Annotated in this window: 48 protein-coding genes and 1 tRNA gene; 16 read left to right on the forward strand and 33 right to left on the reverse strand. The window is 46.7% G+C overall.

Features of this window, described 5'->3' with window-relative positions:
* Window positions 1–68 precede the first annotated feature (68 nt).
* Both lysS and QUB64_RS18645 read right to left on the reverse strand, forming a co-directional pair.
* On the reverse strand, window positions 69–1622 hold the full coding sequence (gene lysS / locus QUB64_RS18640; RefSeq protein ID WP_333275217.1) for a lysine--tRNA ligase: 1554 nt from the start codon (window positions 1620–1622) through the stop codon (window positions 69–71).
* A 319-nt stretch (window positions 1623–1941) separates the two neighbouring features.
* Window positions 1942–2163: a hypothetical protein gene (locus QUB64_RS18645; RefSeq protein ID WP_333275220.1), complete on the reverse strand. Its 222-nt coding sequence runs from the start codon at window positions 2161–2163 to the stop codon at window positions 1942–1944.
* Between the two features lie 29 nt (window positions 2164–2192).
* On the opposite strand from QUB64_RS18645, the gene tkt reads away from it, so the two are divergent.
* Window positions 2193–4208, forward strand: a complete 2016-nt coding sequence (gene tkt, locus QUB64_RS18650; protein WP_333275223.1) for a transketolase — start codon at window positions 2193–2195, stop codon at window positions 4206–4208.
* A 279-nt stretch (window positions 4209–4487) separates the two neighbouring features.
* Here tkt and QUB64_RS18655 read toward each other — a convergent pair whose 3' ends face one another.
* Complete coding sequence (locus QUB64_RS18655; RefSeq protein ID WP_333275226.1) at window positions 4488–4619, reverse strand: hypothetical protein; 132 nt, start codon at window positions 4617–4619, stop codon at window positions 4488–4490.
* Between the two features lie 9 nt (window positions 4620–4628).
* On the opposite strand from QUB64_RS18655, the gene QUB64_RS18660 reads away from it, so the two are divergent.
* The 5 genes from QUB64_RS18660 (at window position 4629) to QUB64_RS18680 (ending at window position 11459) form a co-directional block, all read left to right on the forward strand.
* Window positions 4629–7421, forward strand: a complete 2793-nt coding sequence (locus QUB64_RS18660; protein ID WP_333275230.1) for a PAS domain S-box protein — start codon at window positions 4629–4631, stop codon at window positions 7419–7421.
* 48 nt (window positions 7422–7469) lie between these two features.
* Complete coding sequence (locus QUB64_RS18665) at window positions 7470–7916, forward strand: response regulator (RefSeq protein ID WP_333275232.1); 447 nt, start codon at window positions 7470–7472, stop codon at window positions 7914–7916.
* Window positions 7917–8252: 336 nt separating this feature from the next.
* Window positions 8253–8417 carry a hypothetical protein gene (locus QUB64_RS18670; protein WP_333275235.1) on the forward strand — a complete coding sequence of 55 codons (165 nt, stop codon included), beginning with the start codon at window positions 8253–8255 and terminating at the stop codon, window positions 8415–8417.
* 44 nt (window positions 8418–8461) lie between these two features.
* Window positions 8462–9961, forward strand: coding sequence for a sensor histidine kinase (locus QUB64_RS18675; RefSeq protein ID WP_333275238.1), 1500 nt, complete (start codon window positions 8462–8464; stop codon window positions 9959–9961).
* A 409-nt stretch (window positions 9962–10370) separates the two neighbouring features.
* Window positions 10371–11459 carry a hybrid sensor histidine kinase/response regulator gene (locus QUB64_RS18680; protein ID WP_333275240.1) on the forward strand — a complete coding sequence of 363 codons (1089 nt, stop codon included), beginning with the start codon at window positions 10371–10373 and terminating at the stop codon, window positions 11457–11459.
* 255 nt (window positions 11460–11714) lie between these two features.
* Here QUB64_RS18680 and QUB64_RS18685 read toward each other — a convergent pair whose 3' ends face one another.
* From QUB64_RS18685 to QUB64_RS18700, 4 genes are all read right to left on the reverse strand, one after another.
* Entirely contained in the window at window positions 11715–14321 is a 2607-nt protein-coding gene (locus QUB64_RS18685) for a PAS domain S-box protein (RefSeq protein ID WP_333275242.1), read from the reverse strand.
* A complete protein-coding gene (locus tag QUB64_RS18690) occupies window positions 14318–14713 on the reverse strand; it encodes a response regulator (protein ID WP_333275244.1) in 396 nt (131 codons plus the stop codon). Before QUB64_RS18690 ends, QUB64_RS18685 begins: the two co-directional genes overlap by 4 nt.
* Before the next feature lie 127 nt (window positions 14714–14840).
* Window positions 14841–16277 (reverse strand): hybrid sensor histidine kinase/response regulator, encoded by a 1437-nt coding sequence (locus tag QUB64_RS18695; RefSeq protein WP_333275246.1) that lies wholly within the window; start codon window positions 16275–16277, stop codon window positions 14841–14843.
* Window positions 16270–19140 (reverse strand): hybrid sensor histidine kinase/response regulator, encoded by a 2871-nt coding sequence (locus QUB64_RS18700; RefSeq protein ID WP_333275249.1) that lies wholly within the window; start codon window positions 19138–19140, stop codon window positions 16270–16272. Before QUB64_RS18700 ends, QUB64_RS18695 begins: the two co-directional genes overlap by 8 nt.
* A gap of 363 nt (window positions 19141–19503) precedes the next feature.
* Here QUB64_RS18700 and QUB64_RS18705 point away from each other — a divergent pair.
* Window positions 19504–19576 (forward strand) — tRNA-Arg (locus tag QUB64_RS18705).
* A 66-nt stretch (window positions 19577–19642) separates the two neighbouring features.
* Here QUB64_RS18705 and QUB64_RS18710 read toward each other — a convergent pair.
* The 8 genes from QUB64_RS18710 to QUB64_RS18745 form a co-directional block, all read right to left on the reverse strand.
* A complete protein-coding gene (locus tag QUB64_RS18710) occupies window positions 19643–19927 on the reverse strand; it encodes a flagellar alpha dynein (RefSeq protein WP_333275251.1) in 285 nt (94 codons plus the stop codon).
* Window positions 19928–19959: 32 nt separating this feature from the next.
* Window positions 19960–20283, reverse strand: coding sequence for a hypothetical protein (locus QUB64_RS18715; protein ID WP_333275253.1), 324 nt, complete (start codon window positions 20281–20283; stop codon window positions 19960–19962).
* 152 nt (window positions 20284–20435) lie between these two features.
* Complete coding sequence (locus tag QUB64_RS18720; protein ID WP_333275254.1) at window positions 20436–20792, reverse strand: hypothetical protein; 357 nt, start codon at window positions 20790–20792, stop codon at window positions 20436–20438.
* A gap of 12 nt (window positions 20793–20804) precedes the next feature.
* Window positions 20805–22277, reverse strand: a complete 1473-nt coding sequence (locus QUB64_RS18725; protein WP_333275256.1) for a DUF5906 domain-containing protein — start codon at window positions 22275–22277, stop codon at window positions 20805–20807.
* Window positions 22278–22340: 63 nt separating this feature from the next.
* Window positions 22341–22733: a hypothetical protein gene (locus tag QUB64_RS18730; RefSeq protein WP_333275258.1), complete on the reverse strand. Its 393-nt coding sequence runs from the start codon at window positions 22731–22733 to the stop codon at window positions 22341–22343.
* Window positions 22734–23133: 400 nt separating this feature from the next.
* Window positions 23134–24696, reverse strand: a complete 1563-nt coding sequence (gene kaiC, locus QUB64_RS18735; RefSeq protein WP_333275260.1) for a circadian clock protein KaiC — start codon at window positions 24694–24696, stop codon at window positions 23134–23136.
* A 144-nt stretch (window positions 24697–24840) separates the two neighbouring features.
* Entirely contained in the window at window positions 24841–25155 is a 315-nt protein-coding gene (gene kaiB / locus QUB64_RS18740; protein WP_265233654.1) for a circadian clock protein KaiB, read from the reverse strand.
* 153 nt (window positions 25156–25308) lie between these two features.
* Window positions 25309–26244, reverse strand: a complete 936-nt coding sequence (locus QUB64_RS18745) for a circadian clock protein KaiA (RefSeq protein WP_442921678.1) — start codon at window positions 26242–26244, stop codon at window positions 25309–25311.
* Between the two features lie 395 nt (window positions 26245–26639).
* Here QUB64_RS18745 and QUB64_RS18750 point away from each other — a divergent pair, with 395 nt between their 5' ends.
* From QUB64_RS18750 to QUB64_RS18760, 3 genes are all read left to right on the forward strand, one after another.
* The gene (locus QUB64_RS18750) at window positions 26640–29858 is read left to right on the forward strand and encodes an ATP-binding response regulator (RefSeq protein ID WP_333275265.1); all 3219 of its coding nucleotides are present in this window, start codon (window positions 26640–26642) and stop codon (window positions 29856–29858) included.
* A gap of 406 nt (window positions 29859–30264) precedes the next feature.
* Window positions 30265–31146, forward strand: coding sequence for a tetratricopeptide repeat protein (locus QUB64_RS18755; RefSeq protein WP_442921679.1), 882 nt, complete (start codon window positions 30265–30267; stop codon window positions 31144–31146).
* Window positions 31147–31315: 169 nt separating this feature from the next.
* Window positions 31316–32527 (forward strand): glutathione S-transferase family protein, encoded by a 1212-nt coding sequence (locus QUB64_RS18760; RefSeq protein ID WP_333275269.1) that lies wholly within the window; start codon window positions 31316–31318, stop codon window positions 32525–32527.
* A gap of 12 nt (window positions 32528–32539) precedes the next feature.
* Here QUB64_RS18760 and QUB64_RS18765 read toward each other — a convergent pair whose 3' ends face one another.
* The 4 genes from QUB64_RS18765 to QUB64_RS33010 form a co-directional block, all read right to left on the reverse strand.
* On the reverse strand, window positions 32540–32965 hold the full coding sequence (locus tag QUB64_RS18765; protein WP_333275271.1) for a nitrogen fixation protein: 426 nt from the start codon (window positions 32963–32965) through the stop codon (window positions 32540–32542).
* 42 nt (window positions 32966–33007) lie between these two features.
* Window positions 33008–33352, reverse strand: a complete 345-nt coding sequence (locus QUB64_RS18770; RefSeq protein WP_333275273.1) for a hypothetical protein — start codon at window positions 33350–33352, stop codon at window positions 33008–33010.
* A gap of 254 nt (window positions 33353–33606) precedes the next feature.
* The gene (locus QUB64_RS18775; protein ID WP_333275276.1) at window positions 33607–33792 is read right to left on the reverse strand and encodes a 6-pyruvoyl trahydropterin synthase family protein; all 186 of its coding nucleotides are present in this window, start codon (window positions 33790–33792) and stop codon (window positions 33607–33609) included.
* A gap of 428 nt (window positions 33793–34220) precedes the next feature.
* Window positions 34221–34469, reverse strand: coding sequence for a DUF928 domain-containing protein (locus QUB64_RS33010; RefSeq protein ID WP_369124814.1), 249 nt, complete (start codon window positions 34467–34469; stop codon window positions 34221–34223).
* On the opposite strand from QUB64_RS33010, the gene QUB64_RS18780 reads away from it, so the two are divergent.
* Window positions 34408–34644, forward strand: coding sequence for a hypothetical protein (locus QUB64_RS18780; protein ID WP_333275278.1), 237 nt, complete (start codon window positions 34408–34410; stop codon window positions 34642–34644). The genes QUB64_RS33010 and QUB64_RS18780 overlap by 62 nt on opposite strands.
* A gap of 115 nt (window positions 34645–34759) precedes the next feature.
* Here QUB64_RS18780 and QUB64_RS18785 read toward each other — a convergent pair whose 3' ends face one another.
* A complete protein-coding gene (locus tag QUB64_RS18785; RefSeq protein ID WP_333275280.1) occupies window positions 34760–36043 on the reverse strand; it encodes an HhoA/HhoB/HtrA family serine endopeptidase in 1284 nt (427 codons plus the stop codon).
* A 285-nt stretch (window positions 36044–36328) separates the two neighbouring features.
* Between QUB64_RS18785 and QUB64_RS18790 the strand changes: the two genes are divergently transcribed.
* The gene (locus tag QUB64_RS18790; protein WP_333275282.1) at window positions 36329–36685 is read left to right on the forward strand and encodes a metal-sensing transcriptional repressor; all 357 of its coding nucleotides are present in this window, start codon (window positions 36329–36331) and stop codon (window positions 36683–36685) included.
* 515 nt (window positions 36686–37200) lie between these two features.
* On the forward strand, window positions 37201–38568 hold the full coding sequence (locus QUB64_RS18795; protein WP_333275285.1) for a tyrosine-type recombinase/integrase: 1368 nt from the start codon (window positions 37201–37203) through the stop codon (window positions 38566–38568).
* Between the two features lie 695 nt (window positions 38569–39263).
* On the opposite strand, the gene QUB64_RS18800 is transcribed toward QUB64_RS18795, so the two are convergent.
* Window positions 39264–39701, reverse strand: coding sequence for a helix-turn-helix domain-containing protein (locus tag QUB64_RS18800; protein WP_333275287.1), 438 nt, complete (start codon window positions 39699–39701; stop codon window positions 39264–39266).
* Window positions 39702–40772: 1071 nt separating this feature from the next.
* Between QUB64_RS18800 and QUB64_RS18805 the strand changes: the two genes are divergently transcribed.
* Both QUB64_RS18805 and QUB64_RS18810 read left to right on the forward strand, forming a co-directional pair.
* Window positions 40773–41417 carry a pentapeptide repeat-containing protein gene (locus QUB64_RS18805; protein ID WP_333275289.1) on the forward strand — a complete coding sequence of 215 codons (645 nt, stop codon included), beginning with the start codon at window positions 40773–40775 and terminating at the stop codon, window positions 41415–41417.
* A gap of 643 nt (window positions 41418–42060) precedes the next feature.
* Window positions 42061–42837, forward strand: a complete 777-nt coding sequence (locus QUB64_RS18810) for a pentapeptide repeat-containing protein (protein ID WP_333275291.1) — start codon at window positions 42061–42063, stop codon at window positions 42835–42837.
* A 10-nt stretch (window positions 42838–42847) separates the two neighbouring features.
* On the opposite strand, the gene QUB64_RS18815 is transcribed toward QUB64_RS18810, so the two are convergent.
* From QUB64_RS18815 to QUB64_RS18865, 11 genes are all read right to left on the reverse strand, one after another.
* Window positions 42848–45850 (reverse strand): GAF domain-containing sensor histidine kinase, encoded by a 3003-nt coding sequence (locus QUB64_RS18815; RefSeq protein ID WP_333275294.1) that lies wholly within the window; start codon window positions 45848–45850, stop codon window positions 42848–42850.
* Between the two features lie 335 nt (window positions 45851–46185).
* On the reverse strand, window positions 46186–46656 hold the full coding sequence (locus QUB64_RS18820; protein WP_333275296.1) for an NADAR family protein: 471 nt from the start codon (window positions 46654–46656) through the stop codon (window positions 46186–46188).
* Window positions 46657–46843: 187 nt separating this feature from the next.
* Complete coding sequence (locus QUB64_RS18825; protein ID WP_333275374.1) at window positions 46844–47938, reverse strand: geranylgeranyl reductase family protein; 1095 nt, start codon at window positions 47936–47938, stop codon at window positions 46844–46846.
* Window positions 47939–48385: 447 nt separating this feature from the next.
* Window positions 48386–48934 (reverse strand): ribosome recycling factor, encoded by a 549-nt coding sequence (gene frr, locus QUB64_RS18830; RefSeq protein ID WP_333275298.1) that lies wholly within the window; start codon window positions 48932–48934, stop codon window positions 48386–48388.
* The gene (gene pyrH, locus QUB64_RS18835) at window positions 48921–49649 is read right to left on the reverse strand and encodes a UMP kinase (RefSeq protein WP_333241713.1); all 729 of its coding nucleotides are present in this window, start codon (window positions 49647–49649) and stop codon (window positions 48921–48923) included. Before pyrH ends, frr begins: the two co-directional genes overlap by 14 nt.
* Window positions 49650–50016: 367 nt before the next feature.
* Complete coding sequence (gene msrB, locus QUB64_RS18840; RefSeq protein ID WP_333275300.1) at window positions 50017–50415, reverse strand: peptide-methionine (R)-S-oxide reductase MsrB; 399 nt, start codon at window positions 50413–50415, stop codon at window positions 50017–50019.
* Window positions 50416–50606: 191 nt separating this feature from the next.
* Complete coding sequence (modB, locus tag QUB64_RS18845) at window positions 50607–52424, reverse strand: molybdate ABC transporter permease subunit (protein WP_333275302.1); 1818 nt, start codon at window positions 52422–52424, stop codon at window positions 50607–50609.
* Between the two features lie 259 nt (window positions 52425–52683).
* Window positions 52684–53472 (reverse strand): molybdate ABC transporter substrate-binding protein, encoded by a 789-nt coding sequence (gene modA, locus QUB64_RS18850; RefSeq protein WP_333275304.1) that lies wholly within the window; start codon window positions 53470–53472, stop codon window positions 52684–52686.
* Between the two features lie 169 nt (window positions 53473–53641).
* Window positions 53642–54178, reverse strand: a complete 537-nt coding sequence (locus QUB64_RS18855; protein ID WP_333275306.1) for a thioredoxin family protein — start codon at window positions 54176–54178, stop codon at window positions 53642–53644.
* 154 nt (window positions 54179–54332) lie between these two features.
* The gene (gene speB, locus QUB64_RS18860) at window positions 54333–55262 is read right to left on the reverse strand and encodes an agmatinase (RefSeq protein ID WP_333275308.1); all 930 of its coding nucleotides are present in this window, start codon (window positions 55260–55262) and stop codon (window positions 54333–54335) included.
* A 37-nt stretch (window positions 55263–55299) separates the two neighbouring features.
* Entirely contained in the window at window positions 55300–55443 is a 144-nt protein-coding gene (locus QUB64_RS18865) for a hypothetical protein (protein WP_333275310.1), read from the reverse strand.
* A gap of 12 nt (window positions 55444–55455) precedes the next feature.
* Between QUB64_RS18865 and QUB64_RS18870 the strand changes: the two genes are divergently transcribed.
* Window positions 55456–56385: an alpha/beta fold hydrolase gene (locus tag QUB64_RS18870; protein ID WP_333275312.1), complete on the forward strand. Its 930-nt coding sequence runs from the start codon at window positions 55456–55458 to the stop codon at window positions 56383–56385.
* A gap of 96 nt (window positions 56386–56481) precedes the next feature.
* Here the strand turns inward: QUB64_RS18870 and QUB64_RS18875 are convergent.
* A partial coding sequence (locus QUB64_RS18875) for a M10 family metallopeptidase C-terminal domain-containing protein (RefSeq protein ID WP_442921675.1) occupies window positions 56482–57073 on the reverse strand: 592 nt, incomplete at its 5' end.

A 57073-nucleotide genomic window follows, 5' to 3' on the forward strand; every position in this document is an offset into this window, starting at 1 on the left:
GGGCGGGTTTATCTAGATTGTTTGTGGGAATCAAATGTGATTGGTGAACCCGCCCCTACAAGATTTTACTAATCTTTGATCGGCCGCATAGTCGGAAACATTACTGCATCTCGGATGCTTTGAGTGTTAGTTAAAAGCATCACCAATCTGTCTACACCGATGCCCATTCCTGCACAATTCGGCATTCCCAAAGATAGGGCTTGAATAAAGTCTTCATCCATTGGATGCGCTTCATCGTCGCCTGCATTTTTCTGGGCTAGCTGTTCCTCAAAGCGCTTTCTTTGCTCTTTCGGATCGTTCAATTCCGAGAAGCCGTTCGAGTATTCTGTACCGTTGATAAATAACTCGAAGCGTTCGACAAAGCCCGGTTTGCTGCGGTGTCCTTTGGCTAAGGGGCTGACTTCGACGGGATAGTCGATGATGAATGTCGGTTGAATTAGTTTGGGGACTACTAACTTGTCAAAGACAGCATAGAGCACGTAACCTAAACTCTGTTTTTCTAATTTAGAAAGGTGCAGTTCTAGTTTAGTTGCAGATGCGATCGCACTTTCCAAGTCCAAATTGTCAAAATCCAGCCCAAACTCGTCTCTGACAGCTTCTACCATCGTTTTCACTTGCCAGTGTTTGCCGCTGAAACCCGGATACTTGTCGCTGTAGTCGAACTTGCGCTCTAAACTAATCGTTTCTCCCTGATTTTCAATTTCCACGACATCGCCAAAGACAGCCGCCGCGGCGAAACACATTACATCTTCGACAACTGTTAAAATGTCGAACACATCTGCATAAGCTTGGTAAACTTCTAAAGAGGTAAACTCAGGATTGTGAGTGCTATCAATTCCCTCATTTCTAAAGGCTTTTCCTAGTTCAAATACTCGCTCAAATCCGCCGCAAATCGCTCTTTTTAAGAACAGTTCCGGTGCGACTCGCAAATACAAATCTACTTCTAAAGCATTGTGATGCGTGATGAACGGCTTAGCAGCAGCACCGCCGTAAATAGCTTGCAGCGTCGGCGTTTCTATTTCGTAAAAATCGGCTTGCCAAAGATAGGAACGGATGCTTTGCACGATGCGACTACGTAGCATGAAACGGTTGAGCGCATCTTGGTTGCTCGCTAAATCCATTTCGCGGTGGCGGCGGCAAACTTCCGGGTCGTTAATCCCGTAATAAGCATCGGGAAATTGGATGGTAGCTTTTGATAAAAGCGTGAATTCCCGCACTAAAATAGAAAGTTCTCCCCTAGGTGTGCGGCAACCGATACCTTCGACGCCGACAAAATCGCCGACATCGAGCAATTTTTTAATTTGTTCAAAGCTCAAACCGACTTCACCGGTGACGATTGCTTTCTCGATTTTGAGTTGAATTTTGTCTGTGGCGTCTTTTAAATCGATGAAACCAATTTTGCCGCTGTCGCGCTTGGAAATAATGCGGCCTGCTAATCGCAGGGGAATTGCTTCGGGATCGCTTTCTCCGTTGGCGAGTTCTTTTCCCGGCTGACTAAATATTTCGCGAACTTGTTGGGCTGTGTGCGATCGCGCGTAGGATTGGCTAGGATACGGTTCTATGCCTTGCGATCGCAGTTCGTCTACTTTTTGACTGCGGACTTCGGCTTCACTCAGAGTCATTACTTATTGCCTGATTAAAATTACCAATATCTTACATTTTGCACTATTCTCGTGCTGGCGCGAGCCACAGGCTCGCCTGCGGGCCCACCAGAAAATTCACTCTTTGTGGGACAGGCCGGAGAGCCTGTTCGTCACCAAGCTGCAAAATGTGAGAAACACTAGACTTTATCATAATAACCGCGCAACACGGATGAATTTTTCAAAGAACCAAGATACACTTGCGATCGTCCACCCTGCCTTGACTGTTGACTAAAATCTGCTGTAGCAACCCCAAATCAGACGCGGACTTAAACAATCTCACCAAGAAAAACTAAACCCGTTACAGATAAACGACTGCCAACTGACAACTAACAACTGCCAACTGACAACTGCCAACTGCCAACTGCCAAAGCGACCGAAACATTAAAAAATTAAGTTGTATGTCGATCGCAAGTGGTGAGATGATATGTAGTGCAGCCTCACGGCAGTTCCACAATACAACAGCAGAGACGCGGGCGATCGAACTCGACTCATCGCACCTCTGCCAGAATCGACCACACACACTCTCTCCTACATATAAAAACCATAATTATGGCTGTTGCAACTCAATCACTCGAAGAACTCTGCATCAACTCTATCCGCTTTCTCGCCATCGATGCGGTAGAAAAAGCAAAATCAGGACACCCGGGACTGCCGATGGGCGCTGCTCCTATGGCCTTCGTGCTGTGGGATCGGTTTATGCGGTTCAACCCCAAAAACCCCAAGTGGTTCAATCGCGATCGCTTCGTCCTCTCCGCCGGCCACGGCTGTATGCTACAGTACGCCCTCATGCACTTGACCGGCTACGATAGCGTCAGCCTCGACGACATCAAGCAATTTCGTCAGTGGGAATCCAAAACCCCCGGACACCCAGAAAACTTCATCACCGAAGGCGTAGAAGTTACCACCGGCCCCCTCGGACAAGGCATTGCTAACGCCGTCGGTTTGGCAATGGCAGAAGCTCACCTCGCTGCCAAATTCAACAAGCCCGACCACACCATTGTTGACCACTACACCTATGTCATCATGGGTGACGGCTGCCACATGGAAGGCATCTCAGGTGAAGCTGCTTCCTTGGCCGGACATCTGGGACTCGGCAAATTAATCGCCCTGTACGATGACAATCACATTTCCATTGAAGGCGACACCAGCTTGGCCTTTACTGAAGATGTCGGCAAGCGTTTTGAAGCTTATAACTGGCACGTTATTACAGTAGACAATACCGCTCTAGACGATGATACTAACCTAGAAGCAGTTCACAAAGCTATTGAAGAAGCCAAAAAAGTCACGGACAAACCGTCCATGATTAAAGTCCGCACCATCATTGGTTACGGTTCTCCTAACAAGCGCAATTCCTACAGCTCTCACGGTGCTGCTTTGGGTACCGATGAAGTCAAAGCAACTCGCGATTTCTTGAAGTGGGAACACGCACCGTTTGAAATTCCTAGTGATGCTTTGGCACACTTCCGCAAAGCAGTAGAACGCGGCGCCGCGGCTGAGCAAGAATGGGAAACAGCTTTTGCAGCTTATAAAGCAGCATATCCTGCTGAAGCAGCAGAATATGAGCGTTCCGTTGCAGGCAAACTTCCCGAAGGTTGGGATAAAGTTTTGCCAACATACAGCCCGGAAGATAAGGCAGATTCCAGCCGGAATCATTCTGGCAAATGTTTGAATGCTTTGGCTGCTGTTCTACCTGAATTAATCGGTGGTTCCGCTGACTTGGCATCTTCTAACATGACCTTGCTCAAGGGTGAAAAAGACTTCCAAAAAGGTCAATACGAAGGACGCAACCTGCGGTTTGGTGTGCGGGAACACGCTATGGGCGCGATCGCCAACGGTATGGTATTGCACGGCGGTTTAATTCCTTACTGTGCAACCTTCTTAGTATTTGCCGACTATATGCGCGGCGCAATTCGCCTCTCCGCACTCTCCGAAGCCGGAGTCATCTATGTAATGACTCACGACTCCGTAGCCTTAGGCGAAGACGGCCCCACTCACCAACCAGTCGAAACCATCGCTTCTCTGCGCGTAATTCCCGATTTGTTGGTAATGCGCCCAGCCGACGGTAACGAAACATCCGGCGCTTACAAAGTCGCAATTGAAAGCCGCAAACGCCCAACTTTAATGGCTTTGTCCCGTCAAAACTTGCCAAATTTGGCCGGAAGCTCGATCGAAGGAACAGCCAAAGGCGCTTACATTTTGTCCGACGACGGCGGCACACCCGACATCATTTTGATCGGCACCGGTGGCGAAACATACCTCTGCGTTGATGCCGCTGAAAAATTGCGCGCCGCAGGGAATAAAGTCCGCGTCGTTTCAATGCCTTGCTGGGAATTGTTCGACTTGCAAGATGCCACTTACCGCGAATCTGTACTGCCGAAAGCTGTTACCAAGCGGTTGGCTGTGGAAGCGGCTGCTAGCTTCGGCTGGGGACGTTACTTAGGTTCCGAAGGCGACAGCGTAAGCATCGACAGATTCGGCGCTTCTGCACCGGGCCCCGTTGCTTTAGAAAAGTTTGGCTACACCGTTGATAATGTAGTAGCTAAAGCTCAGGCGCTGTTGGGCTAATAAATAGCATCAGCATAATTTTTGGTGGGGCGGGCTTTGATCTCGCCCCATTTTTTATAGGAGAAGAAAGTAGGCGCGAATTCCATTCGCCGCGTCTTCTGTAATATTTCTGCAACCCGCGGAGGCGGGTTTCGTTTGTGTAGACGCGAATTCCATTCGCCGGGAATCTCAACCACGGGCGAATCTTCAACCCGCACAGGCGTGTTTCGCTTGCGTAGACGCGAATTCCATTCGCCCGGTCTTCTGTATATTTCTGCAACCCGCGGAGGCGGGTTTCGTTTATGTGGCGTGCGAATTCCATTCACCCGGTCTTCTGTATATTTCAGAAATTTGAGATAAGTTATAAGTTATTGGGTTAAATTCCCCGTTACCCGATTCCCAATTCCCAATTCCCAATTCCCCATTACCCATTCCTTTATCATGTGGAATTTGTTAAATAATTTGTTATTCACCGGGAATTATATTCCTCATGGTCACTGTTACCTTTGGCAGCGAGAACTCGTCGCACTCCACATAGTCTCAGACTCGATAATTGCCCTGGCATACTATTCAATACCGCTCTCCCTAATTTATTTTATCAGTCAGCGAAAAGACTTGCCTTTTCGCAACATCTTTTGGCTGTTCGCAGCATTTATTATCTCCTGCGGCACCACTCATCTAATGGAAGTTTGGACGCTTTGGCATCCTGTTTATTGGGTTTCTGGCTGTCTGAAAATTATTACCGCCGCGATTTCTGCTTACACGGCTTTTGCATTAATTCCTTTAGTTCCCCAAGCATTAACTCTGCTGAGTCCAACTCAATTAGGCATGATCGATCGCATATTGCAACAAGAAATCATCGAACGCCGAGAAACAGAAGCTCGCTATCAAACTTTAACAGAAGCTTCGCCGGTGGGAATATTTTATGCAGACGCTATAGGAGATTGCTTGTATGTCAACGAGCGCTGGTGTCAAATTTCGGGAATGGACTGCGATGAAGCTTTGGGTAAAGGGTGGTTCCAAGGCATTCATCCAGACGACCGCCAGCGGGTTTTTGCCCAATGGTACAGCGCCGCTGCCGAGAAATTGCCGTTTAAATCTGAGTACCGCTTTCAAAGGTTAGGTCGCACTCAAATCAGTTGGGTATTCGGTCAAGCTGTCGGTCAAATCGGAGAAAATGGGAAGGTTAAAAGTTATGTTGGTACTATTACTGATATTACAGAACGCAAGCAGGTAGAAGAGGAAAATCGGCTGCTCAATGAAACTTTGGAGCGTCGAGTTGCCGCTCGCACTGCTCAGATTGAAATTTACAACCAAAAATTGCAAAACGAAATAGCATACCGACAAAAAATTGCGTTGACTTTGTTAGAATTAACGCAACTGCAAAATGCAATTCTTAATAGTGCTAACTACACAATTATTTCTACAAAACCCGACGGTACAATTAAAACATTTAATCTAGCAGCCCAGAAGCTTTTAGGCTATTCCCGCGAAGAAGTGGTGGGGAAAGTCACGCCAGCAATCATTCACGATCCTGTGGAGGTCGGTAAAAGAGCTGAAGTTCTTTCTCAACAATTGGGAGTAAAAATAGAGCCGGGGTTTGAGGTTTTTGTTGCCTTGGCATCCCGAGGAATAGTTGACGAAAATGAATGGACTTACATTCGCAAAGATGGTTCGCGGTTTCCGGTACAGTTGTCGGTGACTGCCTTATTTGACAATAACGGAAATATTAACGGTTTTTTGGGTATCGGTCAGGATATTAGCGATCGCAAACAAGCAGAAAAAGAGCTGCGCGACCTCACCACTGCCCTGCAAAATGCCGTCGAAGGCATTTCGCGGCTGGACATTGAGGGACGTTACATCAATGTTAACCGAGCTTACGCTCATACCTGCGGTTACGAACCGGAAGAAATGGTCGGCATGGAATGGCCGCTCACCGTACATCCGAGCGATATTGAGATGCTAATCTCAGCTTATGAGGAGATGCTAATTTCTGACAAAGTAGATGTAGAAGCCAGAGGGGTTAGGAAAAATGGAACGTTTTTTTACAAGCAAATAACGATGGTAAAAGCTTGCGACGCCCAAGGGACATTTAACGGTCACCACTGTTTCATGAAAGATATCACCGATCGCAAACTCACTGAAACAGCTTTGCAGGAAAGCGAATTCAAGTACAAGCAAATAGTTGAATTAGCAGAAGAAGGTATTTGGGTAATTAACAGCAATGCCCTCACCACTTACGTGAACCATGCCATGGCGCGAATGCTCGGCTATAGTGAATTAGAAATGTTCGGGCGACCGCTTTCGGATTTCATGGACAAACAGGAAAAACAAGAAGCTATCGATCGTGTCGAGCGGCGCAAGCAAGGTATTAATCAAAAACAGGAATTTAAATTCAAAACCAAGGATGGCAAAGATATTTGGACTTATCTTTCTACCAGTCCTGTATTCGATGAGGAGGGGGATCTGCTGTCTTGTTGCGCGCTAATTTACAACATTACCGATCGCAAAGCAGCAGAGCAGCAAATGCTGCAACTTACAGAAGATTTGAAGCGTTCTAACGAGGAATTAGAACAATTTGCTTATGTGGCTTCCCACGATTTGCAAGAACCGCTCCGAGCCGTTACCAGTTACACTCAATTGTTTGCCCAGCGCTATCAAGGAAATTTGGACGATCGCGCAGATAAGTATATTAATTATATTGTCGATGGCGCTACGAGAATGCAACAATTGATTAATGATTTGTTGGCGTATTCGCGCCTGGGGACGAGGGCTCAGGAGTTTGAGATGGCCGACTGCAACGCTGCTGTCAAGCAAAGTTTGTGCAATTTGCAAATTGCGATCGCCGAAACAAAAGCTGTCATCACCTGCGGCGCGATGCCAACCGTGATGGCAGATGAATCTCAACTCGTGCAATTATTCCAAAATTTGATCGCCAACGGCATCAAATTTTGCCGCCAAGACATCCCGTTAATTCAGATCGCTGCCCAAAGGCAAGAGGGCGAATGGCTGTTGAGCGTCCGCGATAACGGCATTGGCATCGATCCGGAGTATGCCGATCGCATTTTTATCATTTTTCAACGCCTGCACGGACGCCGCCAATATTCCGGTACTGGCATAGGTTTGGCGATGTGCAAGCGCATTGTGGAACGCCACGGCGGGCGGATATGGGTGGAATCTCAGGAGGGAAAAGGAGCGACTTTTTACTTTACTATTCCTATAATTAGTACCTGAAGGGTCAAAGTTCAATTTTTTTCCTCTAATCAAAAGGATACGCCCGTTATGAGCGATCGAAGCACTGTTAGACCCGTTGAGATTCTGCTGATTGAGGATTCGCCCAGCGACGCCGATTTGGCAATAGAAGCCCTCGGTCAGGGTAAAATATTGAATAACTTACATTTTGTGGAGGATGGAGTTGAAGCAATCAAATTTTTACGAAAAAAAGCACCCTATCTGGGCGTACCCCGTCCAGATTTAATTTTGCTGGATTTGAATCTGCCCAAAAAAAGCGGCGTTGAAGTGCTAGAAGAAATTAAAACTGACCCTAATTTAAAATTAATTCCTGTAGTGATTCTCAGCACTTCAGCAGCTCCCGAAGATATTGTCAAATCCTACTCGCTCCACGCCAACTGTTACATAACCAAGCCAGTAGACTTCGTACAATTTACTAAAGTAATCAGGTTGATTGAGGAATTTTGGCTCGCAGTAGTCAAACTTCCTCTACATTAAAAAATAGATACTTTGCTGATGAACAATCTAAAAAAATCAACTTCAGTCCTGGACGCAAAAAAACGTATTTCTGTCTCCGTGCGAGGCAAGCGCAAGCAATCTCAAAGCTTTGCTAAACCGTGAAAAATGCGTCCAGGACTACAACTTTTTGAAATTCGGTGTAGGAGGATTCACCCAGCAGTCCCGAACTCGGTAAAAAATGCAATTGTAAGCAAACTCCCAACCCCCTGAGTCAGATATCATGCCCGAATCGCAAATCGCAAATTGTATCACTTGGCTCGATCGAGTCTGGCGAAAAGCATTTTGTTCACAAGTTGCACAAAAGTAAAAAAAGGGATGTCAGCAATGTTTTTTTTGCAGCCAGAAGGTTTGTATGTGGGCGTACCCCGTCCTGATTTCATTATGCTTGACTTGTATTTGGCTAAAAGTGGTTTGGAAGTGTTGCTAAATAATAATTTTCAAGTTGAACATGGCAGGGGCAAGAAAAAAAGTTTAAGCTGAGATTGATACGTCGTGAAAATGTTACAGCCAAAAACCTCTAAGCTATGTGGATTAAGATTCTGTTAGTAGAAGACAATCCCGCTGATGCTGATTTGCTTGCAGAACTGTTAGAAGTATCTGGAGGCGTCCAGTGGGAACTGGTGTCTGTTGAGTTCCTACATGAGGCGATCGCCCAACTGTCCAAACAAAACTTTGATATAGTTTTGCTCGACCTTTCTTTACCAGACAGCCGTGGTTTGGAAACCCTCACTCGCCTCCGAGAAGTGGCCCTGGATACAGCAATAGTGGTAATGACAGGCTTGGATGATGAGGCGATCGCCCTGGAATCAGTTCGCTTGGGAGCTCAAGATTACATCGTTAAAGGTCAAATTACTACTCAATTATTGGTGCGGACGATCCGCTACGCGATCGAACGATCGCAAACATTCCAAATGCTCAGGGAAAGCGAGCGGCGTTTTCGGGCGATTTTTGACTCCTCGTTTCAGCTTACCAAGTTGCTGACTCCCGAAGGCATCGTGCTCGAAGTCAACGAGACAGCCCTGGATTTTGCCGGAGTGCGATCGCAAGATATCGTCGGCCGCCCGATTTGGCAAATGATGATTTGGCCTCAGACTCGAAAATTTTCCGAACAACTGCAATTTGCGATCGCCAAAGCCAGCCGCGGCGAGTTTTTCCGCAGCGAAATCGACTTATTAGGCAAAAGCGGCCAAATTGTCACAGTTGATTTCTCACTCAAACCAGTTAAAAATGAAACAGGACAAGTTTTGCTGTTGATTGCCGAAGCCCGCGACATTAGCGATCGCAAACGCGCAGAAGCCGAAATTCTCAAAGCCCTCGCACGAGAAAAAGAACTTTCAGAGCTGCGAGCCAAATTTGTCACCATGGTTTCCCACGAGTTCCGCACCCCCCTGACAACCATCCAATTTTCGGCTGGATTGCTGCAAGATTACAGCGCCAAGTGGTCTGAAGAAAAAAAATCCACTCATTTTGTGCGGATTCAACTAGCCATCAAACGCATGACAGAGTTACTAGAAGATATCCTCGTAATTGGCAAAATAGAAGCAAACACCTTACCATTTCAACCAGTTTCCTTAAACCTCGAAAAATTTTGCCGTCAACTCGTAGAAGAACAGCAGCTCAACGATAGCAACCAACATCCGATCGCCTTTATACATGAAGGCGGCAACTGCGACGCTCAAATGGATGAAAAACTGCTGCGGCAAATGTTGGGAAACGTCCTCTCAAATGCCATCAAATATTCCCCCGTCGGCAGTGCTGTTTCCTTGCGGCTAAATTGTCAAAACGGCCAAGCTATTTTCCAGGTTCAAGACCAAGGCATCGGCATTCCCCAAGCCGATTTAGAGCGGATATTAGAAACTTTTTACCGAGCTACAAATGTCGGCACTATTTCGGGAACCGGTCTCGGTTTAGCAATTGTCAAAAGGTCTGTGGAACTTCACGGTGGCAAACTGGCGATCGACTCTCAAGAAGGAAAAGGCACAACTTTCACTATTACCTTACCTTTAATTTGTCCTAGCCAATAAGCTACTGTGCCAGAGAGAGAGGGAGATGGAGAGGGGGAGGAGTTGATAAATTTTAATAGTTCATTCAAATATATAGCGGTTCTCATAAATATGAGATATGTCAGACTCTGCTACGATCGTCGGATCGAGAACACACGCGAACGCGGGAGCATCTTGACCGGAGATCGACCTCAGAAAGCTTAGAGCAATTATTGATTACCAATTACCCATTACCAATTACCCATTACCAGACCTACCTCATTTTTTTGAGAAAGGTTATACAATCTAAATGCAGTACAGCTTCACAACTAAATTATCAGCTATAAGCATCCGCCGCTGAACGCTCAGTTAAGTACACAAAAAAACAAATTTGTCAAGTATCCAAACGCAGATTTTTTGCAACAACTACTAACTAAAAGGAGCAATAACCGTGGCAAAGATTTTAGTAATAGAAGACGAAGAATCGATTAGAGAAAACATTTTAGAGTTGCTGGAAGCCGAGAATTTTGAAGGCATTGGAGCTACTGACGGTAAAGTCGGCATCAAATTAGCGATCGCACAAATCCCCGATTTAATTTTGTGCGACATGATGATGCCGGAAATTGACGGTCACGGCGTCTTCAAAGCTTTGCGTTCCGACCCCATGACTGCCACAATTCCGTTTATTTTCCTCACAGCCAAAGCCGATAAAAGTGACATTCGTGCGGGCATGGAAATGGGAGCAGACGATTACATTACTAAACCTTGTACGCCACAAGAACTGCTAAAAGCAATTGCTATTCGACTTGAAAAACAGAAAATAATTAGCAAAAAATCTCAAAAAAACCTTGACGAATTGCGCACTAATATTAGTATGTCGCTACCCCACGAATTGCGGACTCCCTTGAATGCGATTCTGGGCTTTTCCGAGCTAATTATGTCAGAATATCAGGTGTTCGAGGAATCAGACATCTTAGAAATGATCGGTCAAATTAACACTTCCGGTCATCGCTTGTATCGGCTGATTCAGAACTTTTTGCTATATGCAGAACTAGAGATGGCAGGCACAAATCCCGAACTACTAAAAGAGATGCGCAGCAGCCAATTTAGCTGCGTAGAATCTTTGCTGAGTCAAAAAGCGCTCCAGCAAGCGAAACAGGTGAATAGAACAGATGATTTACAATTAAATTTGCAGGATTCATCGGTGGCTATGGATTCTATGAGACTTACAAAAATTGTCGAGGAACTGCTAGACAATGCCTTCAAATTCTCTTTAGAAGGAACGCCAGTTTTATTAAGCACTTTCGTGGAAAATGAGACTTTTATTCTGTCTGTCAAAGACCAAGGCCGCGGCATGACTCCCGATCAGATTGCACAGCTAGAAGCTTACAGGCAATTCGATCGCAAACTTTACCAACAAGCAGGTTTGGGATTGGGCTTGGCCATCGTTCAACGCCTAACAGAATTGCACGGAGGAGAATTTAAAATAGAAAGTTTGCCACAGCAAGAAACTATAGTTTCCGTTTCCCTGCCAGTGTAAACCATTTTAGATTTTAGATTTTAGATTTTAGATTTGGGGATGATTTAGTAGATCGGATTTGGATATTCCGTACAGTTGCATTCTTGTGGGAAAATGTAAACAATAATTATGGTATTCTACATTTAAATTGCATATTTAAAAGTCGTTTCCCATCTCCCCATCTCCCCATCTCCCCATCTCCCCATCTCCCCATCTCCCCATCTCCATCTCTCCCCCTCAAACAACATCACAGACAATCTCTCGGGCGAGCAAAGCTTATACAGGAGCGATCGCCCGTCTTACACATCGCTGCATATAAATTTGAGCTACCTTATCCCCGGGGTTGACTTGCAGGCACGCCGAAAACAATCTTGTAGCTTCGAGAAACTTGTTACTATTGTAGAATACCAAAGCTTGCTCAAACATTGTCTTTGTCTCTAACTTTTTCTGTCGCAATTGGGGCGGATCTGCCGTAAATACTTCATAAACCGTTACCATGCGCGATTTGCCTTTCACTGTGACGCGATCGATCAACCTCAAATCATAAACAGCGTTCAACTGTATAAAAGTATTGTGAGTAATTAACATCGAAACTCCATACTCTTTCGTCAAACTTTCCACGCGGGAGGCTAAATTTACCGCATCGCTAATCACCGTGCTATCCATGCGACTTTGACCGCCAACCGTGCCTAACATCAAAGAACCCGTATTGATGCCAATCCCAATTTGTAGCGGCGGGCGATCGGGCCGACTGCGGCTGATATTATACTCGTTAAGCTGTTCTAGCATCGCAATTCCTGCTTTCACAGCATCGTCCGCACTGCCATTAAACAGCGCCATAATCGCATCGCCAATGTATTTATCAATAAACCCAAAATTTTCAGTAATTGCGGGTTCCATCCGCGACAAATAAGCATTAATAAATTGAAAGTTTTCTTCGGGATTCATCTGTTCAGAAAGAGCAGTAAAATCGCGAATATCTGAAAACAGCACCGACATTTCTTTCTGCACCTGATCGCCTAATTTTACTTCCAGAATACTTTCATATCCTAGAAAGTGGAGAAATTGGTGCGGCACAAACCGCCCGTAAGCATCTGTTAATTTTTCTTCCGCTGCTAAAGCTTTTTCCAGCTCGTTTGTGAATTGGCGGCGCTCGGTTTCTAGCCCCTGACGCTCCGTGATATCTTGAAAAACCGCGATCGCATAAACAATGTTTTTCCGTTCGTCGTAGATTGGACTCGCCCAAATCTCGATCGGCACAATCCTCTCCGGGCGGTGAATTTCCGCATCGTCAACGTGCACCACTTCTCCCCGCAGCGCCCGCACAATCGGTTGCATTTCGCTTGGATACAGCTCATTGGTTCCGGCACAGTAAGTTTGATAAACTTGCGGCAAATTACTAGGAATAACCTCAGAAACCAAGCCTTTGCCAAGTATTTTCTCAGCCCAAGAATTCATGTAACAAGGTTTCCCGATACCATCTACCACAAATATGCCCACCGGCACCGCTTCCAGCAATTGAGTCAGCCGATTTTCGCTTTCTAGCAGCGCTTCATTTAACTTTTCTTCAGCCACCAAAGCTTTTTCCAAATCATTCGTAAACTTAAGCCGTTCCACATCTACCAGTCTTCGCAAAGTAATATCCTCAGCAAAACCCTGATAGTAAAGCACCTCACCGCTAGCATCAAAAACAGTGCGCGCATCCTCAGAAATCCAGATAATACTGCCATCTCGGCGGTAAACTTCCGACTCAAACTCAGACACAGTACCGTACTGTTCCATCAGCGCGAAAAACTCTTGACGGCGGTGCGGTTGCACGTACAATTGCCGATCGAAATCGTTAACACTTGCCATCAATTCTTCAGCGGAATCATAGCCGTAGATTTGAGCAAGAGCAGGATTAGCACTGATCAAATTTCCGTTAGGTGCAGTCTGAAAAATACCTTCAAGAGCATTTTCAAATATCCGGCGATACTTCTCCTCAGCTTGCACCAGCGCTGCTTCAGCTTCCTTGCGTTCCGTAATATCAGTAAAAGCAATAATCCCGTAGCAAATATCCCCGAGAGAGTCATAAATAGGAGTCGCCCAACTCTCCACCGGAATAACCTTATTACCAGTCCGAATTTCTACACCCTCAGTCCGCACACTTTCGCCCCGGAGCGCCTGCATAATTGGCAATTCTTCCACAGGGCATCTCTGATTAGTTCCGGCTTTATAGAATTGATAAATTGCTGCTTTCTGCTCCGAATTAATATGCGGCACAGTGCCTTTACCAAATACCTCCCGCGCCTTCTGATTAGCATAAAAAGATTGACCGTTCGCATCAAGCACGCACACACCCAACGGCATAGCTTCCAGGTATTGCGTCAACCGACTTTCGTTTTCGTGGAGTTTGGCAATCAGCATCGACTGCTTGCGGTTTAATCTGGCCAACTCCTGATTCATCTCCTGAAGTTCTATTTGTTTTTCCGCTAATTGTTTGTCTTGAAAATATCTGTAGATGGCCTCAGTAACAGTTAATTTTAAATCATCTGATTGCCAAGGCTTAGGTATGTATCGGTACAACTTAGCATAATTAATAGCATTAGCTACCGCCTCCAAATCAGCCTGCCCCGTCAGCATAATCTTGAGAGATTTCGGCGAGATGGCATGAACGCTCCTTAATAGCTCGTCTCCTTTCATATTCGGCATGATATGATCGGAAATAACCAAAGGAACTTCATACTGTTCTGCTAAAAGTTCAGACAGCAACTCTAAAGCTTCTTCGCCGCTTTGGGCAGTTTCAATTAAATATTTATCTTCAAAGGCTTTTAGCAAGTCTATTTCCAGACTATCGAGTATAGTCTGCTCATCATCGACACAAATAATGACTGGTTTTTTCATAACTTTGCTAGACCCGACTTGATCGCTTCAATTAATTCTTGATTTTGCCAAGGTTTTTGTATAAAAGCATGAAGATTGGCTTGAGATTTTGTTCGTTCAATTGCTTCTTTATCTGCTTGTCCCGTCAGCATCACTGTCACAATCTGCGGATATTTTTGATGAATCATAATCAGCAACTCATCTCCTTTCATTCCGGGCATCAACCAATCCGAGACAATCACTAGAATGTTAACCTCATCTTCACATAGCTCTTCAATAATCTCCAGTGCTTCCGCAGCACTTTCAGCAAATTCGCAAAGATATTTACCGTTAAATGCCTGTTGCAGTTCAATCTCCAGACTTTCCAACACCGCTACTTCATCGTCAACGCACAAAATTGCTGGTTTAGACATCGCTAGTTTCCTCCTTTAGTCTGGCATGGTGAAGCCCCAGGGCTAAGCACACCGTTTTCCAAATTCTACATTCCGCGCGCGTACACTGCAAATTTTTAGCCCCAGACTTCAGTCTGGGGCGCTTTACCTACTCAATTAAATTAATCGGCAAAGACACTGTAAATGCAGTTTGGCCGGGCACCGACTCCACATCAATTTTACCCTGATGTTTTTCAATTATTTTTTTGACAATATCCAATCCTAACCCGCTGCCTTCTCCCGGTGGTTTGGTAGTAAAAAACGGCTCAAAAATTTTCGGCAAAATCTCCGGTGGAATCCCCTTACCGCTGTCGGTAATTTTTACGACAACGCTGGTATCTTGCGGCAGGGCGTCAACTGTTAAAGTTCCTAGATTGTCCATCGCTTGTAAGGCATTGTGAATTAAATTTGTCCAAACTTGATTGAGTTCGTCGGGATAACACAGTACCGCAGGCAATTGATCTTGATAGTTTCTGACGATTTCCACACCCTGCTTTAGCTGGTTCTGATAAAGAGTTAATACAGTTTCAATTCCCTCGGTAATATTCACCTCTAATTTTTCCCCATTTACATCGTAACGCGCATAATTTTTCAGGGCAAAGACGACTTTTGCAGCACGTTCTGTAGCGGTAGCGATGGTTCTGGCGCTTTTGTGAATGCTAGCAAATTCGTAGGCTGTTTTGATAATATTTTCGCTGTCAGGGTCTTTGAGCAACGGCACGAATTGTTCCAGGTTTCCCTGCAATCCAATATTGACTAAAATGCTAGCAAGGCTGTCAGAATTGTCAATTCCTTCCGACTCGAGTTGCTGCTTCACGCCTTTTTTAAATTCCCGTTTTTCTCGCGTAGATAAAGAGTAAGTTTGTTGGCGGGAACTGTACATCAAACTCAAGAAATCGTGCTGGCGTTCGGCTGAAAGTTCTTTAAAAAAAACTGGCAAACTTTCGAGATTGTTATCCAAAAAGCTGGTAATATTGCCAATAGACGAGCGAATCGCCCCCAGTGGCGTATTAATTTCGTGAGCAATGCCCGCAATCAGTTGCCCCAAGGCAGCCATTTTTTCAGATTGAACTAATTGATTCTGAGTTGCTTGCAGTTGGTCTAAAGTGACTGTCAGTTCCTCGTTTTTCTGTTGGAGCTTTTTTTGCAATTTGCACATTGCTAAATGGGTTTCTACCCTAACTAGAACCTCTTCCATTTGAAAGGGTTTGGTGATATAATCTACCCCACCCACAGCAAAGGCTTTGACCTTATCTAGTACGTCATTGATTGCGCTAATAAAAATCACCGGAATGTCGCGAGTGCGTTCATCAGCTTTGATTTTTTCGCAAACTTCATACCCATTCATTTCGGGCATCATAATATCCAGCAAAATTAAATCGGGAGGCATACCTTTGGCCGCCGAAAGCGCTAACTCGCCGCTAGGTACCGGGCGAACTTTATAGCCCTGACCATTCAAAATTCCGGCTAGCAGCCGCAAATTAGCTGGGGTGTCGTCAACTACTAAAATATTACCGCGAGCTGTGCTAGGAAGGTCGTTATTCATGTGATGTTGCTTGAGAGATTAACTTTAAAACTTTGTCGTACTCGAAATTTTCTATACAATTCGCGATCGCACTAGCGGTGGCTGTATGCTTTAATCGAATTTTGTCGATCGAGGTATCAATTAAATCCATATCTGCATTCAGTATCGCCAGCTTTAAATCAGCTACCAGCGACTCAGGCAATTTAACGAAGTCAGCCGCAGTCATTTCGGCCCGATCGCACTCTTTGACTGCCGATGAGTTAGCTTCTTCCGGATCTTCATAAATATAGCGCACTCCGATCTGTTTGTGCATAGCATCAAAAATATCGGCTTCCCGGAAAGGTTTCCGCATAAAAGCATCGCAGCCCGCCGACAAAATTACAGCCCGTTCTTCCTCCAAAACGCTCGCAGTCAAGGCAACAATAGCAGTAGCCTGACCTTTAATAGTGCCTTTAATGTATTGCGTTGCTTCGTAGCCGTCCATCACAGGCATTCTCATATCCATCCAAATTAAATGCGGCTCCCAACTATTCCAAATATCAATAGCTTCTTGACCGTTAGTAGCTTCTTTTAGTTGAAAACCTAAAGGATTGAGAAGTTTGATTAACAGTTGGCGGTTGAGCGGTTTATCGTCTACTATTAAAATTCGATATGGGTGTTGATTGGGTTCCAGGGCAACCACATGGCGGGTCGGTTTTGGGAGGGCAATCTCAGCCACATCTACCGCAATAACTTGAATATCAAACTTAAAATTAGTCCCCTTTCCGACAGTAGAACAGACGCTAACTTCGCCACCCATTAATTCTACAAATCTGCGGCTAATTGGCAATCCCAATCCTGTACCTTCTTGCGAATCTTTACCTGTCTGGGTTTGAACAAAAGCTTCAAAAAGATTGTCTAATTCATTGGCAGCAATACCTGGGCCTGTATCTTCGACTTCAAAATGGAGGAAGAAGGAATCTCCAGAAACTGAACCGTCATTTGGGGTTGCATAACTCGCGTTTTCCGACTGAATTAACTGGGATATTTTAACACCCTTACTTCCGGAATTGTCGGTATTTTTTGATCGTTTTAATAGAGCAACTATTTCGCCTTCTTCTTTGTGATTTATGCCTGATGACTGCTTGCTAACTCTGACCGCAACACCGCCATTATCGGTAAATTTAAGAGCGTTATTGAGCAGATTAATTAAAATTTGCCGCAACTTTAAATCGTCAGTTTCTACGTATTGCGGCACGTCGGGACTGCGATCGAAAACCAACTGCAAATGCTTGTCATCTGCTTTGAGTTGAAACATATCGTCCAAGTCGTGTAGCAGGCGATAGAGGTCGAATTTTTTCGGATTGAGGGTGGTGCGCCCCGATTCAATTTTAGATAAATCGAGCACGTTATTAATCAGGGTGAGCAGGTGTTCTCCGCTGCTGCTAATTATGCTAAGATTTTCTTGATGTTCTCGGGATAGAGTTTGGCTGCGAGTCATCAGTTGGGAAAAGCCGAGAATTGCATTGAGGGGCGATCGCAATTCGTGACTCATGTTAGCCAGAAACGTACTTTTAGCTTGATTCGCTACTTCGGCTTTGTCCTTAGCTACAGCCAATTCAGCAGTCCGCTCTTGCACTCGGTGTTCTAAAGTTTCAAAAGATTGTTGCAGTTGTTGAGCCATGCTGTTAAATGCTTTGGCTAATTCCCCCAATTCGTCAGCACGTTCAATTTCTACTGTGTTGTCCCATTCACCTTTAGCAATATTTTTGGCTGCTGTATTTAAGCGCAAAATAGGATTGGTCACCCAGCGAGAAGTCAGAATGCCAATGGCGACAGCTACTCCTAAAGCTGCCAAACACAGCCAAATCGTCATGCGGGTATTCGCATCGATTTGTTCGGTAAAATCTGCTTCGGGAACAACTATCACAATCAGCCAGTCTAAACCTTTGCCGTCTTGGAAGGGCAGGACTTTTAAAAATTGTCGCTTGCCATCTATTTCAAAATTCAAGATATAGGAAGTTTTAATTTCCTTTAAGTCCAGAAAACGAAGTGCTACATATCTAGCTGTAGCTTTAGTCGAGGGGTCAACACTCTCTTCTGCTTTAAACCGTTCTTTTTTATTATATTTGGTACGGAATGGTTTTTCTGCTGTTGAAGTTGCCAGTAACGTACCATTCTTTTCGACAATAAATGCTTGCCCGGATTTGCCAATTTTGAGACTGTTTAAAAATATCCCAATATGGTCGAGACGCAAAGCAGCAATTAATACTCCTTCTAGCTGATTGTTCTCGTATACGGGTTGGAGTGCGCTGAGTATTAATGTCGGTTCTAGAAACGAAATATAAACGGAACTCCAAGTTGGTTTGCCGACATTAGCCGCATTTTGGTACGAAGGATGTTTGCGGATGTCAAATTTTTTGACAACTGTGGCTACGGTAGTGCGATCGCCTGTATCAGTAGTATTGTAAGAATAAAAATCAAAACCCGTAGATTTGCCTGACTGATTAATCATTAGAGAGCCATTTGACAGTTTTTCTCCGGTTCTATAATCTCCATCCTTGTTGCCAATAGATGTAAAATTTATATAGGGATATAATTGTACTTGCCGCCACAGATATTTCTCCCAAGTTGTTGATAAGTTTTCCATCTTTAACAACCCGAGTTTGACAGCATCCAGTTTGCTTTGATTGATTTGATGGGGTGTTGTCAGGTAAACTTGCAGGTTTTGCTCGACACGCAAACTCACCTCGCTCATTAACTGACTGGCAAGGTTATTAACTGCTTTTTGTCCGTTTCTAAAAGACAGATATCCTACAAGTCCCACGGCTCCGACAATTTGCAGTACAAATGGAACTATGAGAACAGTTCGCAGCGGTAATTTGTCTAAAATTTTAGAAACCATAAGATTCTGAGGTTTTGTAAACTTAGCCTAGAACCGTTCTTGCAGAGCTTGTATTAACAGCAGCGCCATCTAATGCCGAGCTAGCTAGAGGAATTCATCCAGGCCATATTAGCCGTAGTAGATGGTCAACCCCGATCGAATGTGAACCGGATCTGTGTTAGATCAAAGTCTATTATTTTACCTATTGTCGTCTTATTTGGACAATTTAGGTAAAATTTGCACTCTCTGCCTGCGAGAACTGCCTGATACACGCTCTCAGGGCGAGTAGAACCCGCATAGGCCAAGCAGTTTGGAGACTGGCGATCGAATTTGGTCTATCCACTAGCCATTTTCCGCAACACGTGTTATACTCTAAAAAGTCGAGGGCACGTAGCTCAGTGGATAGAGCATCAGGTTCCGGTCCTGAGGGTCGGGGGTTCAAATCCCTCCGTGCTCATGTTTTGTGTCTTTTGTAGAGCAGGGGTTTCAGGTTAATTGTATTACCGATAGCCCCGTTTTCCGCTCAAATTTCGCTCCCGTCTGTTCCAAGTATCTCCAAAACCACCTCCATATCTGCCAAGTTTGCCCCGGACTTTTTGCGCCGTGCCTTCAACTGGTTGAGTAGGTCGGCGGGTTCTGGAAATTCTGCGACGGTCGGAGCGGAGTTTTTACTTTCCTCCCGATCGCGCCGCGGTTCCTTGAGTTCTTGCTCCAACATCTGAACTTTCAGTACCAAATCGCCGTTGCGTTCATGTAACTGATTCAGCTCTGCATCCCATTCCGCAAGTTGATTGTTGGCTGCTTTCAATTCAAGCCTGAGCGATTTATCGTTGCCCTCACTCAGGCACTCAATTTTCCCAGCCGTTCCTCAATGGCGGCCATTCTTTCCATCACGGGGTCAAGACTTGAACTTACAGCCTTGTCTACAATGTCTACGATATCTGTAGACGCGACGCTATCGTCACTTTGTGTAGACAAATTTGTAGACGCGACGAGAGGAATGTTTGGTGTAGACAAGTCTGTAGACAAGTCTAGCGTTCCCCCTGTAGACACAACCCTGAGAATGCGCTGACAGCACTGACTTAACGATTCTTCCTCCATCCGCTGCGATTCCAGCCAATTAAGGAAATGACCTGATGCGCGAAACGAGATTACTTGACTCATAATTGTAGACACCCGTAAACAGTGTATGTATACGATAACTTTAAAGTGTCTACACTGTCAACGGTTTTTGTAAACAGATTGTCTACAGAATTGGGGGCGCGAAAAACCCCCAATGAAGGGGTAGCAGTCCGGCAACAGTCGTTAGGTGATAGCTAAATTTTCCTCATGTTGCAGAACAGCATAGAGATTATGCGACCGCCTCTGTTTCGAGCTCGTTCCTCAAAGTCAACCTTGCAACCTATACTCACGTGAATCTCAACGATACGACCGTGCCAGTTGTAAGCAGGTTCCTCTGGGTTGTTGCCAGCCACCCTGTCTCCGACTCTGAAGGCTTTGAGCGGGTCAGAGCAAGGAATCCCTGTCAGCAACTCAACCAGTTTTTGCTTGTCAGCAAGAGTCAGTTTTGCGATTCCGTTGCATAATTCCAAAATAGTTGGAGAAACATCCTCAGCATCCTCAGCAGCGCTCTGTGTAAGGATTGTTGCCTCAGCATCATCCTCAGCAGACAATCCTGCTGAGGATCATGCTGAGGATGAAAGCACAGTAGAATCAGGTGCTGAGGATGCTGAGGATGATTTTTCACTTCTTTTTGTTTTTTGTTTCCCAATGCCAAGATAGTAGGCCTCTCCCATAGTCCGCTCACCATCAAAACCTCGCTCGGTATGACGATGTTTCTCTAGCTTAGGGAATAGTTCGCTTAGTCGAGAAAACAGTTGGTTGATAGCCTTCACAGGAGTGTCGCGTCCGGGCAATTCGTTCCAAACCAGTTTCTGAGTGTCTCTGCCTGATTCAATTTCTAGAATGCCAGCCTCTTCATACCAGTCCTTTAGCTCTTGCCACAGGTCTTTAGCGTAAACGCGCTCTCCCTTGCCCGCTTCATATCCAGCGTCCCTGACGAACTGCCAAAGGTGCTGTGACTTCTCCTGAGCTTCTGGCAGAGCGGCATCGCCCGAACCATAGTCAATCCCTTCTATCAAAAGCAAAGGTATCCGCTCTAGCATCCTTTTGAGGAAGGCTGGGGCAATCTGGTTAGCGATAAAGTCCTGATCTAACTTGAATCTAGGGTCAGCTTGCAACTCGCCCTTGCTTAAGTCCGGGTTAGTGTCGTAGATTTTCTTGAAACTCAATATGCAGTAGCGGCTTGTGATGGCTTTGGAGTCGGTACTGATAGATGGCAAAATGTTGCAGTTCGCCAAAAATATCGCCTGTGGCTCATAAGGATATTCCCCGCGACCCTTGTACTCAATGGTTAGCTCGTCTCCGCTGATAAACTGCTTAAGGCTTTGTAGTTTGTCTAATTTCGTAGCATCCGAATTTTCGCTCGACCAGTTGCACAGAGAATTCTCAAGACCAGCAAGTGGGAATTTTCGGCCAGTATCGTAAACCTGAAAATCCTTTAAAGTCTTACCAGTGACGCCCCGCCCCAAGACCTTCACCAACACAGTCCGCAAGGTATCTTTGCCGTTACTGCCGTCGCCGTGACAAAGCAGGCCCTTGACTCGCGACATTTTTAGCCGAGCTAGGGGTAAGCACAACGAAGCGGCAACAGTCCTCATGAAGATTTCTCGCTGCTGCGGTTCGAGACACTCTAAAAGGCGATCGCAATCTGTTGTGTCAATATCTGGGTCATACTTACAGCCCACATACGTGTAAATCTTGTCAGGGTTATGAGGTACGAGTGTGTGCGAACCGTCACGATTAACGACTACCACCCCGTTAGAGCAATTTAGACCGGGCGGATTAACTTCCTTGATGTCCACAGCGCACCCTAAAATCACCCAGTTGTAAACCTCATCAACGCTGCCTGACTTGGCTCTGTTGCAGACGTAAGCGCCTTTCACTTTTTCTGAGTAGGTGTTTAGCCAATCACGGATGCGGCGTTTTTCTAGCTTCTCAGTGCGCTCCTCATAGTATGTGCCTGTGAATCGGTAAAGAACTCCCCCTATTGACCTCCAATGACCATCGGCGTACAGTGCAGCCTCTGCTTTTTGCACGAAATTTTGCTCTGCAAGCGGTGCTGTGTATGGAATGTAGTCGTTGGTAACATTTTTTTATTATTAATATACTACACCTTCTCGCGTATGCGGGCGAGGAGTAATAGAATTGATTAAGTCTTCAGCGCTGAGATTTTTGTCCTTAACCCAGTCAAGAACATCAAGCCCCTGGCTCTTGGGCAAGTTATCCCAAGCCCGTGACTCCGGGTACGGATAGAGCCATTGAGCCTCTGGGAAGTCTTTGTAAATAAGCTCTGCGTGTTTGACGCCGGGGATATCGCGGTCAGGACAAATCACGACTTGCGCGCCGCTTAAATCTTGACTGTCAGTTGGCCGCCATTTTCCAGAACCGCCGATGTTGCAGGTAGCGGCTAAACCTAAATTCCATAGCAAGTCAGCGCAAGGTTCACCCTCGACTGCGAAGATGAGCTCATTTTTGGCGATCGCCTTTTGCACGTCCTGGTAACGGTAAACAGGGATATTGGCGCGGTCAACGTTACCGTACCCTGGAACCCACCTGCTACCATCCCAGTGCTGCTGACTGATAGTTTTCTTGCCGTTGCCGTCGTCTACTCGCTTGACTCGGACTAACCGCGAGCCATCACGCGCCGGATACTCCCAGTAACGAGTTTGTGCTGCGCGAACTTCCTTTTGCTCTTGAATCGGTGCGTAATAAAGCCGGCTTTCGCTGTCCGTCTTGGTGGTGGCTATCCCTCCGTGCTCACTGAAATTAATAAAAAGATCGATCGTTCGCGATCGATCTTTTTTATGACCAATGGTAAAGGAGTTCTGGCTGTGTGGGCGATTTCAGAACACAGCAGCGCGCACCGCGCACCCTACAACAGACTGCTGATTGTCAAATATCCTCATCGTCTTGACCTTGCACCCCCTGGAGAATCCGCGATAGTTCACTCTTCTCATTAACCGAAATCCGAGTCGGAGAACCGCTGATAATCCGTTCGTAGCCACGGAACGAATCTTTAATTTGCGGGCCTCTTTCAGTAATCGTGTATTCCCGAATCCCTTTGTCGTGCCACGAACCGCGCATCTTAAACACATTAAGTGCCCGCGACATTTCGCCTCGAATCTCTACATACTGAAGCATGATAATTGTGTCAGTAATCGTAGAAATATGGGAGTCGGTAATCGAATGAGAACCCATAAACTGGTCGCTTGTGTTCGTGAAAAAGCCGGTGATTTCTTCCTGCTTCGCAAAACCCGTCACCCCGATCACAAATTGCCGAAAAGCATTATTGCTGACACCTCTAGCTAAGGCCGACAGCGAGTCTATGGCAATTCGAGAAGGTTTGAACTCAGCAATTTCTGATTTAATCGTCTGTAAGTGGTCTTCCAAACCCGCAGATTCCGGGTAAGTGCACAGTAGCTTCAGCAGTCCTTTGTGTTCCATTTCCTCAAAATCAATGCCCCAAGAATAAGCATTGCGGAACAACTGAGCCCGCGACTCTTCATAGGCAAAAAGTAGTGCCCGATTGCCGTTCATACAAGCATTCTGCAAGAACTTGCTCACCAACAGCGTTTTGCCGGTTCCCGTCGCACCCGTAGCCAAAATAATCGAGTCTTTAAAGAAACCGCCGCCGCACATCTCGTCGAGAGTTTTATCGCCGGAAGAAACGCGCACGTTAGAAGACTTTTGAGTTAATCGCATCGCCCCCAAGGGGAAAATATTAATGCCGTCATTAGTCATCGTAAAAGGATATTCGCCCTTCATGTGAGTTGTACCCCGCAACTTCAAAATTTCGATGGTGCGGCGGCGGCGTTCCCCTTCCAAAACGTTGCGAACAATCACTACATTATCCGACACAAACTCTTCCACTCCAAACCTGGCCACCGGGCCGTATTCTTCGACCCGTTCGGTAGTCATAACTGTAGTGGCGCCTACTTGTTTGAGGCGCGCAACTAAGCGAAAGATTTCTCGGCGCACGACGGAGGCAGCTTCATACTGCTGAAATACGGCTGTCACTGAATCTATAGAAACTCGCTTGGCTTTGTACTTGCGAATGGCGTACTGAATCCGCTCAATTAAGGCAGACAAATCAAAATTTCCCACGATATCCTGACCTTCTGGATCGGGTGAAGCGTCCAAAATAAATAGCTTCCCGTCATCGATTAACCGTGCCAAATCCCAACCGAAACTGCAAGCATTTTTAATAATATCTGTCGGAGATTCTTCAAAAGTTACGAGCACTCCAGGTTCGTCAAAATGGGTGATTCCGTTATAGATAAATTGTACGGCAAATAAAGTTTTTCCCGTTCCTGACGTGCCGCTGACTAGGGTGGTTCTGCCAATGGGCATTCCGCCGTGACTGATGTCGTCGAAACCCTCAATCATCGTGCGAATTTTCTCGACTCCTGCCGTTACAAATCCTTCTGGTTGCACCGTTTGACTAATTTCATTCATGTCGATTTTTGTCAACTCTCAGTATTCTTTAGTTGTCACTCATTAACCGCAGATCATGAGTCTTTATACCCAGCTTTTAGTTGAGGCTCTTGCTCAATAACTAATGACTGCTGACTGCGGACTAATTACTGTCACCTGATTATCTTATGAATTCAGGTCTTCTTCGCGAAGTTCTTCATAGAGCAAATCTAATCCTATCAGAACTTTCTCGCGATCGGACAAATCGCCAATAATTTTTCGCACCGGCGGCGGCAGGATTTTCGCCAGCGTCGGGGTTGCCAAAATTTTGTCCTCTTCTGCTAGCTGAGGATTTTTGAGAACGTCTATGACTTTCAGCGCGTAGACTCCTTGAAATTCTTGTTCTAGGATGTCCTTTAGGGTTTTCAAAGCTCGTACTGAGTTGGGAGTATTCCCGGCAACGTACAGCTTGAGAATGTAGGTTTTCTTCAGAGGACTCATGAACTTTTTAAAATGTTGAGTATTAGTTGTCAAATGTTAGTTGTAGTTGTTATTTGTCTTGAATCCGCTGTTCTTTGTTATTTTATAATAATTTCAGCCTCACGATCGCGCTGCCGAATGCCTTCTCCTTTCTTTTTTGTTAATTTTTACCTTCTACCTTCGGCCTTGAGATGTCTCTTTAGGAATCGATCGCCTGTACATCTCGCACAGGTGAGCGATCGCGTCAATCAGAGTCAAGCGGTAATCGAGCAATATTTCTTCACTGCGCCCTTCTAATTTTAGCTGTTTGGCAAACTCGTCCATCAATTCCATGTGAATTTCTACAACTTGAGTCACGGGAACGTCAGCAAAAAAAGCCAAATTCACAAATTCATCTATTTGATTGTTGACCGCAGTATCTTCAGAAAAATAATTCAACACGATGTCGCGATAACTTGACTTGAGTTGCTCCAAGAACTTTTGCTTCTCTGGGCTTGGCAGATTTCGCAAAAAAATCTGGGAATTTCTTTTATAATACACACCTAAGTATCCTAATCGCTCCCGTAATTTTTCCGCAAGTCGCCGCTGCTGTCGGCTTAGCAAACTTTGAGCAGTCAATTGGGCCGTCGCATCGATCTTGGCGGATTGGTCATTGACAGGAACCGGAGTTGAAAGTTTCAGAAATTGTGCGATCGCCCGATCGATACTGGCAGCTATGGATCTCGATTGAGCGATTGGCAGTTGCACCTCAGCAGGGTGATAAAAAAAAGCACAACTTTGCTCTTGACTCTGGTCGGCGGTACGGGCTGCCGCCTCAAAACCATCTGAAGGTGGTGCTTCTAGTCTTCCATCTTCCCCGGGCTGCGACGAAAAAATCACAGCAGGCAAAAAGATCGATCGTGCTTGCAGCTTGCTGAGGAGCTCGCGCCGATCCAGATCTACCTCAAAAACCAAACAATCGAGGTGGTAATTGTGCTTAAGGAATTCCAAAAACTCCACTGCCGACTTAATGTGCGTTAAAGCATAGCGTTCGCCCGTCAAAAGCTCGATCGCAGATCTGGCGATTTCCTCAGAGCGGACAAAAATACCGATCGACAGTTGGGGAACCAAACCTCTAGGTGAACCACCCAAGTTGTCCGAAAGTGCTGGATCGCTCAGAGTTGATATCTCCTTTACAAAATACTTAACATTTAATACTCATTAAAACATTTATTGTAACCAATCTTAACCGCCAAATAGGCGATCGGCTTCTAGCACAGCGATCGTCAAAGTGTACAGATTGGCTTTTGTGTCAAGCACCCTGAACCTGATTTCTGCAATTAAGCTTAAGCCTTAAAATAATTGCTAGTCGCCTCAAATCAGGTGCAGGCATCAAACTCGCTCTTCTGAGTGCAGCTCCGGGGCATGATAAAGAACTGGTATAAAACTAATAAGATAAATAAATCGGCAGCTACATTGGGTATCAAAAATATTACTGCTATAGATAGCAGACTCTCAGGTTTGTTATGCCAACCATCAGCCCCAGTCTCAAAAATTTTATCGACCCAGTGCCGCTGTGCCGGACGACGGCGACCCTATCATCGCTGCGGTCAATTTTCAGTCAGAGCAACTGCGATCGAGTCGCAGTAGTCAACGAACAGCTACAGCCCGTGGGATTAGTTTACCTCCGCAGCCTGTGGGCCCTTTGGGCCGATCGCACAAACGACGGACAGCAACCTTTGTCAGAAAGTTCGATCGCGATCGAACCCGTGAGAATAGTATCGGCCGCTCTGAGCGTCAGCGACTTCTGGGAATACCTGCAAACAGAGGAACTTAACACCCCAGCGCAGCCAGGCCAAAGCACCGGCGGTTTATCCAAAAGCCCGATCGCCCTCACAGATGCCAGCGGTAAATTTTTAGGACTGCTAGAGGGCCTGAGCCTGCTGAAATTCGCCGCAGTTAACAGCAGCATGAGGGCCGAGCCAACAGCAGTCAAAGAAATCGAATTAATGCCGGTTTCCTCCGCCATCGCCACCGCCCTTGAAGCTCAAGTGCGCTTTCTAGAAGCAGGGTTGAAACCCTCGGAAAACCTGAACTCCCTTGTTCAACTCCTGGAAAAACTGCCCCTGCCCCTGAGATTGCAAACCCCCACCGGCCAAATAGTCAGCCAAAACGCAGCGTGGCGGATTTTGCTGGGAGCAGGCCCAGAGCCAATTCCAGAACCAGCAGCAAATTTGGGCAAACACTCGCCCCACAAACCAAGCCATCTCACAACCGAATACAAGAGCGTGCCGGTAGAGGCCGTCGCGAAAGAGTGCAGGAGCCTAGTGGGAGCAAGTCGATGGGGCGATCGCGATACAACCGCAGCCACCAGTTGCCCGCTACCCCTGTACGCCGCCGCCTCAGAGTCAACCTTAACCGCTCCAGCTTGGTGTCCCACCGCCGGCAAACCAGACACCTATATTTGCGATTGTCCTGTACAAACAGGTCAAGAACGGATCTGGCAATTTGTCAAACAGCCGCTTTCAGACAAACTAATTTTAGTCATGGGACAAGATGTCACCGAAGAACATTTAGTCGCCAAAGAACTAGCAGCAAAAAACGCAGATTTAATCCACCTCAACCGACTCAAAGACGAATTTTTATCCTGCATCAGCCACGAACTAAAAACCCCGCTCACCGCCGTCCTCGGTTTGTCCAGCCTGCTCAAAGATAAATTGATCGGAGAACTCAACGATCGCCAAACACGCTACGCCAGACTAATCCATCAAAGCGGGCGGCATTTGATGACAATAGTGAACGACATTTTAGACTTAACCCGAATGGAAACGGGGCAGCTAGAACTAATTCCCGAACCCGTCGAAATAGCAGCCACCTGCAAAAGAGCTTTTGAACAAGCAAAACAACTGCAACAGCAAGAAGAAAAATCCCCTGCTGGGCAGAGCCAAAAAAACGCCGCAGCGGACGGAGAACCCGGAGCCAAAATCGAATTTACACTCGAAATTGAACCGGGACTGAGCTACTTAATTGCCGACGAACTGCGACTCAGGCAAATGCTCGTCAATCTGCTTGCCAACGCCATAAAATTCACCGAAGCGGGGGGCAAAATCGGCTTGAAAGTAAATGTTTGGGAAGGTTGGCTCGCCTTCACAGTTTGGGACACCGGCATCGGCATCCCCGCCGACAAACAGCACCTGATATTTCAGAAATTCCAACAGCTAGAAAGCCCCCTCACCAGACGCTTTCAAGGAACCGGACTGGGACTGGTACTGACTCAACGGCTCGCCCGTCTCCACGGCGGAGACGTTTCGTTTATTTCCTCAGAAAACCAAGGCTCTCAATTTACCTTGTTGCTGCCGCCAAGTCCTCCGGGAAATAGCGGGGAAGAATCCCCAGCACATACAGCAGCCGAGGTTGAATTATTCAAAGCACAATATCAGACTCCGATCGGCAATTCTCGCTCTCGTTTAGTATTAATAGTCGAAGCAGTTCCCAAATATATCGAAGATTTAAGCAGCGTCCTCTCAGGTTTGGGCTACCAAGTAATAGTCGCCCGTTCCGGCACCGAAGCGCTGGAAAAAGCCCGCAGGTTCAGTCCCGAAGTGATTTTCCTCAACCCGCTGCTGCCGCTGCTGTCCGGTTGGGACGTGCTGACGCTGCTCAAGAGCGATCCAGATACCCGATCGATTCCGGCGATCGTCACAGCCACCAGAGGCGAAAAAGAACGGGCTTCTGTCAACCGAGCCGAAGGCTTTTTGAGCTTGCCAGTGGAAGAACCTGCTTTGCGCAGGCTGCTAGCAGACTCGATCGGCCGCTCCGATGCCAGCAGCCGCAAGGTGAGGAGTTCTTTAACCGTGTTGTGGCTCAGCCCGCAAAACAGTTCCTCTCAAGGTTCGGCTTTACTGCTAAACCCCACCTACTGCCGGGTTTTGGAAGCAGACGACCTCGGTCAAGCAGAACTCGTAGCCAGAATTTGGCGGCCCGACGCGATCGTCTTGGACAGTACCAGTCAACTGCAAAACCCTTTAGCTTTCATCGAACAGTTAAGTCGATCTCGAAATTTGGGTGCTCTCCCCTTAGTAACTTTAGACTCTGCAACGACGCAACTAGCAAATCAAGTCAAAGGATTGTCGGTATTTCCCTGTTTGGCAACCGGTAATCCCGATGGTAGCGAAACCTCACGCACCGGGTTGGGGGCAAGTGCGTTGTGGCAAGTGATTCAAGTAGCTGCGGGCATGAGTTGGAAGCCCAGCATTTTATTTGCTGACATTTCGACTTTACCGGACTTGCACCGCACTGCTGGGGGGAATCCGACGGGAGAATTGGAAAATGGCGATCGATCGACAAAAGCCGAGATTCCCATTCCCCATTCCAAGTTTTCTACTCCCAACTTTCAAGCTTTGATTCAGTACATCCAAACCGCAGGCTTTCGAGGGGCGATCGCCCCCTGCTGGACAGAAGTTTTGCAGCAGTTGCAATATCAAAGCGTGGACTTAGTGTTGCTGTGCTTGCGAGATGCCCCCTCAGAATCCGGTGCTATGTTGCAAGCGCTATCGAACCTGCGGCAAATGGCAGTAAAACTGCCAATTTTAGTCTGGGACGATCGGTCTGCTGTAAATTCGGAATCTGAGGCGATCGACTTTCTGCTGCAAGAAGTATCTGCCCAAATTTTGCCTTCTTCCTTTTCGGCAGCACAATTGTTAGACAAAATTCAACAGACTTTATTAACTAACTCAAATTCCTAAAATTGAAGAATTTATCCGGTTCGTAGTGAGGACTTTAGTCCGCAAAAAAGCAGTGAATCAAAACTATTATTGAGTGGAAAAGGTAGGTAATGAAACCAGTCGTCCCGCCGAAAAACTCGGAAAACTCGCATTCCTGACTACAAACCGATTTTAGGGTAGTTATTTAAGGTTAAATAAACTTCATGAATTCCCGTAAAAATCAAGAAATTACCAGGTTCGTAGTGAGGAATTGAGTCCGCAAAAAAGCAGTGAATCAAAACTATTGTGACTGATAAAAAACCTAATTTTGGAACTATTAAAACCAAAAGTAGGAAGCGTTGCGAGTCAAGAAGCAATATCAAAACTCAAAAAAATGAGTTATTATGATCGATCGAGAAACCCTTATATTTTTTTCTGGGGCTGTACAGTGCCTAATCGCATTCCTTTAATATCTCTGGTGCTCGCACTCGGTTTGTGGACAATGCCCAAGCCTGTTGTCGCACAGGCACTTCTGCCTTACACCCTGGAAATCGACTCGGCCGGGCTCGAACAGACAGCCTTGAGCCTTGCAGAACGAGCCGTCCAGCTAGCCAGAGTCCAGCAGTACCAACTTGCCGTCCCCAGTGCCGAACTCGCCACACAGTTAGCCCCCAAGAATGCTCAAACTTGGACTTTGTTAGGCAGCTTGTACCTTCAAATCGAGCAGTTTGACAAAGGCATTGAAGCTTTGGGGCAAGCTCAATCTCTGGCACCAGAAAATGCCTCAATTAAATTTGTCTTGGGAGAAGCTCACTTTCGGAAAGCGAACTACGAGAAAGCAGCCGAATACTTGCAAGCAGGGTTGAAAATAAAGCCCGACACTCCGGGCGCATTATTTGATTTAGGTAACGCTTTTTACAAGCTCCAGCGGTTCGATCAGGCGATCGTCCAATATGAAAAAGCCTTTGCTTTAGAAAAAAAACTCTGGCCCGCTATCAACAATATCGGATTAGTCAAATACGAAATGGGAGATGTCGATAGCGCCATCCGCCGCTGGCAAGAAGCGATCGCGATCGACGACAAAGCAGCAGAACCAATGCTAGCTCTAGCAGTAGCACTCTACACCAAAGGCGACAAAGAAAAAGGTTTAGCAATGGGAGAAGCCGCCCTAAAATTAGACAAACGCTATGCCACTGTAACTTTTCTCAAAGAAAACCTCTGGGGCGATCGCTTGATCGCAGCCACCCAAAACTTCCTAGCAAATCCCCAAATTAAAGCAGCACTCACCAAAATTCAAGACGCCCCATCATCTCCCCAGACATCGCCCTAAGGGGGAGAGTCTACTCGTTACTAGGCTGTGCCTGGTAACGCAGATAGGCGAGGAAGAGCCTCCTTTTTTCCAGCCGAGGCTCTTCCTCGCTGATATGGATTCCAAGGCTCTGCCTTGGAACCAGTTAAACCAGTTCATCCCCAATCTAAAATCTAAAATCGTATTACCTATGACATCCACCACTCCGATCGCCCCCCTAAGCTGGACACAACTAGAGGCCCTCACAGACTTCCAAGTCGATACCGTCAACGGGCCAACCAACTCTCAAGCCCGGTTGCGTCTCTTCGGACAGCCCGAATCCGATGTGAGAGTCACACTGTACCGCGATAATCATGCCTGGTGTCCCTATTGCCAGAAAATCTGGCTGTGGTTGGAAGAAAAACAAATCCCCTACCGTATTGACAAAGTTACCATGTTCTGCTATGGGGAAAAAGAGAACTGGTACAAGCGCAAAGTGCCGTCGGGAATGTTACCGGCGATCGAACTAGACGGCCGGATCATTACCGAAAGCGATGATATCTTAATCGCCCTAGAACAAGTCTTCGGCCCCTTAGGTTTGGGCATGAAAAACCCCCAAGTCCTTCCGCTGCGGCGGCTAGAGCGACTGCTGTTTAGAGCTTGGTGCTCTTGGCTGTGCTACCCGGCGAGTTCAGCAGCAGTAGAACAACACAACCGCAAGCAATTTACCAGCGTCGTCGCCGAGGTGGAAGCAGCACTCTCGCGCACACCCGGGCCTTATTTTCTGGATGAGTTTGGCACTGCCGATGTAATTTTTACGCCCTACGTCGAACGGATGAATGCCAGTCTTTATTACTACAAGGGATATTCCATGCGCGAAGAAAACCCGCGCTTTGCGGACTGGTTTGCGGCGATGGAAAGCCGCCAAACTTATCGCGGTACTCAGAGTGATTTCCACACCCACGTGCACGATTTACCACCTCAAATGGGCGGCTGCTATGAAAACGGCGAACCCCAGATGCTACTCAACAAAGCCCGCGTGGACAACGGGCCTTGGGCCCAACTGCCGGATGTGATGTATCCAGAACCGGAAACCTCCCGCGCTGAAGCACTCCACCGCGTCATCAAGCACCGCCACAATATCATTCGAGTCAACCCTGCTGAGGACAACTTATTTGATGAAGCCCTGCGCTGTGCTTTAACTTTGATGATGACGGGTCAAGTTTGTACTCCACCCCCAGGCTCTGATTCTGCGCTGCGATATTTGCGCGATCGGGTAAATGTGCCCAGAGATATGTCGATCTACGCGGCCAAGCGGCTGAGGGAAAGCTTAGAGGAAACTGCCGCCCTGGTGGGTGACGGCCAAGGTACTCCCATTCCTCAGAAGCAGCGGCGGGATCTTGATCCGGCTAACTTTGTATGACACTCCAAAGCGCTAAAGCGCCACATCGCGCATGAGTTCAGACGGTGTGTAGTTATCCGTAATCACTTGCGGACAACGCATACAAGCTGCCTTACCTTCCTGCTGCCACCACCGACAATCTCGGCGGATAGAACAAGGCGGCAATTGGGCCACTACAGCAGGCAACTTTTCGGCAACTCGCATTGCTAAACGACAATCTTTACCATCAAAATGCTGACAACCCTTAGCCGCACAAGGTGCCGCCGCGCGAAAAACTTCCGCAGGTGCCACTGGGTGAACTTTTGCCATCAATTCATCCGTAACAGGTAGGGGTTGCTTGAGATAAGCTACGCGAGGTTCTGTTACCGTTCCGCTGATGACTCCAAAGACTATGCTATCCGCCAATTCTGGTCTAGCACTAGGGCAAAGCGTCATCCGATCAGCAGCATTATTTTCCATCGATTGAGCCTCCAGCGAAAAGAATTTTTAACCTTTGAAGGCTTACGATAGAGTCACTTGATTGCCCGGTGGCAGTGCAATTAGCCCCACTACAATCGGCGGACAAGTCCACTGAATAGGTGGCTTAGGAAGAGCAACCGGCAGGCAAATAGGCTGAGCCGGCAGATCGACAGGAGCGCAGGGCAAAGAAATAGGTTTCAACCCGGCTACTGTGATGAGATTTAGAGTTTTACCACCCACAACGCTTGCCGCTTCCGCATCAGACAAAGCGGAGATATCTACTTCTGTATCCGGGGAACCTCGTCTGGCGATCGCATTGGAAACAGCATCACCAATCAGGTCATTAATTTCGAGTTGACAGTTGTCTTTTCTGTTATTTACGTCCATTGTTACCATCCTATTAGCTTGTAACTGCAGCTAGGCTTCAATGTAACTCAACTCAAAAAAGCCATGTTGCCATTTTGGCAATTCTTTGAGCGAGATGGCTTGAGAAACCCATTTCTCAACGAAATCGGGTTAGAAGGATGTCAGTTTATTTACACCTACCTGCTTAACTTTTCTTCACGATCTCTGCCGTTCGCCAAGCTGCTTCCGCTGCTAACTGAGGGTAATGGATTTGCTATCAGTCCCGATCGGAAATTTCAATCATCCTCATATTCCACCCAACTGTTGGGCGTTTCAGACACAGCAACCTTTAGCTGCATCCCTTCAGGTAATCGCTGCTTCGTCTCATCGTAAATATACTGAGCGATCATTTCGGCTGTTTTTTCGTATTCCGGTGGCAGAACCTCATTCAAAACGCAGCGATCCAACCCTCCCTTAGTCACATCCTGCGGGAACCCAGCGCAATGTCCTGAAATCAGCCACCATCACTTGATGGGGGACAAATTCTGAGGAGTTAAATATAGGACGTAAAATAATGTAACAAGTCCCGACATAGCCTGAGATATTGTGCTAGATTTCACGTAATTTCAGAAACACAAGGCAGTAATAAATTGTGTTTGAGCGCTCTTTCAGTGTCGGAAATCACAAAGTATTTGTGTCACCGCTACGGTTCCGAATCCACAAAAGTCACTGAAGATACATCTTAAATGCCCGCACTTAGTGCAGTCATGTTCACGTAAATCTTGGTATTCTTTGAACTTTAATGCCCAGGATGTGGTTGCGAAATACCACGAGATTTAAATAGAGCCTTGAGGATTTTTCTCAAGGCGATGTGGGATACCAGCTTCACTGACTTTTTTTGTTGGTGATGTTATACTGAGCATACTAGATGTCTTTGATGTCGCAGAAGGTCTCGGTTAAAAGTATCAAGAATACCGATAATCCCTTCCCCTTGCTCCAGCTCAAAAGTAGTTTGGTAAACAACATTCTGGCTTTGATCGTATAGTTCCAACTTGGCGGTGGAAAAAGAGGGTTGACTCTTGACGTAAAACCAGAAAGTGGAATACTCGGCAACAGTCAGTGCTAATCGCGATCGATTGGTAGGGAGGATAGCCAACAAGTCGCACGAGCCCCGGCTGGCTGCATTTGAGGTATCGTCCGGTTTCCCGATCGATGGTGGCTCGTATTCTCAGACTTCTAATACTGGCGATAAGTTAAGAAGACGCTCGCGGTTGAAACCGCGTCTATACAAGCTTGCACCCGATCGAGCGAGGGGTTTCCGAGCGGGCGGTTAAAATTATGTTATTCTCTCTTTGTCCGCGCACCATCCGGACATCGTTTGTATCAACCTGGTTTCAACCGCCGTCCGATCTTCCCGCAAATTAGGTTTTGTGCCTAATTCCCGATCGGCTAAAAATCCCTCAATTGAGCAGTTTGAACCGCAACTTCCTTAATCTGGGAACCGCGGCGCACCTTCAGCTTCAGAATTTGACCAATTTTGCTGTTTTCCACCAAATTTTGCAACTGTTCCGGTTGAGTCACTCCCTCGCCCTCAATTTGAACAATCACATCCCCCTTGCGAACCCCCGCTTTCTCAGCAGGCGTATTGGGCACAACTCGCATCACCAACACCCCAGTAACTTCCGGGACAATCAAAGGAGCATTGGGGTCAGAATTATTCTCTTTGGCCATTTCCGGAGTCAAAGCAATCATCTGAATCCCCAAAAACGGATGGCTGACTTGTTCTCCCTTGGCTAACTGCGCGTAGATGGCCTTGGCTTTGTCGATCGGAATTGCGAACCCAATACCCATTGCATCGGCTCGAATCGCCGTGTTAATGCCAATCACTTCTCCTCTGCTGTTTAACAGCGGGCCGCCGGAATTGCCGGGATTGATGGCGGCGTCGGTTTGAATGAAATCGAGGCGCTTGTCGGGAATGCCGACGGCTGCGCTCGATCGCTTCAGGGTGCTGATAATGCCTAAGGTGACGGTGTTGTCAAATCCGAGGGGGTTGCCCACGGCGATCGCCCAATCACCTACTTTCACCGCATCGGAATCTCCCAGTGTTGCCACGGGCAAGTTTGATTGCTTAGTATTAATTTTGACAACTGCCAAATCTGTTACTTCGTCAGTACCTTGGACTTCTCCTGGAAATGTCCGCCCGTCGTTTAAGGTAACAGTTACTCGATCGGCTTTGTCAACTACGTGAGCGTTGGTTAAAACAATCCCGCTTTTGTCGATGATGAAGCCAGAACCTTGACCCCGCAAGTGTTCTTGTCTGGGCGTCATGCTGCGCAAATCTTCTCCCAAAAATCTGCGGAAGAAGGGGTCTTCCATTAAGGGGTCGAGGTTGCGGCTGACAGTGCGCTCGGTATCAATGCGGACAACAGCAGGCCCGACTCGATCGACTGCCGCCGTCACAAAACTGTTGGTATCTGCCGCCACCTGCGCCGGGAGTTCCGGGCTCCGCAGTGCGAGCATTTGCGGATTTTGGGCAGTTGCTGGGGAACTCAAAGGTACTTTCTGCACGGCTGTTTCTGTCTGTTCCCGCCAGTTGGGCTGATTTTTGCCAGCGGCCCAGACGGATGCAGCATTGATGAAGAGAGCACTCAGGGCGATCGTCATTACTAAAATCAGGGCGAACCAGCGATCGCCGGTGCGGGGTGCGGGGCTAAAAAACTTAAATAGTCGCATAGCGTCAATCTTTGTTAGTCTGGGTTATTCTGGTAAAGGTGTGCGATCGAGCGGACTCAATAATCTGCCGCTATGAAGATCCTAAATATATTTTGACAGCTACAATACACGAGTCTGGAGCCAGCACAAACTCAACATATTCTCAATTCTAACTTTAAAATTTTCCCTAGTAATACCAGTTTCAAAAAAAGATGCGACTGTAAGCCACTGCTCCAAACCCTTACGGCATAGTTCATTCCCAATTCTTCAATTCTTCAATCTCAAATCTCAAATGGCATAACCCCGATGATTGTATCTGATACTTCTACTGACAAATCCTTACCCTCAAATTCCCACCACCACCATCACGGCGATGAATCAGTCCACCCTCACCATCACGATGAAGAATCGATGCGCCGGCTGGTTAATCGCTTATCTCGGATTGAGGGACACGTCCGGGGCATCAAAACAATGGTACAAGAAAACCGTCCCTGTCCCGAAGTTCTCGTGCAAGTTGCAGCGGTTCGAGGCGCGCTCGATCGCGTAGCAAGAATCATTCTTGACGAACATTTAACTCAGTGCATTGCCAGAGCCGCTAAAGAAGGCAATATCGATACCGAAATAGAAGAGTTGAAAGCTGCTTTGGATCGGTTTTTGCCTTAGTCGCTGCCATTTTTTTACATATACCAGCATCGCCAGATGGTTAGGAAGTTCTGGCGAGCGATCGCTTTCCTCATCCGATTAATTGCAAATAAAAGTCTCTCGCGACGATAACTAAAGGCTGCCTTCTTCCTTCTTTTTATCCTGAGGGAAGCCGTTATTGATGACTGATTACTGATGACTGATTACTGATGGTTAGGAAGTTCTGGCGAGCGATCGCTTTCCTCATGCGATTAACTGCAAATAAATGTCTCTCGCGACGATAACGAAAAGCTGCCTTCTTCCTTCTTTTTATCCTGAGGGAACCGGTTATTGATGACTGATGACTTCTTCCTTCTTCTTTCTTCCTTCTTCTAGAACAAAACCTGCAAATTGGGAAAACCTTGCAATTAACGTGCTATACTCCCCTTAGGAAGTGCATATGCAGACTACATATGCAGATTCTAATCTGAATAAACAGCTACTTTGATAGAAGTATGCTAGAAACTCAAAGCCTTACAGAACGTTGAAAACAGAATATGCAAGCAAAAAGCAATCACGTCCCTGAGACCATCAAAGTCCAATCTGACAATGGTAGCCTCCGGTTACAATTCAGTACAAAGTACAATCCCATCTTTGCGGGGAAACGGAAGCATCAGGGGTTAGCTATGAAGGATACCCCTGAGAACTGGCAGAAGGCTGTAGCCATAGCATGGCGGATAGAGGAGGACTTGCAGCACGCCGACTGGCAACTGCTATTTGACCCTACTTTCGCTAAATACGGCCTGAAAACCAAGTACGCTGCTGAATTGAAACTGGCAGCACCCATACCCGAACCAGAGCCTGAGATGACTGTAGGCGCAATGTGGGAGGACTATCTGATTTGGAAGCAACCACAGTTGGAACCGACAACGTTTCACGCTACCTATCAGGTCACTTACACCAACTCTCTCAAGGGTCTTGTCTGGAACTCCGGCTGTGCAGCTTTTTCTGAAAGCAAAAAGCGACTTTGGGACGTTCGACTAGATTCCAATCCTACTGAAATCCTACAAACACTGCCACTGGCAAGTGCCAGCAAAAAGGGCTTAACAGCCGCTTTGCAGGCAGCTTTTAGGTACTCGCAGGGAATTGGCAAGACTAAGCTCACGATTAATCCATTCGATAATGCTGATTGCATTACCGAGAATAAGACTGACAAATACAAGTCTGTAACTACTGCTAACGGCGTTATTCGACAATGGCATGAATTGATTGACAACGAAACCGACCCAGAGGAAAAAGACCGCCGTGCTTTCACTAAGGAGGAACGGGATATCATTATCAAGGCGTTCTACGAGTCGGAACGAAAAGCGGTGAGGCAAATTGCACCGCTTATCGAATTTTATTTCTTGACAGGTTGCCGTAGCGGTGAAGCTTTTGCCTTGACCTGGAATAACGTTAGACTTGACAGCGGTCAGATTGTCATTCACAAGAGTTATGCCAGTCGCCAGAAGCTCGTGAAAAAGACAAAAAACGATGATATCCGATTGTTTCTTATGTACCCTAGGCTGCGCGCGCTCCTGTTACGTATTCAGCCAATTACCGCCCGTCCAACGGACTTGGTATTCCCCAACACTCAGGGAGATAGCTACAGTAGCACTACGTTAGGCAATCTCTGGAACAAAAACAGCACTAATGCTTCGGGGATAATCACTGCTGCAACCACAGGGATTGTCAGGCAGTTAGCGGACTCTGGCGCTATTTCCTGCTATTTATCGCCTTACCACACTCGCCACACCTTTATTACTCTACAAGCCCGGTCGGGAGTTGATTTGGTGATGCTGGCTAGTATGTGTAGTACCGGTGTCGAAATAATAATGAAGCACTATCTGGAGCATGACAAAACCGCGCAATTAACCGACATCTAACTGCTCACCCACCTGACCCGCCCCAATAAGGCGGGTTTTTTATTGTCTAGCTTTTAAACAAAGTGTAGACAGGCTGTAGACACCCTATTTCCCCGCCTTTGCTAGTAAACGGGGATACATGGATACATGGATACATGGCTCAGTAAAACCGAACTCTAGAATATTGCTAGATGAGTTTGCTGGTGCCAAGTTGATAGACGAGCCAAAGGGCGTCAGTGAATCAGTCCCACATGGACTCTCGGGATGCCACCTAAAATGGCTGAATTGCTAGAGCTGTGATATAAATTAAGTCAGTGAAGGCTGAAAGTCTTGGATAATGATACTATTTGCAAACTAGACCCAACTTGCAAGTTATTACTTCTGGGGTTTTATTTAAGCATCTTTCACAAACGCGAGAAAAGCATCAAATCTTTTCCCCCTCGCCCAAATCACCAGAACACATAGTTTATGTGAGCCGCAGTTTATGAGAGCGAGTTTCGTTAACAGGACTGACCCCAAACAAACCCGGTTTCTGCGAGAAATCTTGGTTTGGTAGCGAAGTATCTAGGAAGAAACCGGGTTTCTGATCCGCGCGCGTCAGCCCTAGTTACAAAAGAATTAGTTAGTTTTGTATTGGCTGCTCCCGTCCTCAAAAGCTTTAAAGGCTGAGTGCAAACAATTGGACTGGTGATTAACAAAGCAGGCCTATCAACTGTCTAGACTTTCGTCAGCTTGCCTTTTAGCTGGTATCTGACTGTGGCGTAAACGGCTTTATAGGAAGCCTCAATGCTGTATTCCTGCTGCAACCACTCTTGAATTTCTCCATAGGTTTTAAAGCCTTTATGGGGGTCGCTGAGGCGCATTGCCAAACTAGCGCGGGCTAGAGGAGGAATGGCCGGCTTGCGCCCGCCACTGTGCTTGGTTTCCAGGAGTCCTTCGAGTCCGTCAGAGCGGTACTTTTTCAACCACCGCTGCACTGTAATTCGGTTTACCCCGATCGTCATTGCCAATTCTTTAACTGTCTTAACGTGACAAATTTTGAACAGGTAAAGTGCTTGAAGTTTTTGAAAGCCGCTTGCCGTTTTTTGTTCGGTTAACAGGCTTTTTAGTTCTTCAATTGTCTCTGTGATGCTAAGTTTACATACTCCAGCCATATCAATTACCTCACGGGGATTTGCGATCTAAAATTGCTTTGTTTGACAAGGGAGAAAAATCCGCTCCCATCCTAACTGCTCGATTTTTGCTTGCTAAGAAAGCAATACAAAAGCGCTCTCAATTAAACTTTTTCAGTCCAGGACGGACTCAGACGCTCTGAAGCCGGTTTTTTTTACCTAGAGCAAGGGCTGTAACGAATTATTTTGGTACAAGACCCGGTTTCTGGGTCAGTTTGGTATTTGATGGCACCAGCGTCATTGTTAATACTGATATCAGTTAACCGCTCGACTGCAAAAATGGCTGCAATAGTTGACTTTTAAGGAATACCATTTATTCTCTTTTTGCTAAACATATATCATGGTTTTCCTGGTTTTTATTGGTAATTTTTGCGAAGGTATTGGCGATTTTTAGTCATTAGCAGCTAGCAAACAGGTTTGGTCTGTACACCAGCGGGTAGCACTTTTATACACAGATTGCCGTACTCCCAGAAGTAAATTTCTGGCTTTCGCTGTGCGAGAAATGCTGAGACATTAGCACTCTCATGGGGCGGAGCGGGTCGCGCTGAGTAACGTTGCAACCGACTTTCACGGCAGGCGGGCAGGTCTCTGTAAAACTACTTGCTCGATCGCCAATTGAGTAAAACACGCCTACGGTGGAATTGTCAATTGTTCACGAGTACAGTACCAGTATCTGCTATTTTTTCTGACCTGTCGTGATCGAAACGGTTGTTTCTATGTGATACTACTAACATTAATAAGTGATCGTTGTCACACCAATCCTCAGTAACCTCAACTAGCAACAAAAAGTTATGGCCTCGATCGCACTTTCCAGCTATAATCCTTTGATTTAGTTAGGAACTGCGATCCCTATTGTGATAAAAATTTGGTAAATTATATTTTACACCCAGTGCAAAATATAATTCTGTTTTGTTTTTCACCCGAACCAAACGGTCTAGGGAAGTCGGGCGCTGGGCGTAAACCTTTGAGCATCTCAAGTCTAAAATGGCGGAACATCCGGTGCAACCAGCTTCCTGACAGTATTCTGCATTTAAAAGGTGTAGAGAAACCACAATGAACGTTGACGAACTGCTCAAGCTATACGCAACAGGAGAAAGAAATTTTAGTGGGGTCTACCTGCACTCCGTGTACCTCTACGAAGCAGAATTGATTGGAGCCAATCTTTATGAAGCTGACCTGATTGGAGCCAATCTCAGCAAAGCCAAACTCAGTAGAGTCAACTTTGGCAAAGCCAATTTGTGCAAGATTAATTTGAGCAGAGCAGACTTAGGTGGAGCAGACCTCACAGAAGCACTTTTAGCTGAAGCTAACCTGTATCGAGCTGAGTTGATGGGAGCAAATCTTAGCAAAGCAGACTTGAGCGGAGCTTCCCTGATCCAAGCAACTTTAATTGGAGCGAACATATCTCGGGCTATACTCTGCCGTGCCGACTTGCACGGAGTAAATCTTTACGGAGTAAACTTGCGCAGGGCGGTGCTCACAGAATGCGATTTAATTGGAGCAAACTTAACCAAAGTAGACTTCAGCGGAGCCGACTTAATGGGAGCGAGCCTGATTAGGGCAGATTTGAGTGAAGCGATTTTAAGTGCGTCAGATTTAAGCGGGGCAAACCTGCTGGGAGCAAACCTTACAAAAGTCAACTTGAGCGGAGTATATCTTAAGGGTGCGACGATGCCCGACGGCACGATCCACGACTAATTTATTTGTTAAATGTTATGGTTGGCGAGAACCACTGCTAAGGGTAACAATTTTTTTTGTTACCCTAATTTATTTGTAGCGAAGTATTTATTTGAAACTCAGGTGACGCCGTGAATTTCAATGTATCAGTCCTGGACGCATTAAGGCCAAAGAAACCGGGTTTTTTAGCATTAGGAACGAAAATTTAATAACTTAGGAATGAGAATTAAATAACTTACAATTTGATGGTTCTTGTGGGATGGGCCAGAAGAGCCCGTCCAGAAAGGACGGGTTCTTCTGGCCCATCCCACAAACTTGTGTAAATTATTTAATTCGCGATCCTTAAACAGATCCTACAGTCCTCTCTCCTATAAGCTGGTTCGTAAAAGGAGGCTCTTCCTCGCCCCAGAAGCGTCACCAGGCAGAGCGAAAGTAACAAGCAAATTGCTTAAGTTATTTAATTACCATTCCTTACTGTGCACTACAACGAAAGATTTTCCTAAAAAACCCGGTTTCTGACCACCCGTGCGTAAGCCCTATGTATGATGTCTAGTCATAGATAGCTGAGAATCAGGCAATATTTAGCAAGATCTGTTATGTTGATTTTCAATTGCTTCGATCAAAGCTATTTTAGATTTAACATTTCGGATTTTGGATACTTAAGATGAAACTTAGAATCCTGGCTGCTGCAACGCTGCTGAGCGCGATCGCCCCGATCGCCCCTGCACGCGCCGAGAACATCCAACACACGCAACAATTACTAGCCACCCGACAGTGCCCCAACTGCGACCTGAGCAGTGCTGGTCTGGTTTTAGCCAACTTAACAGGAGCCAATCTCAAAGGAGCTGACTTGAGATTGGCTAACCTCAGCCGAGCCAACCTCACCGGCGCCGATCTTAGCGGAGCCAACCTCAGCGGCACCAGTCTGTTTGGTGTCAACCTGACGGGGGCCAACCTGACGGGGGCCAACCTCAGCGGTGCTGACTTGAGAAGCGCCTATCTCAGCGATGCCAATTTGCTCAACGCCAATTTAACTAACGCCCAACTGCTGGGAGTTCGAGGAATGCCAACTAATATTGGCACCGCTGAAGATTTCTATCGGTTGGGAGTGCTGGAAGCTCAAGCGGGAAACTACAGAAACGCCATTGATTATTACAATCAAGCCCTGAATCTGAAATCGGATTTAGCCGCCGTTTATTTGGCGCGCAGTATGTCTCGCGCTGACTTGGGAGACTTCGCCGGCGCGACTCAAGATGCCGATCGAGCGAAGCAACTATTTGCCGCTCAAGGAAATCCCCAAGGTCAGGAATTGTCAAAGCAGTTAGCCGAAGCAATTGTCACGCGCCAAAAACCAACGGAGCCACGCACTGGGGGCGGCGGCAACTTAATGAGTCTTCTGGGATCGATCGGTTCTGTGCTGGTGAAGATACTCTTACCTTAAGCAGAGCTTGCTAAGCAAGCGGAATCTCGATCCAGAACTCAGTACCCTGACCCGGTACAGAAACACACTTGAGTACCCCTTGGTGTTTCTCAACTACAATTTGATAACTGATAGACAGTCCTAAACCCGTCCCCCGACCGACGGGTTTAGTAGTAAAAAAGGGATTAAATATGTGAGATATTAACTCTTTGGGGATGCCGTGACCGTTGTCTGCAATGCAAATAACTACCGTTTTTTCATCGATTAATTCGGTGCGAATCCGAATGCAAGGAGATGGGAAATCTGGAATCAAACGCTCGGTGCTGGCAGTTATATCTACTGTCTCGACCTCCAGTTTTTGGGAGCTTAAATATGTCGCGGCTGCACTTACCCCTAGGGAGTGAACATTCACAACTCGCTCTATTTGTCCCATTTCTAGCGCGTCAACGGCATTGCTGATCAGATTCATAAATACCTGATTGAGCGAGCTGGCATAGCATTCTACTAAGGGCAAATTGCCGTATTCTTTAATGATTTCTACGGTAGCGCGATCCGATTGGGCTTTGATCCGGTGCTGCAAAATCAACAGGGTACTGTCGATACCCTCGTGAATGTCAACGCCTTTCTTTTGAGCTTGATCGAGCCGGGAAAAATTGCGCAAAGATACGACTAACTGGCGGATGCGCTCAACTCCGACTTTCATGGATCCCAAAATTTTTGGCAAATCTGCAGAAAGAAATTCGATGTCGATTGCTTCGGAACAGTCGCTAATTTCTGGGTTGGGATTGGGGTAGTGCTGGCGGTAGAGTTCCACCAAGCAGAGCAAATCTTTGCTGTATTCGCTGGCGTGGGACAAATTTCCGTAGATAAAGTTAACGGGGTTATTGATTTCGTGGGCGACGCCGGCCACCAGTTGTCCGAGACTGGACATTTTCTCGGTTTGAATCAGTTGGGCTTGGGTATTGTTCAGTTCAGTGACGGTTTTAGCTAGCTGTTCGGCTTTTGCTCGATCGGCTGCTGCTGCATTCAGACTTTCTTGATAAAGTTCTGCTTGGTGAATGGCGATCGCAGCTTGAGAGGCCAAATTTTGCAGCAACTCCTGTTCTGCTGTTGGCCAAACCCTCGGCCCAGAACACTCGTGGGCAATCAGCAACCCCCAACATTCGGCATCTTTGCCGATCATCGGCACAATTAAACTTCCCCTCACCTGCAATTTTTCCAAAAATTCGCGGTGAGGGGGCGTTAAATCCTCAGTATCAATATCATTAATTGCTCGCACCAGTCCCGATCGGTAAAAGCAGTCTGAGCCTTCGGGAAAGCATTCTTGTGGGGATTTGATACCTAAAATTGACTGCCACTCACCGCGAATAGCTTCGACAACTACCTCGCCCTCGCAGAGGGCGCCAAATTGGTAGATTACCGTGCGATCGGTATCCAACAAAACTCTCACTTCCCGCACAATAGTTTGCAGAATGGTTTTTAAATCCAAGGTGCTGCGAATTTGGTCTCTAACTCGCGTCAATACTTGGGCAAAATCCAAGGATTTTTGCAATTGGGCGGTACGCTCTTGAACTTGGCGCTCTAAGTTGGCATTCAGGGCTTGCACTTCTTTATGAAGAAGGTACTGCCCAATTGCCGCACAAAATTGGCTGCCGAGCGCTAAAGCTTGCTCGATATCCTCCCGTTTCCACTCGGGCGACTGACCTTTTTTGATTTCTCGCCAGAGTTCAAAGGATTGTCGGGGAAGGATTTGTGCAGCGCTGCTGTCAAAGCGTCCCGCCCACATTTTTTCGGTATCAATTTCATTGCGAAAAATGGTCAAACAGCCGACTACTTGTTGTTGGTAGTGGAGGGGAATTACCAGCAAACCCCGAATTTGAGTACCTTGGAAAGCTGGAACTAAAACTCTAAATAGAGGTTCTTTGTATAAGTCTGTAATTATCCCAACTGGGAATTGGGAATTAGGAATTAGGAAGTTGGGAATCTCTGCGGTATTTTTCAATCCTTTGGTTAGCCATTGTTGCCAGAGGGGATGAGCTTCGATCGCCCTAACTGTTTCCCAGTCGGAAAGTGTCGGTTGCTCGCCTGTGGCGAAGAGTTCAAAGGTAGCATCGCCGACAGCAGCGGCAATGGGAAATGCTCGATCGATCGTGGGAACCGATAACTTTTCACTGTTGGTTTTCCGGGGGTTGAGATAGAGTCTGCCGCCGCTGCCGCCCAAAGCGCTGACAGTGGCTTCTAAAGCCTGTTGCAGTTGAATGTTGACGTGACCGTACAACAGGGCTGCGATGCGGCTGACGGTGGCTTCCCGGGCTGCTTGGGAGCGGGTTTTCTGGAGCAGGAGCGAGTGGCCGATGGCGATCGACAATTGATCTGCTACGAGCTGAACTACTTCTAAATCTGTGGCTGAAATATTGCGGGGGGCGGAGTGGTGAGCCACTAAAAGTCCCCACAGTTCGATGTGAGTTTGGCGATCGTTTCCAGGCTCGTATCTAGTCACGCACGCGGGGGCCTCGCAGATCTCTGTTTTGCCGTTTTGCGACACGCTCCTGCGGTACACAATCGGCACGACTAAGGAAGATTGCACTCCCATGGCCATCAGGTAAGCTGTGTGGCAAGGATCGAGCGATCGATAGTGCATCTCTTCATTGACTAAAGGTTGACCAGTATCGGCAGCATCGAGGGGACTCAGGACGATCGTCCCGGAATTAACATCTACTATTGTCCGCTGGCGCGTACTGACATACATCTGCCGAGCGTGGGGGGGAATGTCGTCTGCTGGAAAGTGCAGTCCTTTCAAGGAAGGGAGATATATGTTATTAATTGATTCGGCAACAACTTCTCCGCTGCCGTCGGCACTAAACCTGTAAATCATGATGCGATCGCTTTTCAAAAAAGACCGCACTTCTGCTACCGTACTGGTTAAAATATCTTCTAATTCTAGAGATTGGCGGATGCGTTCAGTTATCCGGCGTACCACAATTTCTCTGTCTAGTTTATGATTTAATTCTTGCGTGTTTTCTGTGAGTTGCATAAATCTCCTTTTGCAATTATACAATGATCGTAAAAAGTTTTGATGTACTGTGGCAGCGATCGGAGGCGCACTGCATCAGCCTGAGTTTTTGACTGAACCTAGCTGTACTATTAATCTGGGCGCAGTGGTTAGATACGACGCTGGCACCCTGAAGAACAAAAATCGGCGATTGTTGAGGTGTATTCTTTGCCTTCAACAGACAGAGCGATTTAACCAAATGATAATTATTATTTTAATCCTCTTATAAATTTCTCGCAATCTTAAATTGTCACGCTCAGAATTATTTATAGTTATGATAACTTGACATTTGTTTGTATAACTTCATATAATGACAATTAACGTGAGTTTTGATCTGCCCCCCGGCGCTGACAAATTTCGCTGCGCACGCTCATCAGAATTTTACCCAAATGATTTTGGCCTGTGCGATCGCAGCCGCATCCCCAGTAGTAATCCGTTGGCGAATCCTCCACAATCACTCGATCCCCTGTGGCGAGGAGAATAGCTTGAATGTCTGTATGAGCCAGAAACTTAGTTAAAACTGCTTCGCGCATAATGGGAATTTTCACAGCTTCCCAATCATGGCGCATCCGGTGGTTCGGATCGCGACCTAATTTGGCGGCTTCTTGAGGAGTTGGTACGGCTCGAATTGCCGCCACTAATCTTTCATCGGCGCTACCGACAAATTTTTGGGCTTGATAGTAATGTTCCACAGTTAACCAATCTTGACCGTGCAGGGAAATGTCGTGTGGTGAAAAATTGGAAAAGCAGCCGTAAGGCTCCTCTACTTTATAAAAATAAATTATCATAATTATTTGAGATATTAGATTTTAAATTGTACAGGATTTATTCGTAACCTCCGTAACCTCTATAATGTAGAGTGCGCAGCCCGCACTTTACTTTATTTGGATTTAAGAATATTTCTTCTTCCATCGGACGACTTCCATCGGACGACTTCCATCGGACGACTTCCATCGGACGACTTCCATCGGACTTCTAAAATGGCGTCAGCTTTTTAAGAGCACGGTTAGCGATATCGGCATAGCGCAATTCGCCGCACAAAATTTTGCTCATCAACGGAGTAGCACTCGTGGATTTGACGCCCGCTCTGTAAGCAGAGCCAGTAAACTGATAGAAGGCCCGAGCCAAGCGACGGGCCCAAACCATGTCAGTTCCCCATTCTTCGGCGATCGCCTGAGTGTACTGCTCTAGGGCGTCGTTGGCACCTGAGAGAGCTCGATCGATCGCAATCGCGGCCTTAAATCCGCTAAATATGGCTGGTCGAATCCCCTCACCGGACAGGGGGTCGGCGAGACTGGCGGCTTCTCCTACAAGTACCGCATTTTGGGAGTGCAATTGGCGATCGCCATCCCAGAGAGAAAGCGCGTGTTCCCGCACGTTGCTGACACTAACATCCGCACCGCACCTAGTTGCGTAGTTGGCTAAAATTTGTTTCATATCTTTTGGCTTGTCACCGCGCATCGCAGCAATACTCAAAGAGTAGCCGTCAGCTTTAGGAAAGCTCCAGATAAAACCTTTTTTAATCGTGCCAAAATCGAAATTGAGTGAATCGCCCTTAATTGAGCGAGTTTCTAGACTGGCGCCCAAACAGAGTTTTGGTTCTTTCAATCCCAGCCACTTAGTCATCGGGCCGCCGGCACCGTCAGCAGCAATCAAATAGTGACCGAAAACTGGTTCTGAATTAGTTTTAACTTCCCAAACAGAGTTCTTAAATTCAATTCCTTTGACTTCTGTAGAATCTCTCAGTTGGGCACCATTTTTTTGAGCTTGTTTAATTAAAAAGTCGTCAAATACATCTCGCTGTACCATCCACATTGGCGAATCTACCTGAACTTGCACCGGGTCTTCCATTTTCCATGAGTAGCTAATTTTGTTAACTTTCATAGAAATAGCTGGCGTCAGGTCAAAATCCAGCCATTGGGCGATCGCCGGAGACACCCCACCGCCACAAGGTTTATTCCGGGGCCAAGACGCTTTTTCCAGTACCAAAACAGAACGTCCCAGAAGAGCCAGATGATAAGCTGCTGTGCTGCCTGCCGGCCCTGCACCCACAATAATGCAATCAAATATTTTTGTCATTAGTCATTAGTCATCAGTCATTAGTCATTAGTCATCAGTCATTAGTCATCAGTCATCAGTCATCAGTCATTAGTCATTAGTCATTAGTCATTGTTATCAGTCATTAGTCATTAGTCATTGTTATCAGTCATTAGTCATTGGTCATTGGTCAATTTTTAGTGGTCAATTTTTAGTGGTCTGTTGTCATTAGTGATTAGTTGAGCAGTCCTGGACACAGAAACCCGATTTCTTAATATCAACAGTCATGGCAGCAAGATTGTCGCAAAAACCTGGTTTCTTAAGACTATCGTGCGTCCGCGACTGTTGATGTTATTAGTTATTAGTCCTTGTCCCTGATTGGTGAGTTGGCAACTAATGACTAATGACTAATAACTAATGACTGCTGACTAATGACTGCTGACTAATGACTAATAACTAATGACCGCTGACCGCTGACTTTTATACTGTCGTGATATCTTTCTCTTTCGAGGCCAGAACTTCTTCTATTTTGGCAATGTACTTGTCCGTCAGCTTTTGAATTTTATCTTGCAAGTCTCGCGATTCATCTTTAGAGATATCGCTGCTTTTTTCCTGCTTGCGAATCGAGTCAACGGCATCGCGGCGGATATTGCGAATTGCGACTTTACCTTCTTCGGCAAACTTCGCGGCCATTTTGACAAATTCTTGGCGTCTCTCGCTTGTCAGCGGCGGAATATTCAAGCGAATAACTACACCGTCGTTGTTAGGTACGAGTCCTACATCTGACAGGGAAATTGCTTTTTCGATCGAGGTCAGCGCTGTGCGATCGAACGGTTGAATGTTGATCGTAGTTGCATCCGGCGTACCGATATTGGCAAGGGATTTGATCGGAGTTGGAGCTCCGTAATAATCTACCATGACTCGATCGAGCAGGGAGGCGTTGGCGCGTCCCGTCCTGATAGTATTAAAAGACCGTTGAGTAGCCTCAACAGCCTTTTGCATATGATCTTCTGATTCAGCTAACTTCACAAAATCCTCCGACAAGGGTTCCAATAGATTCTCCCATTACGGCGCGGTAGATGTTGCCCGAGACCGAGAGGTCAAATACCATAATAGGAATATTATTTTCTTTGCACAGGGCGATCGCGGTACTGTCCATCACCCGCAAGTCTTGATTCAAGACATGGGCGTAGGTGAGGGTTTGATACCTGCGCGCGTTCGGGTTGAGGTGGGGGTCAGAATCGTACACCCCATCCACCTTAGTAGCTTTAAAAATCACCTCTGCATCAATTTCAGCCGCCCGCAATGCGGCTGTAGTATCAGTAGTAAAAAAAGGATTACCAGAACCGGCACCAAAAATCACTACCCGTTTTTTTTCGAGGTGACGAATGGCGCGCCGCCGAATGTAGGGTTCAGCTACTTCTTGCATGGCGATCGCCGATTGCACTCTCGTGGGCACACCTGCTTGTTCCAGTGCATCCTGCAAAGTGATAGCATTCATTACCGTAGCAATCATGCCCACATAGTCGGCTGTTGCCCGATCCATCCCTGCGGAAGCTGCTTTCACGCCGCGAAAAATGTTGCCGCCGCCGACAACGATCGCGATTTGAATGCCTTCGGACACGACTTTAGCCACTTCCTGGGCGATCGACCCAACGACTACCGGATCGATACCGTAGCCCAAGCTGCCCATCAGCGCTTCACCGCTGAGCTTCAGCAAAACCCGCTGATAAACCATGCCCATGCCGCCACTATTTTTTACTCTTTTGTCTCCACCATAAGATAGCAGCACGGGTGCATTTTGAACATCAATTGGCTGGAACAGGCTTTTGGGCTTGTTCCAGAAAACTTTGCTGAGAACTCTTGAGAATCGGACGCCCTTGCTAGAAAAACCCGGTTTCTACGCAAAATCTTCGTTTTGAGCGATCGAAGTTAAGTAGGACTTACGCACGAAATGGCTCAAATGCTGATCCCCCCGGCGCCCCCCTTCCCAAGGGGGGAACCTGAAAGCCCCCCTTGGGAAGGGGGGTTGGGGGGGATCGATGCGTAAGTCCTATTAAGGCAGAAACCGGGTTTTTTGCCCCCACCAGGGTGAGAAGTGCGGACAGAATTTATTCCTTGGGAACGAAATCAAGAGCAGCAGAATTCATGCAGTAACGCTGACCGGTTGGTCTGGGCCCATCGTTGAATACGTGGCCGAGATGAGCGTCACAAACAGCACACAGTACCTCAGTGCGGCGCATGAACAAAGCGTTATCCGACTCATTCCTGACATTTTCTTCTTTAATGGGAGCGTAGAAACTCGGCCAACCAGTACCGGAATCGTACTTTGTTTCTGATTTAAATAGCTCCGTTCCGCAGCAAATGCACTTATAAGTTCCGGGCTTTTTGTTGTCGTGATATTCGCCGCTAAAAGCTCTTTCTGTCCCCTTTTTTCTGGTGACTTTGAACTGTTCGGGCGTGAGTTGCTGTTGCCATTCGGCGTCGGTTTTCTTAACTTTGTCTGTCATGGTTTAATGTTTGGTGTAAATGAAAGTAGTTGTTTATAGTTAACAATTAACGGTTAATATTATCTCCTGATCTTACCGCCAGATAAAGGTTCGTAGTGAGGACTTTAGTCCTCTGAGGACTGAAGTCCCCACTACAAACCTTTGGTCGGGACAATTTATCGGACATAATATAACTGTATCTCGCTGTTAACTCATGCCTCCATTAATATTAACCTAATTGGCTCCAAATGAACATACCAGGGAAAAGGATTGTCCTTAATCGCCCGCCACTTTTCCTTGAAAACTTCAGCTTGCAAGTGATAATCTTGGGAATCGTGGGGAGGCGAGTGCAACTTGAGATATAATGTCACCCGGTGGGGAGTTTCCACCGTTGAGGCGATCCAACAAGCAAATGTATTTTCGCGATCGCACGAGCTAACAAAACTGACTTGATGAGCCCGAATTCCTACAGAAACTAGAGATTTGGGAATTGGTTCGACGACAGTTAAAGTGCAGCCCCAGTCGATCGCCTCGATGACAGTTTCTGCGATCGGTTTAGCAGCACAGAAGTTCTTACAGCCCGTCAACTGGGCGACGGTGAAGTTGCGCGGGCGATCGAAAATGTTCTGTTTGGTATCAAAGGCGATCGCACTTCCATCAGCCAAAACCAAGAGATTCTCGCACACCCGGTAAACCTCCTCTAAATTGTGACTGACAAACAAAGTAATACCCGGATAATTAGCCAGAGTCTGCATTAACTCCCGTTCCAGTTGACTCCGCAAGTGCGTATCCAAAGCCGAAAAAGGTTCATCTAACAGCAGCAAAGCCGGCGAGCTTGCTATAGCCCTCGCCAAAGCCACCCGCTGCTGCTGGCCACCCGAAAGTTCCTGCGGATAGCGATTTTCCAGTCCCGACATTTGCACCGCAATTAATTGTTCTTTGACTCGAACTTTTTGCTCGCTTGCCGATAAATGCTGCAAGCCAAAGGCAATATTTTCAGCCACAGTCAAGTGCGGAAACAAAGCATAGTTTTGAAACACAAAACCGATGTGGCGGTCTTGAGAAGGCACATTAATGCCCTGTACTGAGTCAAATAAAACCTTACCGTTGACTGCAATTTTACCGCTAGTTGGAGTTTCCAAACCTGCGATGCAGCGCAGAGTCATACTCTTACCCGAACCCGACGCGCCCAAAATTCCCAGCACTTCCGGGCCGATATCAAAACCGACATCCAAAGCAAAGCCGGAGAGAGGTTTAAAGATGTTTAAAAAAAGTCCGCTTTCCGGTTTTTTTTTTGTGTGTGTGCTAATATTATAGGCAGATTTGGAAAGATTAGATTGCAATTTATAGTTGGGATTTGGTTGGGGAGATTTTTTTTGTAAATCAGTCCAATAATTAACAGCAGTCAGCACGCTAAAAGCAAGACTGAGCACAATCAAAACCCAAATAGCAGCTTGCCTCATATCCCCAGATTCCACAGCAAAATAAATCGCCATCGGGATAGTTTGAGTTTGTCCCGGAATATTTCCAGCTAACATCAACGTCGCGCCGAATTCACCTAAAGCGCGGGCAAATGCCAGAATAGTTCCTGCTAAAATTCCCGGCCACGCTAGAGGTAGCATAATCCGCCAAAAAACCGTCCATTCGGAAGCGCCTAAAGTGCGGGCTGCATTGAGAAGATTGGCATCAATTTGCTCAAAAGATCCCAAAGCAGTTTTGTACATCAGGGGAAATGATACGACTGTGGCTGTAATTACGGCGGCTTGCCAAGTGAAGATAATAGTTAAGTCAAATTTTAGCAACAATTGACCGATCGCACCATTTCTCCCAAACAGCAGCAGCAACAAAAATCCGACGACTGTGGGCGGCAAAACTAAGGGAGAGATGAAAATGCCTTCAATCAAGGCTTTACCTCGGATGCGAGTTGAAAGCATCCACCGGGCGGCGGAGATTCCGAGAAAGAAGGTAAAGAATGTGGCGATGGCTGATGTTTTTAGGGATATCCATAATGGAGATAAGTCGAATTCCATATTTTGGATTAACTATTGCAGTTTTAAATTATAGGATGCCCGCCAAAATAATCATCTTAAAATTGGTTCGTAGTGAGGACTTTAGTCCGCATCCAAGAAAGGACTGAAGTCCTCACTACAAACTTATAATCGTTATTTTACCGGAGATGATAGCATTTTTGAATGTGTTTTTTTAACCAACCGCGAAGACGCGAAGGGCGCGAAGGAAGAAAAGAAAGAGAAGAAGGGTTTGTGAATCTCTACAATTTTTCCGAATAATTTAGCGAGCTAGACCGAATCCGTATTTCTGAAATACTATTTTAGCCCGATCGCCTGCCAAAAACTCAACAAATGCTTTTGCCGCCACCACGCTGCGGCTGTTTCTGATAACTGCTAGCGGATAAACAATGGGCGAGTGCAAATTTTCGGCAGCCGTTAGCTGTACAGTTACTTTGTCGGAGGTTTTGGCATCAGTGGTGTAAACTATACCAGCATCAACGTTACCGCTTTCGACAAATGTCAGCACTTGGCGGACGTTATTTCCTAGCACTAATTTTGGTTGCAGTTGCTGCCACAATCCTAGTTTAGTTAGCATTTCCTGGGCGTATTGTCCGACGGGTACGCTTTTGGGTTCGCCGATCGCAATTTTCTTGATTTTGGCATCTGTCAACTGTTTAAAATCGCTCACAACTGCGCCATTTTTGGGAACAATCAAAACCAGACGATTTGTCAGCAAGTTGCGGCGCGTCTCGTTAAACAGCAGATTAGCTTGCTGCAAAGCATCCATTTGTTTGGTAGCGGCGCTGAAAAACACATCTACCGGAGCTCCTTGCTGAATTTGCTGGGCTAGGGCGCCGGAAGCACCAAAGTTATAGGTGATATTAACATTGGGATTGCTGTTTTGATAAACTGTCTTGATTTCTGTTAAGGCGGGCGACAGGCTGATGGCAGCGGATACGGTTAAAGATGTGCGCTGCTGCGCTGTGGCTGGAGTCCAACCGATCAGTAGTGCGATCGCGGCGATCGCTGCGATAATTAAATTGAGAATATGTGTATTTTTAAAGTTCATCAGAAATAGAAGACCGGGCGGTTGAAACCGCGTCTATACAGACCAAACCCGCGGCTCGACTGAGCTTCGCCGAACGTCCTCCGCGGGTTGAAGAGCGGTTAAAATATGTTATCTTCTTAAGTCCGCTTGGCATGGACATCGTTTGTGTAGACGCGGTTTCAACCGCCGTCTATTCCCGCCACTTGACAGAACAACCGATCGCCTCTGTACTAGAAGGTTCTACTGGTTGGTCATTCAGCAATTGGTCGATCGCACTTCGCAGATAAGAAACCTGCACCGCCCCCGGATCGTCGGCGTTGTCGTCAATTAAACCTTTATAGCGCAATCTGCCATCTTGGTCTAACAAAAAAACCTCCGGTGTTTTAGAAGCCCCAAAACTTTCAGCCACATCTTGAGCAACATCTCGGATGTACGGGAAGTTGAGTTGATTGTTGGCTGCAAAAATTTTCATGTTTTCAAAACTGTCGTCGGGATTCTGGTTTGCATCATTAGCATTAATCCCGATTAACGTAACACCTCGCTCTTGAAAATGTGCTTGCACTTCTTTCATGCGATCGAGATACAACTTCACGTAAGGGCAATGATTGCACATAAATACTACCCCGATTGCGCGATACTTTTCTAAATATCGAGCTAAATGGTGAACTTCTTCGTCAACTCCCGGCAGTTCAAAATCGGGAGCGTAGCCGTTAATCGGAGTACCCATTGTTTCCTTTAGTAAATTTATGTTTGTAGCAGGTGAAGAGCAGTATTTGCACCATCAAATATGGCAGAACCGGCACGAATTAAATTGGCTGTTTTTTGGCTGTAGCTTAATTCTAACCTGGCCAACAGCCTATTTTTATTCGCAATTAAACGATTTATTCCTCGTCTTGCTTGAGCCAACCTTTCGCCAGAGCTTGATATCCAATCATTTTGTATGTTAATTTGGCCGCAGTAAATTCTGAGACTACAGAATCTACAACAGGTGCTAGTTCCATGATGTCACAGCCGATTACTTCGTAGGACTCGAAGACGCGGCGCAAAAATCCGGTGAGCGAATACCAATTTAACCCACCTGGTTCGGGTGTGCCAACTCCTGGTATTAATGTCGGATCGATGCCGTCTAGGTCGATCGTCAAAAATACCCGTTTCGTTGTTATGCTGGCAATGGCGCGATCGGCCCAATCCGGTTGAGTCGCGATTTCCCGAGCTCGAAACACGTTTAGCTGTTTGGCTTTAATCAAGTCGGCTTCTTCCTTGCAGATGGCGCGAATCCCGATTTGCAGTGTCGGTAAGCCCATATCGACAACTCGCCGCATCACGCAGGCGTGGTTGTGGATCGAGCCTTCGTATTCGTGCCGCAAGTCGCCGTGGGCGTCGATTTGCACGACGGTGAAAGGTTCATTCGGGTATCCTTGGCGATAACCTTCGACAACGCCGGCGGTGATGCTGTGTTCGCCTCCGAGGGAGATCACAAATTTATTTTCTGTAATTAGCTGGTGCACGGTTTTTTGCGTGACTCGCAGCATTTCTAAGGATGAAACTGGTTGCTGGTTGCGAGTATCTGCGATCGGCAAGGCGGTATAAATGCCAACATCGTAGCAAACTTCGCGATCGAGTTCTTCGTCGTAGCATTCGAGCTGGTGAGAAGCTTCTAGCAATTTTGCCGGCCCGTTTTCGCACCCGCGGCGGTAGGTGGTGGTTGCTTCGTAGGGAATTGGTAAAATAACTACTTTGGCTGTGTCGTAGTCGGGTACAATTTCGGAACCGAGAAAGGGTACGACAGAAGTTGAGATGATCGTTGGCATAGGGGCAGTTTCAATAAGGCAAAAAAAGTCGGCATCTTTAATCGTGACATAGTATCGGCTCTAACTGCAAAGTAGTCCGTTGGCAGTTGGCAGTTGACAGTTGACAATCAATCACCAATGCCCCATGCCCCATGCCCCATGCCCCATGCCCCATGCCCCATGCCCAAATCTCAAATCTCAAATCTCAAATCCCATGACACCTTCTACTCCCACTCTGTCAACTCTTGCTGCACCTCAAACCTGGATGTGGAAAGGCTTTCCGATTTGTTACCAGGCTGCGGGAACCGAGGGTCCGGCGGTGGTGTTTGTTCACGGTTTCGGCGCGTCTTGGGGCCACTGGCGCCAGAATTTGCCGGTGCTGGCTGCTGATTGTCGCTGTTTTGCGATCGATCTTATCGGTTTTGGCGCTTCTGCTAAACCCGCGCCCAAGCTTGAGATTGATTATACTTTTGAAACTTGGGGACAGTTGATTGCTGATTTTTGTCGGGAAGTTGCGGGCGGGCCTGCTTTTTTGGTGGGAAATTCGATCGGCTGTGTAGCCATTATGCAAGCCGCCGTTGATTTTCCCGATATTGCTTCTGGTGTAATTTTACTCAATTGTTCCCTGCGCTTGCTGCACGATCGCAAACGCGCCGAAATGCCTTGGTATCGCAGTTTTGGAGCGCCCATTGCACAAAAAATTTTAAATGTCAAGTGGATTAGTCAATTATTTTTCAAACAATTAGCAACGCCGAATACAGTCAAAAAAGTGCTTTTGCAAGCCTATCACCGTCCCGAAGCTGTCAGCGACGAACTTGTAGAAATCTTGTTAAAACCTGCACGAGACAACGGCGCTGTGGATGTATTTGTGGCATTTATCAGCTATTCTCAAGGGCCGCTACCGGAGGATTTGTTACCGCGTTTGAACTGTCCTGCTTTGATTGTGTGGGGCGCAAATGACCCTTGGGAGCCGATCGCACTCGGGCGAGAATTAGCCAAGTTTCCGGCTGTAGAAAAGTTTATTTCGCTGGAGGGAGTAGGCCACTGTCCCCAGGATGAAGCGCCGGAATTGGTCAATCCTATTTTACTCGAATGGATTGCAGACAAGACGAAGACGGCGGTTGAAACCGCCCGGTCTTCTTGATCTTCAACCGGCGTCCGGCGGGTTTTGTTTGACAAGAAGCAGTTTCAACCGCCCGGTCTTCTAAAAAACCGGGTTTCTCGTCTCGGCGCGTAATATTTAAACGAACAAGAAACTATCAGGAGTAAAGCCGCCTTGAATTACAGCAACTTGGTCAGAAGTACCCGCCAAATTTATCGAGTTACCAACAATATTGTAGTCCGAGAGCTGTCCGTGTAACTGAATGCGATCGATTCCTTGTTTGAAATCCTGAATCAGTGCAACTCCTGTTCCCTGATAGTAGCTAATTGTTGCATCACCGAGCACAAAAATATCTCTACCCTTACCACCAATCAGCACATCCGTTTCATTACTTCCGGGTGTAGCACTGGATGGATTGACTCCAATCAGGATATCATTGCCACGCAAACCCAAAAGAGTATCGTTACCCGCTCCTCCCGTTATGGTATCTATGCCGCTAGTACCTAGGATGAAGTTATCTAAACTATCTCCGGTAATATTGTCCTTTCCTGGTGTGGTGCTAATACTGTTAGCTGGTGGAGTAGGTGGAGTTTGGTTTTGACCAGGAGGATTGCCCATTCCACCTTGGTTTTGACCAGGAGGATTGCCCATTTCACCTTGGTTTTGACCAGGAGGATTGCCCATTTCACCTTGGTTTTGACCAGGAGGATTGCCCATTTCACCTTGGTTT

The sequence above is a fragment of the Microcoleus sp. Aus8_D2 genome, assembly GCF_036702665.1.
Classification (GTDB): Bacteria; Cyanobacteriota; Cyanobacteriia; order Cyanobacteriales; family Microcoleaceae; genus Microcoleus.

What these genes read in the sequence shown, in the direction of transcription:
- QUB64_RS18815 (WP_333275294.1), bottom strand. Translation starts at nt 45,850, where the DNA reads ATGCAACTCACAGAAAACACGCAAGAATTAAATCATAAACTAGACAGA.
- QUB64_RS18715 (WP_333275253.1), bottom strand. Translation starts at nt 20,283, where the DNA reads ATGAGTCAAGTAATCTCGTTTCGCGCATCAGGTCATTTCCTTAATTGG.
- QUB64_RS18690 (WP_333275244.1), bottom strand. Translation starts at nt 14,713, where the DNA reads ATGTCTAAACCAGCAATTTTGTGCGTTGACGATGAAGTAGCGGTGTTG.
- QUB64_RS18790 (WP_333275282.1), top strand. Translation starts at nt 36,329, where the DNA reads ATGATTGTATCTGATACTTCTACTGACAAATCCTTACCCTCAAATTCC.
- QUB64_RS18695 (WP_333275246.1), bottom strand. Translation starts at nt 16,277, where the DNA reads ATGAATAACGACCTTCCTAGCACAGCTCGCGGTAATATTTTAGTAGTT.
- modA (WP_333275304.1), bottom strand. Translation starts at nt 53,472, where the DNA reads ATGAACTTTAAAAATACACATATTCTCAATTTAATTATCGCAGCGATC.
- QUB64_RS18675 (WP_333275238.1), top strand. Translation starts at nt 8,462, where the DNA reads ATGTGGATTAAGATTCTGTTAGTAGAAGACAATCCCGCTGATGCTGAT.
- msrB (WP_333275300.1), bottom strand. Translation starts at nt 50,415, where the DNA reads ATGACAGACAAAGTTAAGAAAACCGACGCCGAATGGCAACAGCAACTC.
- lysS (WP_333275217.1), bottom strand. Translation starts at nt 1,622, where the DNA reads ATGACTCTGAGTGAAGCCGAAGTCCGCAGTCAAAAAGTAGACGAACTG.
- QUB64_RS18665 (WP_333275232.1), top strand. Translation starts at nt 7,470, where the DNA reads ATGAGCGATCGAAGCACTGTTAGACCCGTTGAGATTCTGCTGATTGAG.
- QUB64_RS18770 (WP_333275273.1), bottom strand. Translation starts at nt 33,352, where the DNA reads ATGGACGTAAATAACAGAAAAGACAACTGTCAACTCGAAATTAATGAC.
- QUB64_RS18760 (WP_333275269.1), top strand. Translation starts at nt 31,316, where the DNA reads ATGACATCCACCACTCCGATCGCCCCCCTAAGCTGGACACAACTAGAG.
- QUB64_RS18765 (WP_333275271.1), bottom strand. Translation starts at nt 32,965, where the DNA reads ATGGAAAATAATGCTGCTGATCGGATGACGCTTTGCCCTAGTGCTAGA.
- speB (WP_333275308.1), bottom strand. Translation starts at nt 55,262, where the DNA reads ATGCCAACGATCATCTCAACTTCTGTCGTACCCTTTCTCGGTTCCGAA.
- modB (WP_333275302.1), bottom strand. Translation starts at nt 52,424, where the DNA reads ATGGAATTCGACTTATCTCCATTATGGATATCCCTAAAAACATCAGCC.
- QUB64_RS18870 (WP_333275312.1), top strand. Translation starts at nt 55,456, where the DNA reads ATGACACCTTCTACTCCCACTCTGTCAACTCTTGCTGCACCTCAAACC.
- QUB64_RS18685 (WP_333275242.1), bottom strand. Translation starts at nt 14,321, where the DNA reads ATGAAAAAACCAGTCATTATTTGTGTCGATGATGAGCAGACTATACTC.
- pyrH (WP_333241713.1), bottom strand. Translation starts at nt 49,649, where the DNA reads ATGGGCATGGTTTATCAGCGGGTTTTGCTGAAGCTCAGCGGTGAAGCG.
- QUB64_RS18810 (WP_333275291.1), top strand. Translation starts at nt 42,061, where the DNA reads ATGAAACTTAGAATCCTGGCTGCTGCAACGCTGCTGAGCGCGATCGCC.
- tkt (WP_333275223.1), top strand. Translation starts at nt 2,193, where the DNA reads ATGGCTGTTGCAACTCAATCACTCGAAGAACTCTGCATCAACTCTATC.
- kaiC (WP_333275260.1), bottom strand. Translation starts at nt 24,696, where the DNA reads ATGAATGAAATTAGTCAAACGGTGCAACCAGAAGGATTTGTAACGGCA.
- QUB64_RS18655 (WP_333275226.1), bottom strand. Translation starts at nt 4,619, where the DNA reads ATGGGTAATGGGGAATTGGGAATTGGGAATTGGGAATCGGGTAACGGG.
- QUB64_RS18660 (WP_333275230.1), top strand. Translation starts at nt 4,629, where the DNA reads ATGTGGAATTTGTTAAATAATTTGTTATTCACCGGGAATTATATTCCT.
- QUB64_RS18700 (WP_333275249.1), bottom strand. Translation starts at nt 19,140, where the DNA reads ATGGTTTCTAAAATTTTAGACAAATTACCGCTGCGAACTGTTCTCATA.
- QUB64_RS18670 (WP_333275235.1), top strand. Translation starts at nt 8,253, where the DNA reads ATGTCAGCAATGTTTTTTTTGCAGCCAGAAGGTTTGTATGTGGGCGTA.
- QUB64_RS18805 (WP_333275289.1), top strand. Translation starts at nt 40,773, where the DNA reads ATGAACGTTGACGAACTGCTCAAGCTATACGCAACAGGAGAAAGAAAT.
- QUB64_RS18800 (WP_333275287.1), bottom strand. Translation starts at nt 39,701, where the DNA reads ATGGCTGGAGTATGTAAACTTAGCATCACAGAGACAATTGAAGAACTA.
- QUB64_RS18820 (WP_333275296.1), bottom strand. Translation starts at nt 46,656, where the DNA reads ATGATAATTTATTTTTATAAAGTAGAGGAGCCTTACGGCTGCTTTTCC.
- kaiB (WP_265233654.1), bottom strand. Translation starts at nt 25,155, where the DNA reads ATGAGTCCTCTGAAGAAAACCTACATTCTCAAGCTGTACGTTGCCGGG.
- QUB64_RS18785 (WP_333275280.1), bottom strand. Translation starts at nt 36,043, where the DNA reads ATGCGACTATTTAAGTTTTTTAGCCCCGCACCCCGCACCGGCGATCGC.
- QUB64_RS18750 (WP_333275265.1), top strand. Translation starts at nt 26,640, where the DNA reads ATGCCAACCATCAGCCCCAGTCTCAAAAATTTTATCGACCCAGTGCCG.
- QUB64_RS18795 (WP_333275285.1), top strand. Translation starts at nt 37,201, where the DNA reads ATGCAAGCAAAAAGCAATCACGTCCCTGAGACCATCAAAGTCCAATCT.
- QUB64_RS18855 (WP_333275306.1), bottom strand. Translation starts at nt 54,178, where the DNA reads ATGGGTACTCCGATTAACGGCTACGCTCCCGATTTTGAACTGCCGGGA.